This window comes from Salinivibrio sp. ML323, from assembly GCF_001995745.1.
In the GTDB taxonomy this organism is placed as follows: domain Bacteria; phylum Pseudomonadota; class Gammaproteobacteria; order Enterobacterales; family Vibrionaceae; genus Salinivibrio; species Salinivibrio kushneri.
The window spans coordinates 57,672-99,580 of record NZ_MUES01000008.1 but is presented as its reverse complement, the minus strand read 5'-3'; the positions used below and the strand labels follow the sequence as shown (position 1 = coordinate 99,580).

Genomic DNA, 41,909 nt, shown 5'->3' with positions numbered 1-41,909 from the left:
ACTCTAGTTTTACATATTTTGTTACAAATTATAGGGAGGTTTTTTACCAAAGACGTTTCGGCAATGTACTGCACGCCGATGATATAAATGCAGACCCAACAAAACTCACGAATAATTAATCAGTTATGGAAAACCCAAAGACAATACTTGGTCACCCTCGGGGACTGTTCTTACTTTTCGGCACTGAGCTTTGGGAGCGATTCTCCTACTACGCCATGCGTGCCATCCTCGTCCTTTACTTGACCGATCAAACCATTAACGGTGGTTTAGGCTGGTCAACCAAAGACGCACTCGAACTTTATGGCTACTACACTGGCCTCGTCTATATCACACCACTCATCGGCGGTTGGATTGCCGATAACTTTATTGGCCAACGTCGCGCTGTCGTTGTCGGTGGTGCACTGATGGCAATTGGACAATTCACCTTAGCTTTCCCTGCTCAACAATACGGTTTAGACATTGTTCATACGCTATACGCCGGTCTCGCGTTGCTCATCACCGGTTGTGGCCTGTTAAAACCCAACATTTCGACGATGGTCGGTGACCTTTATGATGAAGGCGATCATCGTCGTGATGGTGCGTTTACCATCTTTTATATGGGCATCAACATTGGCTCATTGTTAGCAGGCTTCGTCTCTGGCTCTGTGACCAGCGCTTACGGCTGGCAATATGGCTTCTTTGCCGCCGGTATTGGTATGGTGTTCAGCTTGCTAATCCAGCTAACCATGGCTAATTCTTGGTTAGGTGAAATAGGGCGAGTCCCAGCCGCACAGCAAGCGCGAGACGCCAATCATTCCAAGACCAATGCCCCACTGACTAAGCAAGAAATCGATCGCCTTAAAGTCATCTTATTGATGGGTTTATTCGTGATTATTTTCTGGGCCGGCTTTGAACAAGCTGGTGGCTTGATGAATATTTATACTCAAGAGTATACGGATCGTATGGTTGGTGGGTTTGAGATACCGGCGGCGTGGTTCCAATCGCTTAATCCTTTTTTCATCATTATTTGTGCACCCATCGCAGCCTCGCTGTGGGTACGCCTTGGCCCTAAAGAGCCCAGTTCGCCTGTGAAGTTTGCGATGGCTTTATTTATGTTGGCGCTTGGGTTCGTGTGCATGATTGGCGCGGTGTTAGAGCAAGGCGGTGATACCGCAGTGAAGACGTCGATGTTTTGGCTAGTGGGCGCGTTCTTCTTCCACACGTTAGGCGAACTTTGCCTCTCGCCTATCGGTTTATCCTTGGTTACTAAGCTCGCGCCGCTACGCTTGGCCTCATTGATGATGGGCGCCTGGTTCGGTTTCAACGCGATTGCCAACTATGTGGCGGGCATCATTGGCTCACATGTCGGTGATTATGGCGCCTTGGCGATCTTCGGTGGTATCGCGGCAACCGCTGCGATTTCCGGTGTGATCTTACTCGCGCTATCCGGCACGCTGATTCGTTGGATGCACGGTGCTGAGTCTGGTGCCACACCCAGTGAAGACATCGAACAACAACAAGTACAAGTGGCGTAACGCCACTTCACCACTGAAAAAGAGGCCGTTTGGCCTCTTTTTTTGTTGCACTGATTTTTACTAGATCTTGATAAAATCCAGCAGCTTTCCGCTGAATACGGCCACTACTTGGCCTTGTAGCCCAGCGTAAGAACATGGTATCTAAGGCAAGAAATGCCGTTTCAGAGACAGCCATTTCCTCGGCGATGGATAACATGATTGCTTCATCCAACATGGACGTCGAGATACACACCCCTGCCGGGTTTCCTTGAAACAATGACGCGCTAAAGGCATCAATCTGATACATATCAACAATCATGATTTCATTCCAAGCCGACGACGCAGCGAATGATACATTTCCACGATAAAAGTCGTAAAGCCAACGGTAGGATCGTGCTGAATGTAATCCTCGATTGCATTGAGATTAATCTGGCGGAATTTTTCAATCGCAGTCTCCGCACAATCAGCAACAATCACATCCCCTTCGATGATCAACCCCTGCTCTAACAATGCTTCTTTTTCGGCAAGGTAGTTGGGGGATTCCTTGATCAAGTAAGTAAACTGGTCACAGTTGTTAGGCTGACAAAAAAAGACGTATTGGTTCATCGAGTGTCCTTTGTTTCACTTTTTGAGCACTATATCATAATGATAGGACTATAGAATAAGTGCCAAAACACACTTTTATATGCACAAAGTGCAATTATCTAGACACCAACAAATAACAAAAAAGGAGAGCCGAAGCTCTCCTTTCTCAGCAATTCTTTACTGTAAAAATTACAGTGAAGCTTTCGCTTTTTCTACCAGCACAGAGAATGCTGCTTTGTCATATACCGCGATATCGGCAAGGATCTTACGATCGATTTCGATCGATGCCTTTTTAAGACCGTTAATCAGACGGCTGTATGACATACCGTTTTGGCGAGCCGCAGCGTTGATACGTGCGATCCACAGTTGACGGAATTGGCGTTTCTTGTTGCGACGGTCACGATAAGCATATTGACCTGCTTTCGTTACCGCCTGAAAAGCTACGCGGTATACGCGTGAACGCGCACCATAGTAACCTTTCGCTTGCTTCATTACACTCTTGTGACGTGCACGAGCTTGTACACCACGTTTTACGCGAGCCATTGTCTCTCTCCTAAACTAAATAATAAAACTAAAAACTTATGCGTATGGCAGCATGCGAGCAACTTGCGCGTTTTCACACGCAGGAAGAACCGCATTTGGACGAAGCTGACGCTTGTTCTTAGTAGTACGTTTAGTCAAGATATGACGCTTGGTTGCACGCTTGTACTTGAAGCCACCAGCCGTTTTTTTGAAACGCTTAGCAGCACCTTTGTTGGATTTCATCTTAGACATGATGAATAACTCCGCATTGTGTTAATAACATAGCAATTTGGCGAACAAAGCGGCTGCACCCAGCAGGCGCAGCCGCTTGTTACTTGGAAGCCAGAATTACTTCTTCTTTGGGGCCAGAACCATGATCATCTGACGGCCTTCGATGCGTGATGGGAAGCTTTCTACTGAAGCAATTTCAGCAGTGTCTTCTTTCAAGCGGTTCAGCACGTCAACACCGATGCTTTGGTGCGCCATTTCGCGACCGCGGAATCGGATAGTGACCTTGACCTTGTTGCCCTCTTCAATGAAGCGAACCAGGTTGCGTAGTTTTACCTGATAGTCGCCTACATCTGTGCCAGGACGGAATTTAACTTCCTTAACCTGAATAGTCTTTTGTTTTTTCTTCTGCTCTTTCGCAGCTTTACTCTTCTCGTAAAGGAATTTGCCGTAATCCATGATACGACAAACCGGCGGCTCAGCGTTCGGACTGATCTCTACCAAGTCAAGAGTCGCCTCTTCTGCTTTGGCGAGTGCTTCGTCAAATGGGACAATCCCCACTTGTTCACCGTCGGCGTCAGTCAGACGGACTTCCTTAACACCACGAATTTCGTTGTTTAGACGATGAGCGTTTTTCTTTGCCGGGGCTTTTCTTGCGCCTTTAATACCTTATTCCTCCACAATATTGAGTGTTCGATCTTGCACTTCTTGCTGCAACTGCGCTAAGAAGTCATCAATCTTAATTTTACCCAAATCTTTACCTTTACGGGTCCGTATTGCGACTTCGCCAGCTTCCATTTCCTGGTCGCCACAAACCAACATATACGGAACACGCTTCAAAGTGTGTTCGCGGATTTTAAAGCCAATCTTCTCGTTTCTCAAGTCCGCAGAGGCTCTAAATCCAGCTTTTTGCAGTTTTTTCGCAATCTCTTGCGCGTAACCTGCTTGTTTATCCGTGATATTCATCACAACCGCTTGTTGTGGTGATAACCACGCAGGGAAGTGTCCCGCGTATTCTTCGATAAGAATCCCGATGAAACGTTCCAACGAGCCCAGAATAGCGCGGTGAATCATAACCGGCGTATGGCGTTCGTTGTCTTCCCCTACATAGGTCGCGCTTAAGCGCTCGGGCAACGCGAAATCAAGTTGTACTGTACCACACTGCCAAGCGCGATCGAGACAATCATGTAGCGTAAACTCAATCTTAGGTCCGTAGAATGCACCTTCACCCTCTTGAATTTCAAATGGAATATCCATTGCTGTTAGGGCTTCATTCAAGGCTTGCTCGGCTTTATCCCACATTTCGTCAGAGCCGACACGTGTTTCAGGACGTGTCGACAGCTTGACTTCAATGTTGTTAAAGCCAAAAGTCTGATAGGTCTCATAGACCATCTCGATACACGCGCTGACTTCTTCTTGTACCTGTTCTGGAGTACAGAAAATGTGCGCATCGTCTTGAGTAAAGCCACGAACACGCATCAAGCCATGCAGCGCACCAGAGGGCTCATTACGGTGGCAGCTACCAAATTCCGCCATACGCAACGGTAGGTCACGGTAAGACTTCAGGCCTTGGTTAAAGATCTGAACATGACCAGGACAGTTCATCGGCTTAAGGGCGTATTCACGGTTCTCAGAATTCGTCGTGAACATGTAATCCGCATACTTATCCCAGTGGCCCGAGCGCTCCCAAAGCACGCGATCCATGATCAGCGGCCCTTTGACTTCCTGGTAATCATACTCAGTCAGCTTGTCGCGGATAAACTGCTCAAGTTCACGGAAAATGGTCCAACCGTTATGGTGCCAGAAGACCATCCCAGGTGCTTCTTGCTGCATATGGTACAGATCAAGCTGCTTACCTAGTTTACGATGGTCACGTTTAGCAGCTTCTTCCAAGCGTACCAAATGCGCTTTAAGTTGCTTTTTATCCGCAAATGCTGTGCCGTAAATACGCTGCAGCATTTTGTTGTCACTATTACCACGCCAGTAAGCGCCAGCCACATTCAGGACTTTGAAGTTCTGACAAAAGCTCATGTTTGGCACGTGTGGGCCACGACACATATCAATGTATTCTTCGTGGTGGTACAAGCCCGGACGGTCGTCACGTGATACATTCTCATCCAAGATTTCTATCTTGTATGATTCACCACGCGCTTCAAACGTATCGCGCGCCTCTTGCCAGCTGACGTTTTTCTTCACGACCTGATATTTGGTTTTCGCCAACTCTTTCATACGCTTTTCAATGGCGTCCAGGTCATCCTGGGTGAGCGAGCGATCCATGTCTATGTCGTAGTAGAAACCGTTGTCGATGGTTGGACCAATCGCCATCTTAGTGTCAGGGAAAAGCTGCTTAATCGCATGACCTAAAAGGTGCGCACAAGAGTGGCGAATGATTTCTAACCCGTCTTCATCTTTCGCGGTAATGATTTCCAGTTGCGCGTCGTGCTCGATAAGATCACACGCGTCAACACGCTCACCATTTACACGACCGGCAATACACGCTTTGGCAAGGCCTGGGCCAATATCGTTGGCAACATCATAAGTCGAAACAGGGTGGTCAAAAGAACGCTGACTGCCGTCAGGGAGAGTAATTAGAGGCATTGATAACAATCCTTCTCAGTGGTGCCACACACCAAGTGGCACATGAAGTGTATTTTGGCGATTAGTAAGTAACCGCACAGTGCGAGTAGAATGACGATTATGAAGATCCCGCATTTGTGATGCAAGTCATCCCAATAATAATTTCTACGCGAGAATCAGCGTGATAAACAATCAAGTTTTCTATCATTCACTTGATTTTACGCGAGACTTCATCAATCCTGATTTGTATACACAATTTTGACAAGGAAACCGTATGGCCAACGCGCCTCGTTATCAACAAATCAAAGCCTACATTGAAGAAAAAATTGAGACACGGGTTTGGCCGGTTGGTACGCGTATCCCCACCGAATACGAGCTGTGCGATCTATTTAACGTTAGCCGGATGACGGTCAATAAGGCGGTTCGTGACTTGGTGACTGATGGGCTACTCGAACGCACGCCGCGGCTAGGCACGTTTGTTACTGAACCCAAAGCGGAATCACCGTTGATGGACATTCGCAATATTGCCGATGAAGTCACTGCACGCGGTCAGCACTATCACAGCGTCATTCATGCCTTGAAGCGCCTCTCTGCGCCTGTTGACGTGGCAATGCGCTTGGGTGTGATGTTGGGCACCGACGTCTACTACAGCGAAATTGTCCACTACGGTGATGAGATACCGCTCCAGCTCGAGCAGCGCTGGGTGAACCCGGCGCTTGCGCCTGCCTATCTGGAACAAGACTTCAACCAGACCACCCCCAATGAGTACTTGTCTTCAGTATGCCCAGTTAACACCATTGAGCATAGTGTCGAAGCGATTAATCCATCAGCAGCAGTCAAAGAGGCATTGGCGATGAAGTCTGATGAGCCCTGCCTTTTACTTCACCGCCGCACCTGGAGCCAGCAAACATTGGTCAGTGCCGCATTACTCTACCACCCTGGTTCACGTTATAAACTCACGTCACGCACAGACAGATAGCCTAGCGCTCTCGTTAGGCGATGCTTGTTAGATGAATACCTCTCAGCGCTAAATCAAGGTTTACAACAATTGCATCAATCCGGACGCTACGATGAACGGGTTCAGACTTTAAAGTGGGCCTTTATGATTAAGGCTCATCCTCCCCTTCTACGTTAAACGTCTCGCTTCTCGCCGAAAAACGAACGAGCCGATCACAAAACCTTTACAACCCCTCTTGTGCTCGCGCCCTTATTTGTCTATACATTTGTATAGACATTTATGAAGCAGTAAGGTATTCGCCATGAAGAGGGTATTTACCGACGCAAACGTCATCAGTATGGCGAGCACGATGAGTGAAGCGTCAGGCTATCAATGCCAGTCTGGCTCTGCGATCGCCGTCGAGAACGGAAAAATCGTTGCGCTAGGGGAGCAAGCCAAGCAGCTTGATTGGCCCAAGCAGTCGTTAAATGGCTGCCTAGTCACACCAGGACTTATCGATAGTCACACACACTTGGTATTTGCCGGCAATCGCGCCGGTGAATTTGAGCAGCGCCTTAACGGGGTGCCTTACCAAACCATCGCTGAGCAAGGCGGTGGGATCTTGTCCACTGTCAACGCCACTCGCGCAGCCAGCGAGGACGAGTTACTGGCGCTTGCCCTACCACGTGCTGAAGCACTCATGCGAGACGGTGTAACAACCCTCGAAATAAAATCAGGGTATGGCCTCACTTTTGAGGGCGAGCTAAAAATGCTGCGCGTCGCACGCGCCATTGAGCAGCATTTGCCGGTTAATGTCTCCACCACCTTGTTAGCCGCGCATGCACTGCCACCTGAGTATCAACATGATGCCGATCACTACATTGACTTTGTTTGTCATACACTAATCCCTGCCGCTGCAGAACAGCAACTCGCTGATGCGGTAGACGTCTTTTGTGAAAAAATAGCCTTTAGCGTCGACCAAGCAGAAAAAGTCTATGCCGCAGCCAATGCGCATGGATTAAAGATTAAAGCGCACACCGAACAGCTCRGCGATCTCGGTGGCAGTGTGGCAGCCGCAAAAGCAGGCGCCTTGTCGGTGGATCATATTGAATACTTATCAGAAGCCGACGCTCAGCTTTTGGCAGAGTGCGGCACGGTTGCGACCTTGCTTCCTGGTGCGTTTTATTTTCTCCGTGAAACTCAACATCCTCCGATTCAAGCATTGCGTGACAACCAAGTACCCATGGCACTCGCGACGGACTTTAACCCAGGGACGTCACCCTTTGCCTCGTTAACCCTGATGATGAACATGGCCTCAACCTTTTTTAAATTGACGCCTAAAGAGAACCTCTACGGTGTCACCCGCCATGCTGCACAAGCCATGGGGCTAGACAACAAAGGGCAAATCGCTGTCGGATTTGATGCTGATTTTGCGGTTTGGCATTGCCAATCCCCGGCTGAGCTTAGTTACATGGTGGGCACTGCGCCACTGGCTGGGCGCATCGTTGGCGGAACATGGTATGACAACCAGGGGAGCCGCTGATGAAACACTTACCGGCTGATATGACGCTGTGGCAAGGGCGTGTTGACCCAGAGGACGGCGAGCGCGGACAGCGCTTGCACCAAATGGTGACCTCGTACACGTCTTCTTGTGAACAAGGCGGCGTAGTGATCTACGGTTTTGCTTGCGATGAAGGTGTCGCTCGCAACAAAGGTCGTCAGGGTGCGGCACTGGCACCGGATACGATTCGGCAGGCATTAGCGAACTTTGCCTGGCACAACGCCCCTGCCCTCTATGATGGTGGCAATATCGTCTGTGACGACACCGACCTCGTTCTTGCACAGCAAGGGCTAAGTCAACACATCCACCAAACACTATCACAGCATAATGTTCTGGTGCTGGGGGGCGGACATGAAACCGCGTGGGCCAGCTTTCAAGGTTTATCCGGCTACTTGTCACGCCATGTTTCATCCCAGCAGGCCCCCAAGATTGGCATCATTAATTTTGATGCGCACTTTGACTTGCGTACGCCACAAGGGATCAGCGAAGCCGGTAGCTCAGGCACGCCCTTCGCGCAGATCGCCCAACTTTGTCAGCAAAAAGGCTGGCCATTTCACTACGCCTGCTTAGGCGTAAGCCAAACCAGCAACACCCAGGCACTATTTGATAAAGCCGCACAACTTGGGTGCTGGGTAGAAGAAGATACCGACATGCAGGTGGCTGCGCTACCGGCACTCAAGACAAAATTAAGCGAATTCATCCAAGGGTGTGATTACTTATACCTCACGCTCGATATGGATGTTTTTCCCGCCAGTGCCGCGCCGGGTGTGAGCGCGCCAGCGACAATCGGCGTGCCAGTACAGGTCATTGAACCACTGATTCAATCCATTTTTAGTGAAGCCGACCGGCAGCGCGTTCGTGTCCCCGTGTTCGACATCACTGAAGTTAATCCCAACTACGACCGCGACCAGCAAACCAGTCGATTAGCGGCTCGCATGGCTTGGACCATGCTACACGCGACGTCGCACCACATTGATTCACAAGGAGAGTAACCATGACGGATCCACGTTTTGATTCACGCACGGTTAAAGCCCCAACCGGACCAGAGCTAAATACAAAAAGCTGGCTAACCGAAGCCCCCCTTCGCATGCTAATGAATAACCTACATCCAGACGTGGCCGAACACCCTAATGGCTTAGTTGTCTACGGGGGAATTGGACGGGCCGCACGCAACTGGCAATGTTTCGATAAAATTGTCGAGGTGCTTAAACGTCTCGATGACGATCAAACCTTGTTGGTGCAATCCGGCAAGCCGGTGGGCGTATTCCCCACCCACAAAGATGCGCCTCGTGTGCTTATTGCCAACTCAAACTTGGTGCCGCACTGGGCCAACTGGGAACACTTCAATGAGCTGGATAAGCAAGGTTTGATGATGTATGGCCAAATGACCGCAGGGAGCTGGATTTATATCGGCTCGCAGGGCATTGTTCAAGGTACTTACGAAACCTTTGTTGCCGTCGCTAAGAAGCATTTCGATGGTGAAGCCAAGGGACGTTGGATCTTGACCGGTGGTCTGGGTGGCATGGGTGGCGCACAGCCACTGGCAGCCACCATGGCTGGCTTTTCAATGATTGCGGTTGAGTGTGATGAAAGCCGTATCGATTATCGCTTGCGCACTGGCTATGTCGATCGCAAAGCTACCTCGCTTGACGAAGCCCTGGAGATGATTGAGCAAGCCAATCAAGCTGGCAAGCCCGTTTCCATTGGGTTACTGGCCAATGCGGCTGATGTTTTCCCTGAGCTGGTGAAGCGCAATATCACCCCCGATGTGGTCACCGACCAAACCTCAGCCCACGACCCTCTCAATGGTTACTTACCGCAAGGTTGGACCATGGAGCAAGCCGCTGCTCAGCGCAAAGAAAACGAAGCAGAGGTTGTGAAAGCGGCGAAAGCGTCAATGGCCGTACAAGTAAAAGCGATGCTTGATTTGCAAACGCGCGGTGCAGCAACCTTGGATTATGGCAATAACATTCGCCAAATGGCGCTCGAGGTAGGAGTTGACAATGCCTTTGATTTCCCAGGGTTTGTCCCTGCCTACATTCGTCCGTTATTCTGCCAAGGAATTGGCCCGTTCCGCTGGGCGGCCCTGTCAGGCGATCCGGAAGATATCTATAAAACCGATCAGAAAGTCAAAGAGCTGATCCCGGACGACCCACACCTGCACAACTGGCTTGATATGGCCAAAGAGCGCATTCAGTTCCAAGGTTTACCGGCTCGTATTTGCTGGGTGGGTGTCAAAGACCGTGCCCGCCTCGCCCTTGCCTTTAACGAAATGGTGAAAAATGGCGAACTCAAAGCGCCCGTGGTGATTGGCCGTGACCACTTAGACTCAGGCTCAGTGGCGAGCCCGAACCGTGAAACCGAAGGTATGCTTGATGGCTCAGATGCGGTGTCTGATTGGCCATTGCTCAACGCAATGTTAAACACGGCATCAGGGGCAACCTGGGTATCATTACACCATGGTGGCGGTGTTGGTATGGGCTTCTCACAACACTCAGGCGTGGTGATTGTCTGTGACGGCACCGACGACGCACACCAACGTGTGGCACGGGTGTTGCGAAACGATCCTGCGACAGGCGTCATGCGCCACGCCGATGCCGGGTACGATATTGCCATTGATTGCGCCAAAGAAGAACAACTCGATCTGCCGCTGTTGGACTTACCTAACCAACCGCTGCGCTAAGGAGAGCAAGATGTACACATTAACGCTACAACCTGGTGAGCTCACCCTAGACCAACTACGACAAGTCAGCCGAGAGCCCGTGCAACTGGCGTTTGCTGACGGCATTGAAGCCACTATGAAAACCAGCACCGACACTGTCACCAACGTCCTTGAGCAAGGACGGGTGGTCTACGGCATCAATACGGGCTTTGGCTTATTGGCCAATACCCGCATTGAGCTGGACGATCTGGAAACACTCCAACGCTCGATTGTGCTGTCTCACGCAGCGGGCATTGGTGAGTTTATGGACGATGCCACCGTGCGCCTGATGATGGTGCTCAAAATTGCGAGCTTGGCGCGTGGCTATTCCGGGATCCGCTTTGAGGTCGTCAAAGCGCTGGCAGAGTTGGTCAACCGCGAGGTGTATCCCTGTATTCCCCAAAAAGGCTCCGTGGGCGCTTCAGGCGACCTTGCGCCTCTCGCGCATATGAGCACGGTACTATTGGGAGAAGGCCAAGCGCGTTATAAAGGCGAAGTGATTTCTGGTGAAGCCGCGTTAAAAATCGCTGGGTTATCGCCTATTACACTGGGGCCAAAAGAAGGGCTGGCGCTACTTAATGGTACGCAGGCGTCTACGGCCTTTGCCCTCGAAGGTCTGTTCGAGGCCGAAGATCTGTACGCCGCCGCCACGGTTTGTGGTGCATTATCAGTGGAAGCAGCCCTCGGCAGCCGACGCCCCTTCGATCCACGCATTCACGACGTACGCGGCCACCAAACCCAAATGGATGCCGCTGCCGCCTATCGCCACCTACTGAATGAGTCCAGTGAAATTGGCGATAGCCACCAAAACTGCGAAAAGGTTCAAGACCCTTACTCACTGCGCTGCCAACCACAGGTGATGGGCGCTTGTTTGCAGCAAATTCGCCAAGCCGCCGACGTGCTCATTACGGAAGCCAATGCGGTATCCGATAATCCACTGGTGTTCCCAGAAGATGGCGACATCATTTCTGGGGGGWACTTCCACGCCGAGCCCGTTGCCATGGCTGCAGACAACCTCGCATTAGCGATTGCAGAGATTGGCAGCCTATCGGAGCGTCGGATGGCACTGCTCATCGACACTAACCTCAGTAAACTCCCTGCCTTTTTGGTGAACAACGGGGGGGTTAACTCTGGATTTATGATCGCACAGGTCACTGCTGCGGCGTTAGCCAGTGAAAACAAAACCCTGGCCCACCCAGCGTCGATTGACAGCCTGCCTACCTCAGCAAACCAAGAGGATCATGTCTCCATGGCGACCTTTGCCGCTCGCCGCCTACATGATATGAGCAGCAACACACGCGGTATTTTGGCCGTTGAACTGCTCTCAGCCAGTCAAGGCATTGACTTTCGTGCCCCTCATAAAAGTTCTGAGCGCTTGGAGCAAGCCAAAGCGGAATTACGTGGCGTGGTGCCGTTTTATGATAAAGACCGCTACTTTGCCCCCGATATCGAAAAGGCTAATGCGCTGCTTAAAACCGGCACCTATAATCGCTTAATGCCAAATAGCCTCTTGCCGAGCTTGTCTACCGTCTCTTAACCGTGGCAATAAGCACCAAACCGACAGTTAAACGGCTCTTTATGAGCCGTTTTTTATTCAAACTGTCGTCATATCCACAGATATTAGGCGACATCCTAGGCTACTATATAACCAGTTACTGTTACTTCCCCCTTTACCTCGATGTAACGGAGTCGCTTATGTGGCATGCCCTGTCTGTACACCTATCCGATCAACTCGGGATTGATTTTGAGATCACCGAAAAACACGCTCTCAGTGGTGGCGACATCCATGATGCCTATTGCGTTAGCGATGGCGGCGATCAACGTTTTTTCGTYAAGGTGAACGAGCGTGCCCTACTCCCCGCCTTTGAAGCCGAAGCAGAAGGGTTACGTCAACTCGCCATGAGCGGCCATATTCGTGTGCCTCAGGTGTATTTTGTTGGTCCCGTGAAAGATAGCGCTGTCTTGGTGCTCAACTATCTGCCCATCAAACCGATAGACGATACGCAGGCGTATTTGCTGGGACAACACTTAGCACGCCATCATCGGTGGGGGGAGCAAGCAGAATACGGCTTTGATGATGATAATTACATTGGCACCACGGAGCAGAGAAACTGTTGGCACCGCAAATGGTGTCGTTTTTTTGCTGAACAACGTATTGGTTGGCAATTGCAATTGGCGGCTGAGCGCTCGCTGCATTTTGGCGACATCGATACCATTACCGAAAATGTTAAAGCCCAACTTGTCGGCCACACGCCTAAGCCCTCGTTACTGCATGGGGATCTTTGGTCGGGCAACATGGGGCTGTCGGTCAACGGCCCTGTGGTGTTTGACCCAGCTTGTTATTGGGGCGATCGTGAGGCCGATATTGCCATGACAGAGCTCTTTGGCGGTTTCCCGCAAAGCTTTTACAACGGCTATCAAGCCGAGTGGCCGTTAGATGAGGGCTATCAACAACGAAAAGATATTTATAACCTTTATCATGTGCTTAACCACGTCAACTTATTCGGCGGCCCATACCTCACGCAAGCAGAACAATTGCTGACTCAGCTTTCGCTTACAAACTAACCGATATAGTGAGGCGTAAAGCGTGCGTCCCGTTTAGACAACCAAGACTTCTATGCCATGTTTTTGCAACGATTTAATGTGTTTTTGCGCAATATCGGAATCTGTTACTAAAATGTCAATTTTATTAAGAGGAACCACAACATTGGGGCTTCGACGCCCAAATTTACTCGAATCTGTGACAACAATAATTTTATTTGCTGCCTGACACATGGCTTGGCTCACTTGATACGCTTCATTGTATGTTGTGGTGCCTTGGGCAAGATCAAACCCATCCGCGCCAATGAATAGCTTATCAAACGAAAACTTCTGAAATGCCTGTTCGGCAAGAGCGCCATGGAATGATGCGGATTTATGTCTATAGGTGCCACCCGGCATTAACACTGTATGGGGAGACTCAAGCTCTGCAACGGCGTTGACAATATGAATACTATTGGTCATCAGCGTCAGCTCTAAAACATGCTGAAGGTGACTCACCATTTGTAATGTTGTGCTACCACAGTCAAGAACAATTGACTCACCATCCTGCACAAGTTTAGATGCAGCCTGCGCAATCAGGGATTTGTGTTCTAGGTTTAAGGTTTGCTTAACATCCATCGACCAATCTTCCAGGCCATGAGGTGGTGCTGCCACTTCAGCCGCGCCATACCGACGAATAACCAAACCCTCTTCTTCTAGTGACCGGAGATCGCTTCTTATCGTTGCACCTGATGTGTCAAACGTAGACGCAAGCCGGTTCACTGAAGTCTTACCGTGGGTTTTGAGAAACTCTAACAACCGCTCTCTTCTATTATCCAAATTCATTACATCATCCACTTTTTGATATACTTAGTACTGTAAACATAAGGCTTTCAAAATGAAAGATGCAAAAATCAAATTATCTAGAGATTTTCACGATTTGCGACACTAATCGCCTCTTGAAATGGCAGGCTAAGCTGTGATAACAAGCTGTTTGATAAGGGAAGATGCTGACCAACAAGCGAGCTCATTTTCTTTGGCCGAGAGAAAATCGACATACCTTTAATATAAGAAAAATCAACAATCTTACCATCGTCACTCGCCGCAATAATGACTACCGTTCTGGGCTTCCAGCGGCTTTTTGTCCGCCCGATTCTAACATTACCTTTTTGAGACAACTCCTTCAAAATCTTATTAAACGATCTAACTTGAAAATACCCAAAAACAATTTGAAGCCCCCACGCGAGTATCGCCACATAAATCATCGACCAGGTCGTATCCATAATCTTCCTTAAAAAAAGGGGTGAGACACCCCTTTTATTATTAATAATCAATTCGTTAAAACATAACCTGCCCACCAGTGATGTTGATAGACTGCCCGGTGCAATAGGCAGCCTCATCACTGGCATAAAACTTAAGCACATTCAGTACATCTTGATAATCACAGCCCGCTTTCAAAGGCACCTTATCAATGTATATTTGTTCAACATCAGACTCATCCACATTAAGTTTTTTAGCATATTGCGGAATAAGTGACTGAAACATTGGGCTTTTAAGCAAATTACCCAGCATCAAAGAATGCACCGTTACCCCATGCTCTGCCAAGTCGAGCGCCAGAGACTGAGTGAGTCCAACGCCACCAAATTTCGCTGCAGAGTAGCCGCTATTATGTTTAGAACCTACTTTGCCTGATTTCGAGTTAATTTGAATGATGCGTCCACCACGCCCTTCTCTAATCATAACTTTAGAGACTTCTCTGGCACACAGGAAATACCCTGTCAGATTAACATTGATTGACAACTGCCAATCTGCAAAGTCAAAGCTATCTATCTTAGATGCGGTTGCAACACCGGCATTATATACTAAAAGATCAATGCGACCTACAAGAGAGTCAACACGCTCGACCATTTCTTTAACGCTTAGTTCATTTGTCGCATCAACTTTCACACCAAATGCAGTCTCGTCACCATATTCTTGGTTAATCGATTCGCTGACACCACTTGCATTTTTTTCATTTAAGTCAGCAACGATCACACGGTAACCATCATCGGCTAATCCCCGACAAATGAACTCACCTAGAGTTTGGCCACCACCGACAACTAACGCTACTTTACTCATAACTACCCCTAACAATTTCTAATTAACAAAAAATGTAATTTCATCACCACATACGATACTGTCTGGTCGACTTCCTTCGACATGTACACAGCCAGGGAACTCCGCAGAATGTTCACCATCAAAACGAATCGTTATATGGCCTAACTCACTTAAATTCTGATTCACAACATCGCCCACAGCCGTAATAGGAAAAGAACGATCTGAAATCTTTATTTTATTACCAGGCTTAATCTCGCCTTTTAATTGATCATGGCAATGAATAAAGCAATAATCTTTTACTTCTTCGGGTGCAATGTCAGAAAAAAGAATCATCATATTGTCTTCCAGCGCTTCGCTGGCAAACTCACCGAGGCTTTGTATTTTTACTTGATAGAGAGCCGACATATGAACCTCCTATTATTGATAAATGAACATAGAAACAAACCAAGCAATCAACACGGTTGGCGCACCGGTTAAGAATCGAGAATAGAGCACAGATGGCACGCCGATTTCTACTGTCTTTTGGTCAGCTTCGGCAAGCCCTAACCCCACAGGGATAAAGTCACAAGCTGCTTGCGAGTTAATCGCAAATAGGGCCGGTAATGCCAAGTGAGGCGGAATGGTTCCCATGCCAATCTGGGTACCAACTAACACACCAATAACTTGTGCAATAACGGCACCAGGACCAAGAAAAGGCGAAAGCAAAGGGAAAGAGCAGATTAATGCTAACGTCACCAAACCTAGCGGATTTTGCGCAAGGGGAGTAAGACCATGAGCAACCAAATCACCAAACCCTGATGCCATAATGACGCCAATAAGCATCGCGACAAACGCCATAAAAGGCAGAATTGTCTGGATAACGGTATCAATGGTTTCCCGCCCAGCTTGGAAGAATGTCGACATCACTCCCCCCATCGCTAAGCCCACTCGCGCTAAGAGCCCATCACTCTGCTGACTCAGCTTTTTATTTGCATCAATCGTTGTTTTATGACTATTTGATGTCTGGTCTGATACATCAGCTGACTTATCAGTGGGTTCGGTTGATTCCTCTTTTTTAGCGATAGGGATTTCACCCGATGCATTCACCACTTTTATTCCTGACGGAGTCACTCCCGACACATAAATATCTTCAGTAATGTACTGAGCAAGTGGTCCACTCTTTCCCGTCGAATGAATATTCACTGTGGGTATTCTTTTTTTAGGGTAAAGACCACATCTAAGTGTGCCACCACAATCAATCACCGCAACGCCAATCTCTTCATCTGGGACACTTGTTTTAAATCCATCGACGAGTTCATAGCCAGTTACCTCTGATATTTTATGAGCAATGTCAGGGCAAGATCCGCCGGTAATGTATAAAACCTTCTTACCTTCTTGAATAGGGAGGTTTAATGGACCGCCCCAACCGCTACTGCCTTTTTCGATTACTAATACTTTAGACATTTCTATTCTCCCTTTACTTATTGGATAATGTGCACATTTCTATCGAGTTGCACGCCTTGCTGACGTTCAATAAAGTAGGTTGTGAGATCAGTAACCCAACCACGGAAGAAATTAGTAAACATACCCACTAACAAATAGCTCACAGCCAAAGGACCAAGCGGCAAACCGAGTGTTGTGATGCCACTTGCCACCCCTAGGTAGACAAAAAGCTCTCCAGGGTTAACATGGGGAAATAACCCGTTCATTGAATGACAGCTGTAAGAAGCAGCTGCATAATAAGAGGGTTTGTAACGCTCTGGCAAAAAGCGCCCAAGACTTAATGTCATTGGATTACAAAAAATAAAGGTACCAATAACTGGCAGAATCAAATAACGCGTGATTGGATTTCCTGCACAGCGTTGCGCTAGCCATTCAACCCTTTCTTGCCCAACAAACCGAATTAATGCGTTCATTGCCACAAGTAGAGAGATAAGTAACGGAAGTATCCCTGTTACCATGTCTGCAAAAACATCTCCCCCTTTCTCAAACAGCCCGATAAACCATTCCGCACCATGAATTATCCATTCCATAAACAACCCCTTTCATTAGTATATTGTGTTTAACCGCACTCATATTTTCACTTTGAAAGCATCATTGAAAGAAGAAAGGAGGAACCCCGTGACCAACATCACGATGTTTTTATTGTGAAAGACTTAAGTGCGATTTCAGCACCAAATAAAAATGCAATAAAATATTATTGCACCCTATAAGGTGAYCATGATCACATAAATAGCTTTTAACGCACCCATTATGGGCATTTAGCCGTTACTATCAGCCTGTTATAGCGTTGAATAATTTCACTAAGAATTTTTACACTAAAAAACAGACAATTTTAATGAGATTCCTATCAGTATGATTTACAACGATAAAGAAGTAACCAAAATAGGAAAAAGCTTTATAAAACATGAGCTTGAGCAAGGTGAAAAACTGTATTTATCAATGGACAACGCATTTGCCGATGCGGCCAGTTTGCTTTTACAGTGCAAAGGTAAAGTCATCGTCTCAGGGGTGGGGAAATCAGGTCATATTGGTAAGAAAATTGCAGCCACATTAGCCTCGACAGGTACGCCGTCGTTTTTTATTCACCCCACAGAAGCGCTTCATGGTGATTTAGGAATGATTGGGCAAGAAGATGTTGTGATGATGATCTCGAACTCAGGCAGTAGCCACGAACTGCAAACAATGCAAATGCTGATAGACGTAAAAAAAATCACGACTATCGCAATAACCAGCCATCCTAACAGCCCTCTCGGTCATGCCTGCCACTTAACACTTGATATTAAGGCAGACGAAGAAGCCTGCCCACTCGGACTTGCGCCAACTTCGAGCACGACGAATACCTTGCTTTTAGGTGATGCATTGGCACTCACCGTGATGACAATGCGGCAGTTTGATCACAACGATTTTGCGCTATCTCACCCCGCAGGTGCGTTGGGAAGCCGATTAATTACACGCGTTGAGCATTTGATGGAAGATAAGCACCAGCAAGCGTTTTGCTCTCCTGATACCGAACTACAAGACGCCATCGCCATCATGTGCCAAACAGGGCTGGGCCTTATCACGATCGTCGATAATAGTCGACACGTTTTGGGTGTGTTCACCGATGGCGATTTAAGAAGAGCCTTAGCAAAGGGGTGCTGCCATAAAACCGCTATGAGTGCATTACTGCAGCACAATCCTCTTGTTATAACATCGTCTCGCCTTTGTACTGAAGCATTAGCTCTGATGCATCACCATGGCGTCACGGCAATTCCTGTCGTCGACAACAATTCGTGCTTTACTGGCGTAATCAATCAACATACCATTCATCGCGCAGGTATTTGTTGAAGCGGTTTTTAGCACCAAGGACCACGATGTGCGCCGAATGGGGGTATCTCCGTTGAACAAATCCCTCTCATTGATTATTTCCTAAAGGTGAGGTTGGCGATGTTATCTGCCGCGATATTTGATATGGATGGTTTACTGGTCGATTCAGAACCATTTTGGCAACGAGTACAAACCGAAGAGCTCGGCAAGCTCGGCGTTTCTATCAGTTTACAAGACACGCGTGATACCACAGGCGTTCGAATTGACGAGATAGTCAAATACTACGCACGCACTCAGCCTTGGCAGGGCCCCTCCAATGCCGACGTACAAGCGCGGATCGTCGACCGTGTGGTGGCGTTAGTGAAAGACGAAAAACCGATGATGCCGGGCGTTAAAGAAGCGTTAGCGGTTTGCCATCAAGCTGGACTAAAAGTGGGCTTAGCCTCGTCATCGCCCCTTTCGCTTATTCATCTAACCCTCGATGCGTTAGGACTCAGTGAGCAATTTGCCATTGTCGAGTCGGCGGGCGCGCTTAAACACGGCAAGCCTCATCCAGAGGTTTATCTTAACGCCGCCAACGCCTTGGATGTGGATCCCGAGCACTGTGTTGCCTTTGAAGACTCATTTACCGGCCTACTTGCCGCCAAGGCGGCCTCAATGAAAACCATTGTTGTGCCCGCCGCTCACGAGTGGGAAGATCCCCGTTTCGTGATTGCCGACCAAAAGCTTGCGAGCCTTCGCGCATTTAGCGCAGATAATCTCGAATCGCTCTAGCTGTCGACATCACGATAGCAGCATAAATGGCATTCACCGGCATTCAGGTGATATGCCATTTGTCGCGACGCATAGCCCAGTTTATCGATCATATTATCCCCTACGTTTATCCCCTTAGCATCCTCATCTATACTGACCTTAAGTACAGAGAACCGAAAAGAGGTGTGTAACCATGGACGATATGACTGACCGGATCGTAAATTGCCCGCACTGTGGTCATCGCTTTGATATCACATTGGATCTAAGTGGTGGCAACCAGGAGTTTTATGAAGACTGCCCAAACTGTTGCAATGCCATTCATTACGATATGCAGATTGATGAATCTCATCGAACCATTAATCTGTTTATTGATGCAGACGATGAGCAAATTTTCTAGTCGTTAGGCTCGCGGCCACCGCCACTCGCTACCTTAAAATCATTGCATCGTCGCAGGTGCGAAATTGATAGTGCTTTCGCTTTCCTTTCTCTTCCTCGGGCAAGTATAATTGCGCGCAATCGATTCCTCCCTCCTTTTCACTTAAACATGTTGAGGCCAACGTGCAGCAATACCATGATGAAGCAAGAGCCATTGTTCGGCTCAGTATTCCAGTGTTTATCGCGCAAATCGCGCAAACCTCTATGGGGTTTGTCGATACCGTGATGGCAGGTGGCTATAGCGCCACCGATATGGCCGCCGTCGCCGTCGCATCCAGTGTGTGGATGCCCGCTATTTTGTTTGGTATTGGCCTGTTGATGGCGATGGTCCCGATAATTGCTCAGCTTAATGGCGCAAGCAAAGACGATCAGATCCCCTATCAGTTTCAGCAAGGCCTCTATATGGCGATGTTTCTGAGTGTTCCTATCGGGTTGGTTTTGTATAAAGCTGGCTTTATTATTGACTTAATGGATGTCGAAGCGGCGCTCACGATTAAGACCATTGGTTACTTGCATGCCGTGATTTGGGCGGTGCCGGCTTTTTTGCTTTTCCAAGCGATTCGTAACTTGTGCGAAGGCATGTCACTCACGGTTCCAGCAATGGTAATAGGCTTTATCGGCCTGGCCGCTAACGTGCCGCTTAACTGGATGTTCGTCTACGGTAAGCTGGGAGCCCCGGAACTTGGTGGCGTCGGCTGTGGCGTTGCCACCGCGCTAGTGTACTGGCTGATGGCAGCGCTGATGGCCGCGTATGTGATGATCAGCAAAAAGCTCAGTGGTCTGCACCTATTCGCCACCCTTTACACGCCGATTATCAAAGAGCAAATCCGCTTATTTAAACTCGGCTTCCCCGTGGCGGCCTCGCTGTTCTTCGAGGTGACCTTGTTTGCGGCGATTGCTATTTTAATCGCCCCACTTGGGCCGATAACCGTGGCCGCTCATCAGGTGGCGATCAACTTTTCCACCATGATCTTTATGTTGCCGATGAGCCTTGGCGTAGCAGTCAGCATTCGTGTCGGCCACCTATTGGGCAAACGCACCACCGAAGGCGCGGCTAATTCCGCCAAAATCGGTATTTGGCTGGGTGTCAGCACTGCCGTGGTAACCGCCTTACTCACCGTCTGGCTRCGCGACCCAATTATCGCCCTGTATTCTGATAATCCCGACGTCGCCACGCTGGCATCATCATTGATGTTATTGGCAGCTGTCTATCAGATCACCGATGCCATTCAAGTGGTCGCCGCCGGTGCCCTGCGTGGCTACAAAGACATGCGCGCGATTTTCCAACGCACCCTAATCGCCTACTGGGGACTGGGTTTGCCACTCGGTTATATGCTAGGCATGACAGACTGGCTGGTACCGGCCATGGGCGCACATGGTTTCTGGGTTGGCATTATTATCGGCCTATCCAGTGCGGCTGTATTGTTGGGTCTACGCTTACGCTGGATGCGCCAACAATCCCCCGAGTTCCAACTAGCCATGGCAGAGCGGTAAAGGGCTCTTTACCCTGTCAAGTAATTTGACAGGGTGATTGCGGTCACAGGTTTACCAAAACAGATTTAAAAGTTTATAAAACAGCGTGATAGATCATAACTCACAGCTACGTTACTAAGGGTAAACCACGTATAGTTTGTCAATAACCCCATACAAACCATGTGGCAACCCGGTCACTTTGTCGTAGAGTTGTTTATGTTTGAATTCTTAAAATCTCGCTTGTTGTCAGGTAAAACCTTACATGAATCTCCCAACCATCCACCTTTTGTTTATTCACTGTGTATTCGTAGCCGCGATGTCAATCAAAGCACGTTATCGGCTTTATCTTTCTCAGAAGGTAAAACACCTCTGGTGCTGGCTTTTATCTCACCCCATTTACCCTTTGAAGCAACAACCCAAAAACTCCAAGCCGCGATGCCTTTTTGTCAAACTCTGATAACCATAATGACAGCTGGCGAACTTGGTGGTGGGCATACCTCGCTGTATCACACCACAGAGGGCGAATGGGATAACATTGTTTTACAGAGTTATGGCGACAATGTCATTGAATCTGTCAGCGCAGCGACCGTGCCTTTACATTGTGAAGACATCAAAAGCGGTACGCCGACATTATCGCCCGAGACACGCATTGAAAAAATTACCCGTTCGTTGCAACAGCTCAGAGTGCCTTTTACTATCGACGCGCAAGATACAGTTGCACTCACCTTTTTTGATGGATTAAGTGGCTCAGAAAACTTTTTTATGCAGGCCCTTTATGCAACCCGCCGTTTCCCTTGCTATTTCGTAGGCGGCTCAGCAGGTGGCACTCTAAATTTCCGCGAAGCTAAGTTGGCGCTCAATGGGAAGCTACTCGACAATTATGCCGCGCTCGCTTTTATCAAGTTTGCGCCCGGTATTCGCTATGGCATCATGAACAGCCATAACTTCAAACCAACAAACTTTCATCTAGATATAGCCAAAAGCGAACCGGCTGCTCGAATTGTCACCGGTGTGTTTGCGCCCAACAGCACCGCCCTGATTTCACCAGTACAAGCGTTATGTGATTACTTTTCTTGTCAGGCTCACCAGCTCGAATCATATTTGGATGGCTATACATTTGGAATAAAGATTGGCGAGCAAATTTATATCCGTTCGATCGCTGCGATTGACCATGAGCAAGGTATCCTGCATTTCTTCTGCGATCTCGATTTTGGCGATAGCCTCTATCTTATGAAAGCGGATGACCTAGCTGAAGTGACAGCACGCGACTATCAACAACACTTAAGAGACAAACCTCGCCGACCTTTTGCCATGCTCGCTAACGATTGTATTTTGCGCCGTGTCAACAATACGCAGTCACTATCACGAGTCACTTGCTTTGATAACATCCCCAGTATTGCTGGTTTCTCAACATTTGGTGAACTATTAGGTGTACACCAAAACCAGACCTTGACCGCACTCATGCTATACCGCGTCGAACCCAACGAATCTTTTGCTGATAAATTTGCCGATCAATTTGCCATTCACTATGCGGATTACCGTGGCTACAACGCTCAAAAACAAATTAATAGCCTACAAAAACTTTCGGCACTCCAATCGCATAGTATCAATCGCCTGTCTCGGTACAAATCATTACTTCAATCACTGTTAGACAGTTACAGTGGTGTGGCCGACTACGCCACCGAGAGCGCAGACATTCTCCAAGCTGTCCAAAAACAGTTTTCAACACTTGCTAACGAGGTCCAACAACAACACGGGCAAAGCCAAGATCTACAAATCCATACCGACGCACTGAGTGTGAATGCCAGCCGTATAGAAGAAATTTTAAAAGTGATTGATGGCATTGCCGAACAAACCAATTTGCTGGCACTAAACGCTGCTATTGAAGCGGCACGCGCAGGTGAACAAGGACGTGGGTTTGCCGTGGTCGCTGATGAAGTCCGTAACTTATCGCAAAATACGCAAAACAGCCTTAGTACCACCGGAGAAACCGTCAGAAATGTCAACGGTGCCATTGGTCAGATCAGCCATGTGATTGGACTAACCCTCGAGGTAATGGATAAAGTCCAGTACTCTGCTGATGGGCTAAGCGATGAAGTAACACGACTACTGAGCCTGTCTGAACAAGCAACAGGGAGTATTCAATCGAGCATTGCTAATATAGAACAAGTACAACAAGATATGACAGCAATTGATGAAGAGCTTTCTACGATTTTATCCCTTACGCAAACTCAACAAGTATAATTAACAAGGAAAACTGTTCCTCACACTGTACACGTAGATCCCAACGAGGCGATCGTTAATCCGATCGCCTGCGTACATGTTAGCATCGTTAAGTCAGGAGCTTAGCCAAGAGCCAAATCATGCGCCGAATACAAACCGCAATACTCGTCATATCGTTAGCAGCATTAGCGGGATGCCAATCAGATGATCCGGCCAAGGACATGATGGCCGACTACTATCAGCGACTTGGCAATGTGCTGGATGCGCCAACCCCCGACTTCACCGCCCCTGAGCTACCGACATTGCCACGTAAACGCGATCTGGTTCAGCCACTGGAAGAGCTGAGAATGGGCGTCCTCGACGCTTACGAGCTTCGCCAGTGTGGTTTGTTCAACCTGATCGCGGAGCGTAATTCTTCCTTAGGTAAAGTGGCCGACCGCTTTCGGCAGCTCGACTATGAGCTCCATTTTATTGATACCGCGGCGCAGTGTTTGCCGCAAGTGAAGGATCCAAGTATTCACGCTGAGCTAGAAAAGGCGCTGGCGCTTAAACGCCAGCAGCGGGAGAAAGTGATCTGGAATACCTTGATTGATAGTGATGCTTGGCGCGCGCAGCTCAGCTTGCCGGCGTTTACGCTCCCCATCGAGCTTCCAGCACACAGCAATGCGGTCAACACCATTGCGCAATTTAGCCAATTAATACCCTCAACCCAAGCGCCCACAGAGTCTGTTACAGACTGGCAAGAAAGCATCGAAAAACAGCCAATTCTAGGCGATTTGTTTGTGAGCTTGAGCTATCACACCGCTTGGCTTAACCAAACCAGTGAACTGATTGCTAACCATCAAGATAAAGTGCGTTGCGGCGGTAATTTTGATACCACCCGTTTAAAACGCCTGCAGACTGTCTTTTATAAGTTTTACGTGGGTGATGTGCAGCCATATCTGGCTCGGGTGGATGGGCTGTATCGCGATCTTGCCCCGGAGCTTTCGCGACTGGCGACATTAAACACGCCTGACACATTTAACGATTACAAAAACGCCTACTGGAAGGGAGACGCTTATCAGGCCTACAAGGCGGCGATTAAACATCATGCTGATGTCTGGCAACAATTGTTCCAGCGTTGCGATGTCAAACTCGGGCAATAACGCATCAACAATCAGCGCGTCACCGTTAAAACAGTCACTCACGCATGACAGATAGCGAAAACATCGCCATATTGACGATCAAATCGCCAAACAGTCGTTTCTACGCAAAAATATGGGCTTAAGCGCTTGCGTGACACAGATGAACTCGCTACTATTCATCCCGCTTTCAAGCACTGTGCGTCCGTAGCTCAGCTGGTTAGAGTATCGCCTTGACATGGCGGGGGTCGGTGGTTCGAGTCCACTCGGACGCACCACTTTGCTTGAAACGAAAAATTATGCGTCTGTAACTCAGTTGGTTAGAGTGTCACCTTGACATGGTGGAAGTCGGTGGTTCGAGTCCACTCAGACGCACCACATTTTGAAATTCGCGTCCGTAGCTCAGTTGGTTAGAGTACCGCCTTGACATGGCGGGGGTCGGCAGTTCGAGTCTGCCCGGACGCACCATTTCCAGAGAGCCTGCTTTTAAGCAGGCTTTTTTGTTTTGCGCGAATACCGCTATCGGCTCATTAAAGCTAGATAGGCTCACGCCAAACGCTCTACAAATACGCCATCAATACCATGAAATAAAAAACGAGGCAGGCACAAACACCCACCCCATTTGTTCATGCTTGTTCGTTTTACGCTACGGCGCTATCGGCCGCTAACACAAACTTTTCAATCGCTTTGGCCACACCGTGCTCATCATTGCTCTCGGTAATGTAATCCGCGATTTGCTTGGTTGCTTCCATGGCATTCGCCATCGCAATCCCAAGGCCCGCGTATTCCAACATCGCATGATCGTTTTCAGCATCGCCCATGCAAATCACCTCGTTAGGTTGAATACCTAAATGCTCCGCAATGGCGGCCACCCCCGTCCCTTTATTGCTCTCAGGGTTTAAAAACTCGAGGAAGAAAGGCGCACTTTGTACGACTGTAAACTCCTCCCGCAGCGCGGATGGTAAAGCGGCGATCACTTCATCTARCTTGCTTGGCTCCGCCACCATCAACACTTTGATAATCGGATGATCATCGCTTAGGGTCTCGAAATCCATCACGGTAATATCCAGGCCGTTGATCTTGCCCTCAATCTCGGTATACGGATTCTGTGCGGGTGTAATCAAACCGTGCTCAGTACTAAAGGCATGCACAGAGGCTCCCAGTGCCTCGGCGTGCCGAGCCAATGTTTTAGCGGCTTTTCCGTCGAGCCCTTTTTGCAAGATCACCTTATCGGTCCCCACGTTTTTCACCATCGAGCCGTTGTAATAAAGCACAAAGTCTTTATCTGAATAGATACCCAACTCATCCAGCTTAGGCTGCATGCCCTCAAGCGGCCGACCGGACGCCAATACCACAGTCACGCCTTTTTCACGCGCGCGGGCAATGGCTTGCTTATTCTCAGCAGAGATTGCTTTCTCGCTGTTCAACAAGGTGCCGTCCATATCCAAGGCGATTAATTTGTACATCGTTTACTCACTTCAACATCAACATAAAATCAGAAATTGTCCCAGAACCGCAAACTAAACGCCGTGCCTACAACAACATATCGTCTTCAATCGCAATAAAGCGATCGACACTGTTCACCAAGGAATTAGCCGTTAGGGAAGGCACACCAAGCACGATCGCTTCAGTGTGATAGCGCGCGCGGATTTTGTTCATCAGCAAGTCAAAATCTCCGTCGCCAGATAACAGCACCACGGTATCGACCTCGGGAGCGGTTTCCATCACATCAATAGCAATCCCCACATCCCAATCGCCTTTGGTACTGCCATCGGCGCGTTGAATATAAGGTTTGAGCTTGACGGTAAAGCCAATGTGGCGCAGGGCATCTTGAAATTTGATTTGCTGATCGTCATCGCGGCGAATGGCGTAGGCATACGCGGTTACCACCTCCCCCATGTCATTGAGGGTTTGCCACAACTGGCGATAGTTAAACTGACGCCCGTAGGCTTGGCGTGTGGTGTAGTAGATATTTTGAACGTCGACAAAAACCGCGATTTTTTTCAAGTCAGGCTCACAGTCGGTGGGAGAATTGAAGCCAGAGAGGATACCACATCACGCGACCTTGAAGACAATCACAAGCGTGGCCGCGTCTAGCAAAAACAAAAAAGCCGCTGACAACAGCGGCTCTCACGAGGGTTAGTATCATTAACTCAATCCAACAATATTACCCTCATCATCGAGGTCAAGGTTCATAAACGCTGGTTTTTCCGGTAGGCCGGGCATAGTCATCACGTTGCCGCATAAGGCATAGACAAATCCAGCACCCGCGCATAATTTCAACTCGCGGATCGGTACATCAAAGCCTTTGGGAGCGCCTTTGATCGCACCATCGGTTGAAATTGATAGCGGCGTTTTCGCCAAACAGACCGCCAAACCCTCATACCCTTGCGCTTTCAATTGTTGCAGTTGCTGTTTCGCGGTTTCACTTAACGTCACGCTTCCCGCGCCATAACCGACTTCCGCAACCACCATCAGTTTTTCTTCCAAACTTTGATGGGCATGATACAAGGGCGAGAATGATGCGTTGGTTTCACATTGCGCGACCACTTGTTCCGCCAGTTCACGCGTACCCTCACCACCTTGGGCAAAGCCTTCACTGATCGCTACCCGCACCTTATTAGGCAGCGCTTCAATCATCGCCTTGAGTGTCGCAAGCTCAGCATCGCTATCTTGCGGGAAACGGTTAATTGCGACCACTGCCGGTACACCATATTGATTCACATTGTTGATGTGCCATTTTAGGTTTTCAAACCCTGCCACCAATGCTTCATGATCATCCGCAAAAAGTGATTTTGGTAATGGCTGCCCAGGCAAAAAGTTATAGTGCGTTGAGTTGGCTTTAAGGCCACGTAATGTCGCCACAATCACCGCGCAGTCTGGTGCTTTACCCGATGCTTGCGCTTTGATGTTGCAGGCTTTTTCAAACCCCATGTCCGAGCCAAAGCCACCTTCGGTGACGGTATAGTCCCCCAGCTTAAGGGCAATGTTATCGGCGATAATCGACGAATTGCCATGGGCAATATTGGCAAATGGACCGGCGTGAACCAGTGTCGGCACGCCTTCTAGGGTTTGCATCAAAGTGGGTTCAATCGCTTCTTTCATACTCACCGCCATCGCGCCGGCCACTTGCAAATCTTCGGTGGTGATTGGCTCACCGGTATGGCTATAAGCCAACACTATGCAGCCGATGCGCTGACGCAAATCGCGAAGATCGCTCGCCAACGCCAAAATAGCCATTAGCTCAGAGGCGGCCGAGATATCAAATCCGCCCTCACGCTCGTAGCCGTTGATGGTTTTGCCAGGCTCGTTTTTCCCCACAGTCACCATACGCAAGGCGCGATCGTTGTGATCCATCACCCGCTTCCATACCACCCGACTTGGGTTGATTTTTAACGCTTTTAAGCCACTACGCGCCTCAAAATCGTCATAGCCTAGGCGTTGCTCGTGATAGATTCGCGCATCAATTGCCGCAGCAGCCAAGTTGTGCGCCGCGGTCACCGCATGAATATCTCCCGTCAGGTGGAGGTTAAGCTCCTCCATCGGAGCCACTTGCGAATAACCACCGCCAGCGGCGCCACCTTTCACACCAAATACGGGCCCCATCGAAGGCTGACGAATACACGCCGTCACAGAGTGATTCAGCTTCGCCAAGCCTTGCGCCAGACCAACGGTGGTCACGGTTTTGCCTTCACCCAAGGGCGTGGGAGTGATGGCGGTGACCAGGACTAACTTTCCCGTTCGGTTGGGCGCAAGACGCGTTAAGCAATCGAGAGAGACTTTGGCTTTATAGCTACCTTGCGTTTTAAACTCTGAGTCAATGAGGCCAGCTTGCTTGGCAATGGTAGGTATGGGGGCGAGTGTGGTATTACGACAAATCTCGACATCAGGCAGCATGAAACCCTCTCAATAGCGCATAATATGTTCAAAGCAAACGTTTGCGTGAGCATAATACCGCTAAAATAGCTATTGTAAAGCGAAAGGACGCTTGCCGTTAGCGTCCTTTAACGTTTTTATCATGCCTCGCGCCTATGCTTGCGCGTGGGAGCGAGTTAAGCGTGATTTAAGCGACTTTAAATTGCCCGACCAAGGTATCGAGATCTTGGCCAAGCGAACTCAGCTCTTCCGCCGCGTGTGACGACGTCTCGCTCGCGTTTAGTAAGCTGGCGACAATGTCGCGTATTGATATTAGGTTACGGTGAATATCTTCCGTCACCGTGGTTTGCTCTGATGCTGCGCTGGCAATTTGCGAGGTCATATCGTTCACTTGCGAGAACGCCGCACTCACCGAGGTGATTCGCTCGCCAATTTCTGATGAGATCGTTGCCATGTTTTGGCACTCTTGATCGCTGTCGGCTATGGTTTTGACCGCACTATCCACATGCACATGCAGGCCATCGAGCATGTCACGGATCTCATGAGTGCTGGTTTGGGTGCGGCTTGCCAAAGTACGCACTTCATCGGCAACCACGGCAAACCCTCTGCCTTGCTCACCGGCCCGAGCCGCTTCAATCGCTGCATTCAGCGCCAACAGATTGGTCTGTTCGGCAATCTCACCAATCACAGACAGCACCGAGGTGATCTTGTCCGACTGGGCTTTAAGCTGGTCCACCTGTCCGCTCGACTCACCCATTTTCGCTACCAACCGATCAACCGACGAGATAGATTCATGCACTTGGGTTTGTGCATTCTGGGCGTCTTGGGTGGCAGACGTAGCGGCATCAGCAACCTGAGTAGTGTTCTGTGCCACTTCCTGCGCAGCAGAGCTCATTTCTGTTACCGCGGTGACCACTTGCTCGGTCTCGTTATCATGGGTTTGTAGTTTTTGCGCTACCACAGATGTTTGCTGAGCCATATCACTGGCGGTGCTGTTTACTTGTGCCGTCACTTGCGCCACACGCTGAATAGTCTGCTGCAGTTTCTCTACAAAACGATTAAACGCATGGCCAAGTTGAGCGATCTCATCATGGCCTTGCACATGCAAGCGCTGAGTGAGATCCCCCTCGCCACTGGCGATATCATTAAGCTTATCGAGCATGTTTTTCACCGGCTCGCCAATACGCTGCGCAAACCAACTCACTAATAAGCCGGTAATCACCACCGTGCCTAGCCCGAGCAAGGTTAAACGGAAAATTTGCGCATTCAAGGTTTGCTCTGCGTCGGTGCGATAGGCAGCGACCTCTTGCTCAATGTCATCGGTGTAGGCACCTGTGCCTAACAGCCACTGACCGTTATTCACCATTACCGCATAGCCGATTTTATCAATCAGCGCATCGGTACCCGGCTTATCAAACATAAAATTGAAGTAGCCATCGCCACGTTGTGCGGCCTCAAGCAGGCCCTGAATGACCTTGTTGCCTTTCGGATCGGTAAAATCAATCAGGTTTTTCCCTTCAAGCGCGGGCTTAACAGGATGAAACACATTAATCCCCTGCTTATTGTAGATAAAAAAGTAACCCGCTTCGCCAAATTTCACATCAGTAAGCGCCGTTTTCAGCGCCGCCAGACGTGCCTCACTGGTACCGGGATTGATGCGTTCTACAATGTTCTCGGCCACCTGAGTCACTTCTTCGAGTTGTTTTTTACGCTCGTTGACTAATTTTTCCCGAAACGTGGCAATGTTCTCTTCTATTAGTGTTCGCTCGTTATGTGCCGTGATCGCACTCAAAATCAATATCGAAGCAATAAGCGGCACAATGGCAAGCAGCAGTATTTTTGTTTTAAACATCAGCTTCATTAGCATTTACCCTACAGACTAATTTTGTAAGCAAATGCTACTACTTAACTAGACAGACAAAAATATAAACTGCTGTTTTATTTGATCTAAACGCAATTACACCCCCGGGGCTGTGACCCGGGTTGGAATGTCATGTAAATGGAAAGGTCTTTGTCATATCCTGGTGTGGGTTTGGCTCTTTAACTCGCGTCTGTGTGAGAGCGAGCAACTCGTCTCACCAAACCATTCTGCTATTTATCCCGTATTCTTAGGGGATTCAGGAGGTGGCTATGAAAAATCGTAAAGTGCCGCATGGTAAGTTTTCTCGCTTTGGTGCGCTGGCTTCGTTGGCGGGGCGGGTGGCGTCGAATGTGGCGTGGGAAGGTACCAAACAGTTTGCCCAGGGTAATCGGCCGAGTCGTAAGGACCTGGTAATGTCGCCGACCAATATTGCCCACGTGGCGGATAAACTGGCGGATTTGCGTGGGGCGGCAATGAAGGTTGGTCAGTTGCTTTCGATGGATGCAGGAGATCTGATCCCGCCAGAGCTTAGTGATTTGCTCGCCCGCTTACGCAGTAACGCCACACCCATGCCTCCGGCGCAGCTTAAAGCAGTACTTAATGAAGAGCTGGGCGATAATTGGCAGGCTGAGTTCACTCATTTTCGTTTCTCACCCATCGCGTCAGCATCGATTGGCCAAGTGCACGAGGCCTATACCGATGCCGGTGAAAAAGTGGCGGTAAAGGTGCAATACCCGCGCATCAAAGACAGCATTGATAGCGATGTGGATAATGTGATCACCTTATTGCGCCTCAGTGGCCTGATCCCCAAAGAAGCCAACTATCAAGCCTTACTCGATGAAGCCAAGCAGCAGCTGCATGACGAAGCCGATTACCGCAAAGAAGCACAAGCACTGACTCGGTTTGGCGACCATTTGAAAAATGCCAACGGTTTAATAGTGCCAAGAGTGCACGCAGCCCTTACCTCTGATCGCGTTCTCACCATGAGCTATATGGCAGGAGAACCGATTGAGCGGCTCAACAACGCCTCAGAGACAATTCGTCATCGTGTGATCAGTCGCTTATTCCAGTTGCTGTTTGAGGAAGTCTTTGTATTCGGTGAAGTACAAACCGACCCCAACTTTGCCAATTATTTGTATCAGCCTGACACCGGGCGTGTGGTGTTGCTCGATTTTGGCGCCACCCGTCAGTATGCCCCGACCTTTACCGATGGCTATCGCAAGCTATTTTTAGCGGCGATTGAAAAAGACAACGTGGGTATTGAGGCGGCACTGACCCAAATTGGCTTTTTTGCCGAGCACATCTTGCCGGAGCAAAAAGCCAGCGTGCTGGAGCTTGTGAACACGGCGTGTGAGCCGATCGCAACGGATGCGCCATTTAATTTTGGCGACGCCGATTTAGCGACCCGTTTACGTAACCGAGGGATGGCGCTGAGCATGGAGCAAGGCTATTGGCACACGCCGCCGGCGGATGCGCTGTTTTTACACCGTAAAATTGCCGGGTTGTATTTGCTGGCGGCCAAGTTAAACGTGAGCTTTAATGTCCGCCAGTTGTTATTGCCCTATTTAATCCACTCGCATACGGATAATCCGGTCGAAGCGTAAGCAGCCACAGCGTGCTGCGCGTGGGACTAAGGGCTATCGCGCAGCGCTTCACAATAGGCGACCAAATCTTCCGCGGCCCAGTGGCTCGCCACATTACGAGCGGTGAGAGTAGCATCAACCCGCCCTTCGCTAACCACCTCAAACCAATGGCTGAGCATCGCGGCAAAACCTTTGCTCGCTTGCATACCCGTCCAATCTGGCAAGGTCAGCTGTGTGGTGACGTTGTCTTGCATGCGCGCACCACGGGTAAAGCCATCAAAGAAATAGCTCTCGTTACGATAAGCCGCCGCAATGGTTTCTTTAGTGACCCCATACTGGCGGTTCATGCTAGCCTCAAACAAGCTATTGTCGCGGTGCCAACGCACGTCTAAACGCCCGAGCAAGCCCTCGCTAAATTGCGCAAATACATCCAAGTCATCAATATTGATGTCACCATGAACATTGATACTGTCGAGTGGATGAATGAAATCATCAAAAATAAAACGACGCGGTGCATCGGGCAGCGCATGACGGTGTTTTTCCCAACGCAGCGATAAAAGGGGTGTGCCCAGCTCATCTTCAGGGCGCTGGCCATTGAGATGGGTGTTGAGCAAAGGCAAATAACGCCGGTTAAAGCCTGCAAACAAGGGGGTTTGCTGTTGTTCTGCCAAGTTGAATAAGGCTTCAACCTCCGCGCCTGATGGGGCGACAGGTTTATCGACAAACACCGGCACACCTGCTTGCAAGCAGGTACGAATCAATGCAGCATGCGAGTCGGTGGCGCTGTGGATCATCACTCCATCCACCCCTAAGGCTAAGCACTCGTGGATATCACTTGCGGTCTCACTCACACGATATTGCGTGGCCAGCGCCGCCCGTTTCGCGCTATCACGGCTGCACAATACCCACTCCAGCCCCGGCCAGTTGGCCATCAATGGCAGGTAGGCTTTTTGTGCGATGTCCCCTAACCCGATCGACGCGATCTTCATGCCTTCTCCTTACATCGTGCGCTCCCGCGGGCCAAGTCCGCGCTGGAAGTCGCCAGCAGAAATCAGTAACCTAGCCGCATTCTACACAGTGTAAATCGTTATGAATATTTTAATCTCTTGGTTTTCTCAGGCGGGCGCATGGTTAACACCCTGGCTCAGTGATATTGCAGTGGCGATTGTCGCGTCACTGTTGGTGGTTTTTGGCAATGATATCAACCGGACGCTACGCCGTTTACTGACCGGCCATCATTTTATCGTGCGTACACTCGTTTTTGTGGCGATCAATGCTTTTGGTTACGGTGCTTTTATTATCGCCGTCTCCCCTTGGTTGGCACGACAAATGCGCGGATGGCCAGATCATTGGCTTTTTGCCGGCTTGGTCGCGACCTTTATTTTTATTGGTATGTGGGCACAACGGCAGCGACAAATCTAACGCCTAGCCACTACACTCACCCACAACCGTTGAGTTACGAATGTGAGCGAGAGGCTTTTCTACATGATATCGATGAATTGTCAGCCAACGAGAGACATCAAGCAATCCGGTGACGGCCTCTTGGCGTATTGGTGGGAAAAAGGAGAGATGTATGCAACGCGGATTAATGTGGTTTCGCCACGACCTTCGAATACATGATAACCCTGCGCTCGCCAATTTAGCCTCGAGTTGCGATCAACTGACCTGCGTGTTTGTGATTGATCCAAGTTGGTATCGCGCGGATCACTTTCAAAGCAGGCACCTCGGAGCTCCACGAGAAGCGTTTTTATGGCAAAGCTTAACCGAGCTGCATCGCGCGCTGGATGCGATGGGACAAAAGCTGATCATTCGCACCGGCAAGCCGCTCGAGGTGGTGGCGAATTTGTGTATGGATCACGCGTTTGATCTTATTGGCGTGACGGRCCACCCAGGCACGCGCGAGCGTCACCAGGTTGATACGCTGGTCGAGCGCTTTCCGCAGCGGGTGGTCGTCTCGGATGCTCACACCTTATTTACCCAGCACCAACTGCCTTTTGATTTACCGGAGATCCCGACGACCTTTACCCAATTCCGTRAAGCGGTGGAAAAACGGGGGCTCAAGCCGCGCCTACCGCTGCCGGTGCCTGAGTCGTTGCCTGCCCCCATCACAGCGATTAAGTCCGACCCCGCGCCCCTGTCTGATCGCCGGATTGCGCCGTATCAAGGTGGTGAAATCGCCGGACGTGCGCAGCTCAATCATTACCTTTGGGATACTCATCGCATTCAGCGTTATAAAGAAACGCGAAATGGCTTGGATGGTTGGGATTTTTCGTCACGCTTATCGGCCTGGCTCGCTAACGGCAGTTTATCCGTGCGCTGGGTCGCTGCAGAGCTCGATCGCTATGAGCGCAATGTCGAGAAGAACGAGTCCACCTATTGGCTATATTTCGAGCTATTGTGGCGCGAGTATTTCCAATGGATGCTGTATCACTACGGTGCCCGTTTTTTTGCCTTTAAAGGCGTTGCCAACAAACGGCCACTCACGACCTTTTATGCCGAAGCCTTTATGGCGTGGCGTGAAGGCACTACGCCTTTTCCTATCGTCAATGCGGCGATGCGCCAACTTAAGCAAACGGGTTGGCTCTCTAATCGCAGTCGACAATTGGTCGCCAGCTGCTTAATCCATGAATTAGGCGTTGATTGGCGCTATGGCGCGGCGTACTTCGAACAACAACTGATTGATTTTGATGTAGCGGCTAATTATGGCAATTGGCAATACTTAGCAGGCGTTGGTGCCGATCCGCGCGGCAGCCGCCGATTTAATCTCGATAAACAAGCAGCACAGTACGATCCCGATGGCACATTTGTTAAGACTTGGGTGGGAGAACACGTCTCATCCGAACTAAAGTGACCTTATCAAACCATCACTTTAACCCTCGGCGGCTGGCACAGCCGCCGACGTATATTGAGCGACTAACTGAATCACACGATCACTGACCCGGCGAGAAAATAGGAGGGCAATGTGGGTCACCGGGTACACATCGTGACTGATCATGCCCTCGATTTTGGTCTCTTCAACCAGCACAGTGCCATCGCAAACTTGGTCTTTTAATAACAATCCAGCGGGTCCCCACGGGCAATCGCCGGCAAGGCTATGTAATGGCGGAAGGTTTTGCCAGGGTTTGATCTTGTCAGGGATAAGCATCTCTTCGCTGCGTTGAAACAACCAGCCGCCCCACCCCAGATCGCCAAAGATACGTGCCAACTTCGCGCCTTGATGCGGTGTGCCCAAGGTGATCACGGCGCGAATGTCGAGAGGTGGTCTATCGTTCTGCTCTGTGTGCTGTTCCAAGTAACGGCGAATAATGAGTCCGCCCATCGAGTGACCAACCAAGATCGCGGGCTGGTCGCCAATAAAAGCATTTATCTTAGCGGTGATATCATCCAGATCCGGATTAAGCGTATTATAAGAAACATTCAGTACCTGATGCCCTTGTTTTTCCAAGCGCTCGCACAGCGGAATTAAAAATACGCCATGCATGTATAACCCATGAAGAGTCACTATTTTCATCCCGCCTCCCATTCGCCGCTGCGTTCAGCATACCAAGGTATGCCCCTTGCTGCCCATAGGGGGTTGATACGACAGAGAGCTTGCATCACAACAACGAGGACGCGTTAACAAAAAACGCCCCACAAACAGTGAGGCGTTGATGATGTATTGGGACGCGCATGGCGGCTTATGCGTGATGCCTAATTAGAAAATCAGGTGCGCAATCCCCGCGATGACAGGTAGTGTGACTAGCGTACGTAAAATAAAGATCACGAACAGCTCCCACAGCTTGACTGGGATTTTGCTTCCCAGTAATAAGGCACCCACTTCCGAGATATAAATCAGCTGGGTCACCGATACCGTAGCAATCACAAAACGGGTCATTTCACTGTCGATTTCTGCGGCTAAAATGGCAGGAATAAACATGTCTGCAAAACCAATCACCATGGTCTCAGAGGCTTTCACCGCATCAGGGATATGCAAGAGTTCAAGCAGTGGCACAAAGGGCGCCCCTAGGATGCTGAACACATCGGTGTATTCGGCGACCATCAACGCGGCAGTACCAATCGCCATCACAACCGGCAATACACCGAGAACCATATCGACGGCGTTTTGTACGCCCTCTTTTAGCACACTGCTTACCGAGCGAATTTTCTCGGCACGTGTCAGTGCACAGTGCAGTCCATAACTCAACGTATTGTGACCAGCCGGTAAGACTTCATCATTGGTTTCACGCTCAGCGTTATCGATAAGCGCATCTTTTTTCCAGCTCAGAGGCGGTAGACGAGGCACGATAATCGCCGCGGCAATCCCCGCTAGACAGACGGTGAGATAGAACCAGGCAAACATGTGCATCAAGTCGACTTGGGCTATCACCACCAAACTAAAGCTGATTGAAACTGCAGAGAACGTCGTACCAACCACTGCTGCTTCACGCTGGGTGTAAAAACCTTGCTCATATTGTTTACTGGTCATCAAGATACCGACACTGCCATCGCCTAACCAAGAGGCAGCACAATCAACCGCAGAACGCCCCGGTAAACCGAATAGTGGGCGCATTACCTTGGTGAAAATCGCGCCAAGCAGTTCAAGCAAACCGAAACTGGTCAATAGCGGCAGTAATAGGCCAGCGAAGATAAACACAGACAACAAGGTAGGCAGCAGCTCATTGAGCACAAAGGCCCCCGTTGTTTCTCCCATGATGACCGGCGAGCCCAAGCCATAAAACGCCATCACGATAAAGGCAGCCCCGAAAACACGGGTGATTAGCCATACGGGTGAGACGTTAAACAAGCCATTAAGAAAGCCATTTCGCATGATAACGGCAGGTTTGGTCAGCGTAACCAACACTGAAACAACGGCACTCAACACCACTAAGGCAGTGACGACCGCTGTTGCACTGTTACCTAGTAAGTCCAAGACACTGCTCGCCATCACCGCAATTGGAATAGTGACACTGTCACCGAAACTGACGGGCGTCATAAAAAGGAACAACCCCAATAGTGATGGGATTGCGAACATCAGAATGTTTCTCATCGAAGGTGACTTCGTAGAGAGAGTGTCAGTTTTTTGCATACGTCTGAATCCTGAATTTATATTTATCTCACCGCGAGTATCAGCGCCTTTGCTGATTAATTATTCACTCACCGTGACTAACTGACATGCAGATTATCGAATCATGCGCAGGATGTAAATAACTATTTAGTCATAAATACTGAATAAATACACCCCAAAAGCAGATTGCACATGCCTAATGGTGGTTTTATAGTTCAACAAACCATCTTTTGTGAAAAGTTTGTTACGTCGTTTTATTGACCAAGATCAGATTCTGTTACTCACTTGTAGGGAATGAGGCGGGTTGGCTCACAGAATACGCTTAATGCTCAAGCATCCAACGCCCGCATCGTTGCCAAACGCTCGTTAACCAATTTTAAAGTCAATGCGCGCGTATTCTTTGATCAACCAATCGCCAAAGTCATTGAGGAGGGTCATGACAGCACGTTTTTTTACCGGTTTACGCTCTAGCAGGATAAAAAGTCGCTCAATCGCCATTTTTTTATCCGGGTAGTGTTTGATAAAGGCATCCGCACACTCGTTGAGTGATTCACTCCAATACGCTTCTTTATGAAGTACCAAACCAAATGCACCGCGTATCAAGGTATCCGCAATCGCTTGAGCTGTATTGAGCTGGGTATTCCATGTGGTGGCGGCAGTGATTTTTTGTTTGGCACGCGCGAGTTTGTCAGAGATATCTGGATTCATCGCCTTCGCCACTTCCCAGCTGGCTTCAAATAAACCAAAACTGGCCGACAAGTCTTGGCCATAGAGGCAAATGGCTCTGTGCTTAAAAAAGAATCCCCAGTGAAAGATTTGTGAGAGATCTCTAACATGTGACACGGTCACGATATCGATATGACAATCACTGATCACCTTGCTATGGCTGGTTTTTAATCGCCAGAGCAAGGTGTTTAATGCGTTCGATTGATCAAGCGTCAAGGCGTGTTGGCACACCACCGTCAGCGATAGCACACTTTCATTCACCACGGCCCGTCGCCAAACAATATCTCCACTCACATAGACGCTGTGAAGCCGCTTGCCGAGCAAGCCACGGAGTTGCTTCACCGCTTTAATCATCACGGGGATAAATTCAGATTGGAACGGGGCACGCCGGTCGGGCTCCGGTAAATAGGCGTTTCTGGGTTGCAACTGAGTCACGACTTTCACACAGGTTTGGGTACGCGCGCTATTGTTGGTCATCTGCATAAACAAATCAACGCTCTAACTGCGGGTCTGCTTTTATTTTAGCCAGAGGTTGTCGATTTCACCATGGACACCGACGGTTGGGAGGAGGAATGCGTATACGCTCTAGGTACGTCTTTGTAAAAGGCAACCGATACGGCGCGGCTGAGATACCCCTTACAGCATGATATAGTGCGCATACATACAGACAATGAGAGCTTACCATGACGCAAGAGAATCAACTCAGCTTGGAGACCGTGTTAGAGATCGCGTTCGAGATTTTTGCCGAAACGGCCCCAGACAACTTGGAGTTCGACGATTTAATGCTCTATGAGTCCCGTTTTGAAGAAGAAGGGGGCGCTGTGGTGGTTGAGGTCAACAGTGATTGGCCAGAGCATGTGGGCGCCGATGTTGACTTGTCTCAGTGTGCCGAGGTGCAAATGGGTTTAGCTGGCGCTGAGGTGTTAGATGAAGTCTTTGTGCGTATGCTCATCAGCCGAGATCCGGATAATAAATTCTGTCATTTATTGTGGAAGCGCAGCCCAACACAGCTCCACTAGCCCTGCCCCACAGGATAACGGCAGCGATAGGTGCTGCCGTTGTGGATGCGACTGTCCCACCCATAGCGTCTAGTCAGTTGTGGATACCCTGTCGCGGAGACATGACTAAGGGTTATCGGTGCGGACTGGTGCTGACATCACCCAATGTCAGAGTGGGATTATACCCTTAGTTTATCTAATCCTAAAGCCAGCGTCGGACACGAGCTGCATAAGCGTCAAAATCATCAGGCCATTGGCGTGATAAACGGGCTTCTTCAGCAGGAATAAATGTGGCGGATAGGTAGGCCATAAAAGCGGGAATCATCCCCCAGCACCATAGCGCATTAAAATACAGCCCAGCCGCAGCGATGATCAGTACCAACGCCAGATACATGGGGTTGCGGGTATAACGATAGATCCCAGTGGTCACCAACGCTGAAGGCATTTGCAGCGGATCAAGTGTGGTGTGATGGCGATGGAACGCCCATTTAGCGGCGGCTAATAACCCCACAGCTAACCCCAGAGGCAAGGCAGCCCAAACCGGCGCACCCAGCACCAGCGAAAAAGGAAAGAAATGGCTCAGTAATAAACCAATCGCAACCGCAATGAGCATCGCCACAGGGGGCAATGGGGGAAAGAGATAATGCCATGTTTGCACACGCATGACTCGTCCTTGAGCAATGACTGATATAATGGCAATAATGTAGCGAATATGGGCAGTGATTGTCACTGCCCTGCGAGCAATTTAGCCCATTTTTATCGACGAATGTTTAATCTTGCTCAATATTGAGACGATGCTTGCCGTGCTCAATCTTTGCCTTAAGATAGTTACGATTACCGTCTTTAAGGTGGGCTTTGGTGCCAATCACTTCTTTGAGAGTAATCCCTGCCGCTTGTAGCTCTTCGATCTTTTTGGGGTTATTGGTAATCAAGCGAATACGGTGAGCGTCTAACGCTTTTAGCATCTGCGCCGCTTCGGAAAAATCACGCAAATCATCTGCAAACCCTAAGTGGTTGTTCGCTTCATACGTCGTCATCCCTTCGCTTTGTAGCTTGTAGGCATCCAGCTTGTTATACAGCCCTATCCCGCGCCCTTCTTGGCGCAAATAAAGAATAATACCGCCATCTTCACCCATCTTTTGGATGGTTTCTTCAAGTTGCTCACCACAATCGCATCGAGAGGAATGGAAGACATCACCGGTTAAACACTCGGAATGCATACGAACTAAAGGCGGATCAGCTTTCTTATCGGCTTGTTGGAAAATTAGCGCGACGTGCTCTTGCTCAGATTCTAAACCATGGAAGGAAAGGATCTCTGCTGGGATCTGACTTCCCACCCCGACTTTCAACGGCACTCGGGCCCTAACTTTAACCATTCTGCGTCTATCTCTTACTGCTGATACCCTATTGAGGGCGCTAACATTACTACACCCACATCAGTATGCCAATTCAAAAATGTTATATTATAACATTTATGGGGAGGATGCGATAACATCGTGTTGGGAGGCACCTGTCGCGTTGTCTCTACCCTCATCACTGCAAACGCCGCACCACCGCAGCCGGATTACCAGCCACAATAGAAAAGGGTTCGATGTCCGCATCAACCACTGATCCGGCTTCAATCACTACCCCTTCACCGATCGCCGCACCCGCTTTTATCACGGTATTTCCCTCGATGATGACGTTATTACCGATGATGACATCTTGAGAGGACTCGCATTCACCTCGGGCAATGTCTAGCGGTAATACGCGATGACGCGTGGTATAGATCCCCACGTTAGGGCCAATACTCACATTATCGCCAATACTGACGTGCGCGCCGTCTAAAATGGTGCAATTGGGACCGACGCTTACATTACTGCCAAGATGAATATTCATCCCATAATGGCAAAAGAAAGGCGCATCGATTTCAACGTTATCGCCAATACGGGCGAATAGCTTGGTGGTTACCACGGCTAAACTGGCGGCATCTTCAGGATCAAGCCGATTAAACTGTTGGCAAAGTCGACGCGCGGCATATCGAAACAAAGTCAGCTCTTCATCCGCGGGACAATAAGGCAGGCCGCGTTGCATTTTTTCAAACTCTGTCATCGGCGCTACCCTTGATGCGGCATTTGTAACGACGTTGACTCAAAGCCGGGGTTATCCACTGTCGACAAAGAGACCAGCGAGTCACCGTATTCACGCAAGAATTGGTTTCCCAGCGAGGCCCCCAGCTGATAGTCGGCTTCTAATGCCGCCGGCTTACTCAGCAAGGCACTGCTTTGCAGCGGCGCGCTCGGCGCAATTTGCACTATCTGAGCACGCGCTGGCGGTGACGCCAAAAACTGCAGTTCACTTTGGTAGCTTTGGTAATGCGTGGTCAGCATCTTGAGCATTTCCGTATTCAATGGTTTGCCCGATAAAGACTGCAACCGATAAATCGTGTCACCACCAAACAGCCAACGACCACCATTTTGCATCGCTTTTTCTTTCATGCTGTCGCGCACACGATTAACCAGTTGCTCGCGGCTAGACTTATAGCGCTCTGATAGTTCCCCTAGCTGCTTACTCAGCTCTTTCTGGAAGGTTTCAAAGCGGGCGAGTCGATATTTCGACTCAAAATTTGATAGATAGTCGGAGAGCTTAAATTGCGGTCTTTTCGTCTCAAAGCGTTCGCGCAGTGTCTCAAGAAAGCGGCGGTTTTCGTCATCGCGCTTTTCTTGTTCTATCACAGGCTCGGTACGTACAACCACAATAATATCGGCCCCGCGCGCGAACGCCTCCTTTACCGGGATCGCCGCAGTGACCCCGCCATCGACATAGCGGTGCGACCCGATAGTCACCGGATGCGGGTAAAGAAGCGGTATCGCACAGGTCGCTTTCAGAGCATCTGGCCAGCTGTCTTCTGTCAGTGAGAAAAAGGCCGGTTGCAATGTATCGACGTCTGTCGCACACGCGTAGGCATAGCGGCTTTGCAGGTGGCGCCGCGCGGCTTCCATATCTAACGCGGTTTCTTTGCCCGGCAAGGCCGTATCGAGCGCCCAATCCAAGTCCATGTAATGCTGGCGACGCACATACTTCATCAAATGGAAGAAGCGCTCTTGCGTGGTGAGCTGCGTAATAAAGCGGTAGCCATATTGATATTGCTGACACACATACGCGCTCATATTAAGCGCGCCTGCTGAGGTGCCAAAATAAAGCTCAAAAGGATCAAATCGGTGGGTTAAAAAAGCATCTAGCACACCGGCTGTAAAAATGCCTCGTTGTCCGCCCCCTTGAAGCACTAGGGCGATGCGCTGCGGCCGCGCGCGCGTCCCGCTCTGTG

The 41,909-nt window shown here is 49.4% G+C and carries 39 protein-coding genes, 3 tRNA genes and 2 pseudogenes (1 of these 44 only partly in view); 20 read left to right on the top strand and 24 right to left on the bottom strand.

The window, feature by feature from the left end; translation table 11 throughout:
- The first annotated feature begins 125 nt into the window (after nucleotides 1-125).
- A complete protein-coding gene (locus tag BZG13_RS08000) occupies nucleotides 126-1,514 on the top strand; it encodes a peptide MFS transporter (protein WP_077486239.1) in 1,389 nt (462 codons plus the stop codon).
- A gap of 115 nt (nucleotides 1,515-1,629) precedes the next feature.
- On the opposite strand, the pseudogene BZG13_RS15460 reads toward BZG13_RS08000, so the two are convergent.
- The 6 genes and pseudogenes from BZG13_RS15460 to thrS form a co-directional block, all read right to left on the bottom strand.
- A pseudogene (locus tag BZG13_RS15460) lies at nucleotides 1,630-1,812 on the bottom strand (PhzF family phenazine biosynthesis protein); the annotation flags it as partial.
- Nucleotides 1,809-2,099 carry a hypothetical protein gene (locus BZG13_RS07990; protein ID WP_077459485.1) on the bottom strand — a complete coding sequence of 97 codons (291 nt, stop codon included), beginning with the start codon at nucleotides 2,097-2,099 and terminating at the stop codon, nucleotides 1,809-1,811. The pseudogene BZG13_RS15460 and the gene BZG13_RS07990, both read right to left, overlap by 4 nt.
- Before the next feature lie 168 nt (nucleotides 2,100-2,267).
- Nucleotides 2,268-2,621, bottom strand: a complete 354-nt coding sequence (gene rplT, locus BZG13_RS07985) for a 50S ribosomal protein L20 (protein WP_025673305.1) — start codon at nucleotides 2,619-2,621, stop codon at nucleotides 2,268-2,270.
- 36 nt (nucleotides 2,622-2,657) lie between these two features.
- Nucleotides 2,658-2,852: a 50S ribosomal protein L35 gene (rpmI, locus tag BZG13_RS07980; RefSeq protein WP_025673304.1), complete on the bottom strand. Its 195-nt coding sequence runs from the start codon at nucleotides 2,850-2,852 to the stop codon at nucleotides 2,658-2,660.
- Between the two features lie 96 nt (nucleotides 2,853-2,948).
- Nucleotides 2,949-3,494, bottom strand: coding sequence for a translation initiation factor IF-3 (gene infC, locus BZG13_RS07975; RefSeq protein ID WP_077459463.1), 546 nt, complete (start codon nucleotides 3,492-3,494; stop codon nucleotides 2,949-2,951).
- Between the two features lie 3 nt (nucleotides 3,495-3,497).
- On the bottom strand, nucleotides 3,498-5,426 hold the full coding sequence (thrS, locus tag BZG13_RS07970) for a threonine--tRNA ligase (RefSeq protein ID WP_077486237.1): 1,929 nt from the start codon (nucleotides 5,424-5,426) through the stop codon (nucleotides 3,498-3,500).
- Between the two features lie 253 nt (nucleotides 5,427-5,679).
- On the opposite strand from thrS, the gene hutC reads away from it, so the two are divergent.
- The 6 genes from hutC (at nucleotide 5,680) to BZG13_RS07940 (ending at nucleotide 13,169) form a co-directional block, all read left to right on the top strand.
- The gene (hutC, locus tag BZG13_RS07965) at nucleotides 5,680-6,384 is read left to right on the top strand and encodes a histidine utilization repressor (protein WP_046073262.1); all 705 of its coding nucleotides are present in this window, start codon (nucleotides 5,680-5,682) and stop codon (nucleotides 6,382-6,384) included.
- A gap of 280 nt (nucleotides 6,385-6,664) precedes the next feature.
- Nucleotides 6,665-7,885, top strand: coding sequence for an imidazolonepropionase (hutI, locus tag BZG13_RS07960; RefSeq protein ID WP_077486236.1), 1,221 nt, complete (start codon nucleotides 6,665-6,667; stop codon nucleotides 7,883-7,885).
- The gene (gene hutG / locus BZG13_RS07955) at nucleotides 7,885-8,895 is read left to right on the top strand and encodes a formimidoylglutamase (protein ID WP_077486235.1); all 1,011 of its coding nucleotides are present in this window, start codon (nucleotides 7,885-7,887) and stop codon (nucleotides 8,893-8,895) included. Before hutI ends, hutG begins: the two co-directional genes overlap by 1 nt.
- A 2-nt stretch (nucleotides 8,896-8,897) precedes the next feature.
- Nucleotides 8,898-10,586, top strand: a complete 1,689-nt coding sequence (gene hutU, locus BZG13_RS07950; protein WP_077459457.1) for a urocanate hydratase — start codon at nucleotides 8,898-8,900, stop codon at nucleotides 10,584-10,586.
- 10 nt (nucleotides 10,587-10,596) lie between these two features.
- A complete protein-coding gene (hutH, locus tag BZG13_RS07945) occupies nucleotides 10,597-12,141 on the top strand; it encodes a histidine ammonia-lyase (RefSeq protein ID WP_077486234.1) in 1,545 nt (514 codons plus the stop codon).
- Between the two features lie 158 nt (nucleotides 12,142-12,299).
- Nucleotides 12,300-13,169, top strand: a complete 870-nt coding sequence (locus tag BZG13_RS07940; RefSeq protein ID WP_077486233.1) for a fructosamine kinase family protein — start codon at nucleotides 12,300-12,302, stop codon at nucleotides 13,167-13,169.
- A 33-nt stretch (nucleotides 13,170-13,202) separates the two neighbouring features.
- Here BZG13_RS07940 and srlR read toward each other — a convergent pair whose 3' ends face one another.
- The 6 genes from srlR to srlA all read right to left on the bottom strand — a co-directional run bounded on the left by srlR (nucleotide 13,203) and on the right by srlA (nucleotide 17,233).
- Nucleotides 13,203-13,970: a glucitol operon DNA-binding transcriptional repressor SrlR gene (gene srlR, locus BZG13_RS07935; RefSeq protein WP_077486232.1), complete on the bottom strand. Its 768-nt coding sequence runs from the start codon at nucleotides 13,968-13,970 to the stop codon at nucleotides 13,203-13,205.
- A gap of 77 nt (nucleotides 13,971-14,047) precedes the next feature.
- Entirely contained in the window at nucleotides 14,048-14,407 is a 360-nt protein-coding gene (locus BZG13_RS07930; RefSeq protein ID WP_077486231.1) for a transcriptional regulator GutM, read from the bottom strand.
- A 55-nt stretch (nucleotides 14,408-14,462) separates the two neighbouring features.
- A complete protein-coding gene (gene srlD / locus BZG13_RS07925) occupies nucleotides 14,463-15,242 on the bottom strand; it encodes a sorbitol-6-phosphate dehydrogenase (RefSeq protein WP_077486230.1) in 780 nt (259 codons plus the stop codon).
- 18 nt (nucleotides 15,243-15,260) lie between these two features.
- Entirely contained in the window at nucleotides 15,261-15,626 is a 366-nt protein-coding gene (locus BZG13_RS07920; RefSeq protein ID WP_077486229.1) for a PTS glucitol/sorbitol transporter subunit IIA, read from the bottom strand.
- A 12-nt stretch (nucleotides 15,627-15,638) separates the two neighbouring features.
- Nucleotides 15,639-16,664, bottom strand: a complete 1,026-nt coding sequence (gene srlE, locus BZG13_RS07915) for a PTS glucitol/sorbitol transporter subunit IIB (protein ID WP_077486228.1) — start codon at nucleotides 16,662-16,664, stop codon at nucleotides 15,639-15,641.
- A gap of 17 nt (nucleotides 16,665-16,681) precedes the next feature.
- Nucleotides 16,682-17,233 (bottom strand): PTS glucitol/sorbitol transporter subunit IIC, encoded by a 552-nt coding sequence (srlA, locus tag BZG13_RS07910; protein ID WP_077486227.1) that lies wholly within the window; start codon nucleotides 17,231-17,233, stop codon nucleotides 16,682-16,684.
- Nucleotides 17,234-17,555: 322 nt separating this feature from the next.
- On the opposite strand from srlA, the gene BZG13_RS07905 reads away from it, so the two are divergent.
- From BZG13_RS07905 to BZG13_RS07865, 9 genes and pseudogenes are all read left to right on the top strand, one after another.
- Nucleotides 17,556-18,530 carry a KpsF/GutQ family sugar-phosphate isomerase gene (locus BZG13_RS07905; protein ID WP_077486226.1) on the top strand — a complete coding sequence of 325 codons (975 nt, stop codon included), beginning with the start codon at nucleotides 17,556-17,558 and terminating at the stop codon, nucleotides 18,528-18,530.
- A 99-nt stretch (nucleotides 18,531-18,629) separates the two neighbouring features.
- Nucleotides 18,630-19,283: a hexitol phosphatase HxpB gene (gene hxpB, locus BZG13_RS07900; protein ID WP_077486225.1), complete on the top strand. Its 654-nt coding sequence runs from the start codon at nucleotides 18,630-18,632 to the stop codon at nucleotides 19,281-19,283.
- 172 nt (nucleotides 19,284-19,455) lie between these two features.
- Nucleotides 19,456-19,659 carry a CPXCG motif-containing cysteine-rich protein gene (locus BZG13_RS07895; RefSeq protein ID WP_069362368.1) on the top strand — a complete coding sequence of 68 codons (204 nt, stop codon included), beginning with the start codon at nucleotides 19,456-19,458 and terminating at the stop codon, nucleotides 19,657-19,659.
- A gap of 161 nt (nucleotides 19,660-19,820) precedes the next feature.
- Nucleotides 19,821-21,191: an MATE family efflux transporter gene (locus tag BZG13_RS07890; RefSeq protein WP_077486224.1), complete on the top strand. Its 1,371-nt coding sequence runs from the start codon at nucleotides 19,821-19,823 to the stop codon at nucleotides 21,189-21,191.
- A gap of 195 nt (nucleotides 21,192-21,386) precedes the next feature.
- Nucleotides 21,387-23,306, top strand: a pseudogene (locus tag BZG13_RS15580) (methyl-accepting chemotaxis protein); the annotation flags it as partial.
- 227 nt (nucleotides 23,307-23,533) lie between these two features.
- Nucleotides 23,534-24,538: a DUF3080 domain-containing protein gene (locus BZG13_RS07880; protein ID WP_077486222.1), complete on the top strand. Its 1,005-nt coding sequence runs from the start codon at nucleotides 23,534-23,536 to the stop codon at nucleotides 24,536-24,538.
- A gap of 177 nt (nucleotides 24,539-24,715) precedes the next feature.
- Nucleotides 24,716-24,792, top strand: a tRNA-Val gene (locus BZG13_RS07875).
- A gap of 23 nt (nucleotides 24,793-24,815) precedes the next feature.
- Nucleotides 24,816-24,892: transfer RNA gene (locus tag BZG13_RS07870), tRNA-Val, on the top strand.
- A gap of 13 nt (nucleotides 24,893-24,905) precedes the next feature.
- Nucleotides 24,906-24,982, top strand: a tRNA-Val gene (locus BZG13_RS07865).
- Between the two features lie 173 nt (nucleotides 24,983-25,155).
- On the opposite strand, the gene BZG13_RS07860 is transcribed toward BZG13_RS07865, so the two are convergent.
- The 4 genes from BZG13_RS07860 to BZG13_RS07845 form a co-directional block, all read right to left on the bottom strand.
- Complete coding sequence (locus tag BZG13_RS07860; RefSeq protein WP_077486221.1) at nucleotides 25,156-25,980, bottom strand: Cof-type HAD-IIB family hydrolase; 825 nt, start codon at nucleotides 25,978-25,980, stop codon at nucleotides 25,156-25,158.
- Nucleotides 25,981-26,047: 67 nt separating this feature from the next.
- A complete protein-coding gene (locus tag BZG13_RS07855; protein WP_046073274.1) occupies nucleotides 26,048-26,521 on the bottom strand; it encodes an NYN domain-containing protein in 474 nt (157 codons plus the stop codon).
- 141 nt (nucleotides 26,522-26,662) lie between these two features.
- The gene (locus BZG13_RS07850) at nucleotides 26,663-28,411 is read right to left on the bottom strand and encodes a formate--tetrahydrofolate ligase (RefSeq protein WP_077486220.1); all 1,749 of its coding nucleotides are present in this window, start codon (nucleotides 28,409-28,411) and stop codon (nucleotides 26,663-26,665) included.
- Nucleotides 28,412-28,577: 166 nt separating this feature from the next.
- On the bottom strand, nucleotides 28,578-30,242 hold the full coding sequence (locus BZG13_RS07845) for a methyl-accepting chemotaxis protein (RefSeq protein ID WP_198935510.1): 1,665 nt from the start codon (nucleotides 30,240-30,242) through the stop codon (nucleotides 28,578-28,580).
- 272 nt (nucleotides 30,243-30,514) lie between these two features.
- Between BZG13_RS07845 and BZG13_RS07840 the strand changes: the two genes are divergently transcribed.
- The gene (locus tag BZG13_RS07840; RefSeq protein WP_198935509.1) at nucleotides 30,515-31,855 is read left to right on the top strand and encodes an ABC1 kinase family protein; all 1,341 of its coding nucleotides are present in this window, start codon (nucleotides 30,515-30,517) and stop codon (nucleotides 31,853-31,855) included.
- Nucleotides 31,856-31,881: 26 nt separating this feature from the next.
- Here the strand turns inward: BZG13_RS07840 and BZG13_RS07835 are convergent, their stop codons facing one another.
- Nucleotides 31,882-32,823, bottom strand: coding sequence for a Gfo/Idh/MocA family protein (locus BZG13_RS07835; protein WP_077486217.1), 942 nt, complete (start codon nucleotides 32,821-32,823; stop codon nucleotides 31,882-31,884).
- A gap of 100 nt (nucleotides 32,824-32,923) precedes the next feature.
- On the opposite strand from BZG13_RS07835, the gene BZG13_RS07830 reads away from it, so the two are divergent.
- Together BZG13_RS07830 and BZG13_RS07825 are read left to right on the top strand one after the other, a co-directional pair.
- Nucleotides 32,924-33,256 (top strand): DUF3392 domain-containing protein, encoded by a 333-nt coding sequence (locus BZG13_RS07830; RefSeq protein WP_069361264.1) that lies wholly within the window; start codon nucleotides 32,924-32,926, stop codon nucleotides 33,254-33,256.
- A gap of 151 nt (nucleotides 33,257-33,407) precedes the next feature.
- A complete protein-coding gene (locus BZG13_RS07825) occupies nucleotides 33,408-34,685 on the top strand; it encodes a DASH family cryptochrome (protein WP_077486216.1) in 1,278 nt (425 codons plus the stop codon).
- An 18-nt stretch (nucleotides 34,686-34,703) separates the two neighbouring features.
- Here the strand turns inward: BZG13_RS07825 and BZG13_RS07820 are convergent, their stop codons facing one another.
- From BZG13_RS07820 to BZG13_RS07810, 3 genes are all read right to left on the bottom strand, one after another.
- Nucleotides 34,704-35,345: an esterase/lipase family protein gene (locus tag BZG13_RS07820; RefSeq protein WP_077486215.1), complete on the bottom strand. Its 642-nt coding sequence runs from the start codon at nucleotides 35,343-35,345 to the stop codon at nucleotides 34,704-34,706.
- A gap of 183 nt (nucleotides 35,346-35,528) precedes the next feature.
- Nucleotides 35,529-36,899 (bottom strand): YjiH family protein, encoded by a 1,371-nt coding sequence (locus tag BZG13_RS07815; protein WP_420803487.1) that lies wholly within the window; start codon nucleotides 36,897-36,899, stop codon nucleotides 35,529-35,531.
- A gap of 345 nt (nucleotides 36,900-37,244) precedes the next feature.
- Nucleotides 37,245-38,087 carry a hypothetical protein gene (locus tag BZG13_RS07810; RefSeq protein ID WP_077486213.1) on the bottom strand — a complete coding sequence of 281 codons (843 nt, stop codon included), beginning with the start codon at nucleotides 38,085-38,087 and terminating at the stop codon, nucleotides 37,245-37,247.
- A gap of 200 nt (nucleotides 38,088-38,287) precedes the next feature.
- Here BZG13_RS07810 and BZG13_RS07805 point away from each other — a divergent pair, with 200 nt between their 5' ends.
- A complete protein-coding gene (locus BZG13_RS07805) occupies nucleotides 38,288-38,623 on the top strand; it encodes a DUF440 family protein (protein WP_069361267.1) in 336 nt (111 codons plus the stop codon).
- 181 nt (nucleotides 38,624-38,804) lie between these two features.
- On the opposite strand, the gene BZG13_RS07800 is transcribed toward BZG13_RS07805, so the two are convergent.
- The 4 genes from BZG13_RS07800 to BZG13_RS07785 all read right to left on the bottom strand — a co-directional run.
- Nucleotides 38,805-39,266, bottom strand: a complete 462-nt coding sequence (locus tag BZG13_RS07800) for a methyltransferase family protein (RefSeq protein WP_069361269.1) — start codon at nucleotides 39,264-39,266, stop codon at nucleotides 38,805-38,807.
- A 106-nt stretch (nucleotides 39,267-39,372) separates the two neighbouring features.
- On the bottom strand, nucleotides 39,373-39,978 hold the full coding sequence (locus tag BZG13_RS07795; protein WP_069361270.1) for a GTP cyclohydrolase II: 606 nt from the start codon (nucleotides 39,976-39,978) through the stop codon (nucleotides 39,373-39,375).
- Between the two features lie 157 nt (nucleotides 39,979-40,135).
- Nucleotides 40,136-40,693 (bottom strand): sugar O-acetyltransferase, encoded by a 558-nt coding sequence (locus BZG13_RS07790; protein WP_069361271.1) that lies wholly within the window; start codon nucleotides 40,691-40,693, stop codon nucleotides 40,136-40,138.
- 5 nt (nucleotides 40,694-40,698) lie between these two features.
- A protein-coding gene (locus BZG13_RS07785; RefSeq protein ID WP_069361272.1) for a patatin-like phospholipase family protein crosses the window boundary here: on the bottom strand, nucleotides 40,699-41,909 show its 3' portion. The gene runs 64 nt beyond the window's last position; the window shows 1,211 of its 1,275 coding nt (coding positions 65-1,275); its start codon lies beyond the right edge, outside the window — the gene reads right to left on this strand; the stop codon is at nucleotides 40,699-40,701.

Excerpts from the sequence above, each read along its gene's own strand:
- hutU (WP_077459457.1), top strand. The coding sequence starts at position 8,898 with ATGACGGATCCACGTTTTGATTCACGCACGGTTAAAGCCCCAACCGGA.
- BZG13_RS07815 (WP_420803487.1), bottom strand. The coding sequence starts at position 36,899 with ATGCAAAAAACTGACACTCTCTCTACGAAGTCACCTTCGATGAGAAAC.
- BZG13_RS07920 (WP_077486229.1), bottom strand. The coding sequence starts at position 15,626 with ATGTCGGCTCTCTATCAAGTAAAAATACAAAGCCTCGGTGAGTTTGCC.
- BZG13_RS07845 (WP_198935510.1), bottom strand. The coding sequence starts at position 30,242 with ATGTTTAAAACAAAAATACTGCTGCTTGCCATTGTGCCGCTTATTGCT.
- BZG13_RS07795 (WP_069361270.1), bottom strand. The coding sequence starts at position 39,978 with ATGGTTAAAGTTAGGGCCCGAGTGCCGTTGAAAGTCGGGGTGGGAAGT.
- BZG13_RS07990 (WP_077459485.1), bottom strand. The coding sequence starts at position 2,099 with ATGAACCAATACGTCTTTTTTTGTCAGCCTAACAACTGTGACCAGTTT.
- hutC (WP_046073262.1), top strand. The coding sequence starts at position 5,680 with ATGGCCAACGCGCCTCGTTATCAACAAATCAAAGCCTACATTGAAGAA.
- BZG13_RS07880 (WP_077486222.1), top strand. The coding sequence starts at position 23,534 with ATGCGCCGAATACAAACCGCAATACTCGTCATATCGTTAGCAGCATTA.
- BZG13_RS07930 (WP_077486231.1), bottom strand. The coding sequence starts at position 14,407 with ATGGATACGACCTGGTCGATGATTTATGTGGCGATACTCGCGTGGGGG.
- BZG13_RS07790 (WP_069361271.1), bottom strand. The coding sequence starts at position 40,693 with ATGACAGAGTTTGAAAAAATGCAACGCGGCCTGCCTTATTGTCCCGCG.
- BZG13_RS07850 (WP_077486220.1), bottom strand. The coding sequence starts at position 28,411 with ATGCTGCCTGATGTCGAGATTTGTCGTAATACCACACTCGCCCCCATA.
- srlD (WP_077486230.1), bottom strand. The coding sequence starts at position 15,242 with ATGAGTAAAGTAGCGTTAGTTGTCGGTGGTGGCCAAACTCTAGGTGAG.
- BZG13_RS07805 (WP_069361267.1), top strand. The coding sequence starts at position 38,288 with ATGACGCAAGAGAATCAACTCAGCTTGGAGACCGTGTTAGAGATCGCG.
- srlE (WP_077486228.1), bottom strand. The coding sequence starts at position 16,664 with ATGTCTAAAGTATTAGTAATCGAAAAAGGCAGTAGCGGTTGGGGCGGT.
- BZG13_RS07820 (WP_077486215.1), bottom strand. The coding sequence starts at position 35,345 with ATGAAAATAGTGACTCTTCATGGGTTATACATGCATGGCGTATTTTTA.
- thrS (WP_077486237.1), bottom strand. The coding sequence starts at position 5,426 with ATGCCTCTAATTACTCTCCCTGACGGCAGTCAGCGTTCTTTTGACCAC.
- BZG13_RS07835 (WP_077486217.1), bottom strand. The coding sequence starts at position 32,823 with ATGAAGATCGCGTCGATCGGGTTAGGGGACATCGCACAAAAAGCCTAC.
- rpmI (WP_025673304.1), bottom strand. The coding sequence starts at position 2,852 with ATGTCTAAGATGAAATCCAACAAAGGTGCTGCTAAGCGTTTCAAAAAA.
- srlR (WP_077486232.1), bottom strand. The coding sequence starts at position 13,970 with ATGAATTTGGATAATAGAAGAGAGCGGTTGTTAGAGTTTCTCAAAACC.
- srlA (WP_077486227.1), bottom strand. The coding sequence starts at position 17,233 with ATGGAATGGATAATTCATGGTGCGGAATGGTTTATCGGGCTGTTTGAG.
- BZG13_RS07800 (WP_069361269.1), bottom strand. The coding sequence starts at position 39,266 with ATGCGTGTGCAAACATGGCATTATCTCTTTCCCCCATTGCCCCCTGTG.
- BZG13_RS07905 (WP_077486226.1), top strand. The coding sequence starts at position 17,556 with ATGATTTACAACGATAAAGAAGTAACCAAAATAGGAAAAAGCTTTATA.
- BZG13_RS07830 (WP_069361264.1), top strand. The coding sequence starts at position 32,924 with ATGAATATTTTAATCTCTTGGTTTTCTCAGGCGGGCGCATGGTTAACA.
- BZG13_RS08000 (WP_077486239.1), top strand. The coding sequence starts at position 126 with ATGGAAAACCCAAAGACAATACTTGGTCACCCTCGGGGACTGTTCTTA.
- BZG13_RS07810 (WP_077486213.1), bottom strand. The coding sequence starts at position 38,087 with ATGCAGATGACCAACAATAGCGCGCGTACCCAAACCTGTGTGAAAGTC.
- rplT (WP_025673305.1), bottom strand. The coding sequence starts at position 2,621 with ATGGCTCGCGTAAAACGTGGTGTACAAGCTCGTGCACGTCACAAGAGT.
- hutG (WP_077486235.1), top strand. The coding sequence starts at position 7,885 with ATGAAACACTTACCGGCTGATATGACGCTGTGGCAAGGGCGTGTTGAC.
- hxpB (WP_077486225.1), top strand. The coding sequence starts at position 18,630 with ATGTTATCTGCCGCGATATTTGATATGGATGGTTTACTGGTCGATTCA.
- BZG13_RS07895 (WP_069362368.1), top strand. The coding sequence starts at position 19,456 with ATGGACGATATGACTGACCGGATCGTAAATTGCCCGCACTGTGGTCAT.